This window comes from Bacillus cereus group sp. N12, assembly GCF_016483575.1.
Lineage (GTDB): Bacteria > Bacillota > Bacilli > Bacillales > Bacillaceae_G > Bacillus_A > Bacillus_A toyonensis.
Map to the genome: position 1 here is coordinate 1 of NZ_JAEHBO010000025.1, position 57,671 is coordinate 57,671.

A 57,671-nucleotide genomic window follows, 5' to 3' on the forward strand; every position below is an offset into this window, starting at 1 on the left:
CATCAGCTGTAAATTTAACCATAGAAAAACTGCACCTCCAATTGTTAGACGGTGTCTAACAATTGGGGTGCAGTTCAGTGAGAGGGTGCTCGTTTTTTGTTATGAAACAGAAAAGAATTACTTCCAACCACTTATAAAGACATTTTGATATTTTCTTCGCTAATCTACTAGTTTGTGTAAACGAGAGAATGTCCATTATGAAAGATTTCAAAATAAAGGTGACTTAACATGCAGCTAAATTATATAGGGAAATAGAAAAACCACTCTTATATGAGTGGTTTCTAATCATTATTTTTAGGCTATACATTTAAAATTAGGCTAAGTTATAGAAATAATAAACATTTTATCCGTGGTTATTATTTTGGTTCTGGATAATGATTGTAGTATGAGATTCTAATAAATTCTTGGTAGATATTTGTTAATTTAGCATCTCTAAGAGCATCGTTGAATTTTTGCATACGTACACTACCTTGAGCGTAGCCTCCACCAGGAGTATAAGGGTTTCTAGCTTCAAAGTCATCCATAAATACTTTTAATTTTTTATAGTCTTGAAATTGATAGAAAGCCGCGGCCTTTTCAGGAGTGACATCAAAGTAAGAGGATGATGTTGAGTTATAAGAAGCTGCTTGAGCACTAGGTACCTCTAGCATAGTTGCAGCTCCACCGAACATAGTAAGCGCCATAGAAGATACAATAATTTTTTTGAACATAATAAAACCTCCATGTAGAATATTTGGATTAATAGTAATTCTGTAATCATTATAGTTACAACGAAAGTGATTATCAAATGCAATGTTGCATAATTAATTCTTTGAATAAGAAGTTCCCCTTATATCTAAATGGAGGAGTGTAATAATGAATTAATAGAGTAAAAGAGGGGTACATATTATTCGGGGTAACAAGAAAATGAAAAGAAAAGGTTATTTTTAATTGGGGAAAGTTAAAAGGAATGATAGTTAACAGCTGAAGTTACCATTATTGGGAATTTAATTTCGTTTATTTGTGTTGAGAAATAAATAGTATAAGTTGTATAAGGCGAAATGAAGGAAGATTTCTTATAGATTTTTCGTTTAACAAAGTATGTTAAACCTCGCTCAAAATCATGTAATAGACTACGAAATTATCTTTCCAAAATAAAATATAGTTTGACTGAAAATTAGAGGACATTAATTCATTGAAGTAGTAATTACTGTTTTTCAGGATAGGGGTCTTTTTTTATTTAAGAAAGAGAATATATTTTCTCAACAGGACAAATGGTAATCATCTATAAGTACTACTTATAAGGATAATAGGAAAATAGAAATAAATAATAAAGGAGAATGCGAAATGACAACATTACTATCCAATAGAAATCGAGTTAAAATTAGTGAAGAAGATGTAGATGTATTAAAGGTAATGGCACATCCCGTTCGATTACAAATTGTAAATGAATTAATGCACCATAAAATGTGTAATGTTACACAGTTAACGGAAATATTAAGACTCCCGCAATCCACTGTTTCACAGCATCTATCAAAATTAAAGGGAACCGTACTCCGTGCAGAAAGACGAGGATTAGAGATGCATTATTATATTGATAATGCTAAGGCCCGCCAAATTATAGGGATTTTAGGTTTTTAGGTTCATACTACGTAAAAAGTTTCCTCATATAAAATAGGAAACTTTTTTTGTTGAATAAATTGTACATATTTATAAATAGAATGGAAAGAAGTAAACTAGTAATTTAAATAGTGGCCTCTTTTAAAGATAATTAAATATGCCAAAATATATGATTACAAAGCGAAACTTTTGATGCCTTTTTTTATTTATTAGGTAAAAGCAATTGGGTGGATTTTCTTACAGTAATGGTTGGATAAAATAGAAGATTACTAACTTGAACAAAAGAACTACTAGTTACATATTTAACATACATATTTATCTGGTTAATTGCAGTCGTGTTTTGGAATCTGTATATAGTAAACTCATTTGAAAACTTGAAAAATATTAAAATGTGTAAATTTTATGACTATTTAGTTAAAAATATTTAATATTTGTAATTTTTTGTTTTATAATGATAATCGGGTTGCTCGTGAATGTTTTAGATATTGCGATATATACTCAGATAAATTTATTTTAGGGAGGTTTCAGAATTGAGTAAGAGAGTTATTATAAGAGTTTTTACATTATTATCAGTACTGGCATTATTCTTTAATGTGTTTTTACCAAGGGCTAGTGCAGAAGTTATGACGCATGAAAAATATTCAATGGAATGGAGTTATAGTAATAGTCTAGGTAAGTACATTCGGACTGAATTTATTAAAAATTCAAGCGGTCAAATTGCTTATTGCTTAACTCTTGGATTAAAATCACCAAATGGTGAAGATCTTCCTGAAATGGGGAAAACAGATAATGTAGTATATAAGGTCTTATTAAATGGTTTCCCACAAAAAAGTACTCAACAGCTGGGAGTAGCTAATGAAAATGAAGCGCATTATGCAACTCAGCTTGCGGTCTGGAATGCATTAGGTCAACTTGATGTAAATGAATTAAAACATGAGAATAAAAATGTTGAAAAAGCAGCTAAGGCTATTATTAATAATGCTAATAATAGTGAAGAGACGCAAGATATTTTTATGAATGTGATTCCTGCTGAAAAGCAAAAAGCAGAATTAAAGGGTGAGTTCTTTGAAACGAATCTATACACAGTACAAACAAATGCTAAGAGTGGTTCTTATAAGGTAGTAGCGAAAAATGCCCCTAATGGAGTTAAAATTGTTAGTGAAAATGGTGAAGTGAGAGATCAGCTTTCAGTTGGGGAAAAATTCCGTATCCAAATTCCTAAGAACACAAAAACAGGTGAATTTAATTTAAGTGTTGCTGCTAATTTAACTAAAGTTCAAGCAATTGCTTACCGCGGCACGGATACTGTTCAGAATGCTACAGTATTATTAGAAAGAAATGAAGAAAAACTTAGTAGTGATCTTGCAGTAAATTGGGAAGCAACTGGTTCTTTAAAAATTAAAAAGGTTGGAGAAAATGGGGAAGTTCTAGCTGGTGCAGTATTTGAAGTCTTTAATGCAAATAATGAATCAGTTGGAAAAATCACGACTGGTGCTGATGGTACTGCAGAATTAAATAACCTACAAATTGGTACATATACAGTAAAAGAAATTAAAGCACCAACAGGTTATGTTTCAGGTGATAAACCACAAACTATTGAAGTTAAAACAGGGGAAACAGGAGCTGTTCAAGTAGTAAACAATAAAGTAAAAGGTAACATCGAAATAAAAAAACTTAGTGATTCAGGAAAGATTTTGCCAAATGTTGAATTCACAGTCTTCACTGAAGATGGAAAAGAAGTGAAAAAAGTAGTAACAAAAGAAAATGGAATTGCAAAAGTTGAGGATCTTACGTATGGTAAGTATTATTTCTTAGAGACAAAAACACCTAATGGATATCTTGAAAATAAAACAAAGTATCCTTTTGAAATTAAAGAGCACAATAAAACACTTACTTTTACAGTAGAAAATACCGAAGTAAAAGGTAGTGTAAAATTACTTAAAGTAGATAATGAAGATATCAGCAAAAAATTAGAAGGTGCAGTATTCGAGTTAAAAGATGCAAGTGGGAAAGTTATTGGTGAATATAAGACAGATAAAAAAGGTGAAGTTAACGTCAAAAATTTAGCATATGGTAAATATTCATTTGTAGAAAAGGCTTCTCCAAACGGTTACGTTCTTATTAAAGAACCGATTATGTTCGAAATAAAGGAACATGGGAAAATTATTGAGTTATTAGCAGTTAATCATCTTATCAAAGGTGATCTAGAAATTACAAAAGTTGATGTAGCTGATGGAAACAACAAACTTCCAAATGCAGAGTTTACTATTTATAATGAAGCAGGAAAAGAAGTAGTAAAAGGAAAAACAGACGATAAAGGTATCGCGAAGTTTGAAAAGTTACCATTTGGAAAATACACATATAAAGAAACTGTTGCACCAAAAGGTTATGTATTGAATGAAGAAACGTTCTCTTTTGAGATCAAAGAGAATGGTCAAATCATTAAACATATTGTCAAAGATGAAAAGATTCCTTCAATAAAAACAACAGCTACTGATAAAACAGATGACACAAAAGAAATGCACACGTCTAAGTCTGTAACAATTCAAGATAAAGTGGAATACAAAGATCTACAAATAGGTAAAGAGTACACTGTAAAAGGTAAATTAATGGATAAAGAAACTAATAAACCATTAGTTGTAAATGGAAAAGAAATAACAGCTGAAACTAAGTTTACACCAAAAGAAGCAAATGGTTCTATTACATTAGATTTTACATTTGATGCAACTGGTTTAGAAGAAAAAGAAGTAGTAGTATTCGAAGAGTTACTGAAAAACGGAAAAATTGTTACAACACATGCTGATATCAACGACAAGGGTCAAACAGTTAAGTTCGTTAAGCCTTCAGTAAAAACAACAGCTACAAACAAAGCTGATGGTGGAAAAGAGATTCATGCAAATGATTCTATCACTATCCAAGATAAAGTAGAGTATACTAACTTAGTTGTTGGTAAAGAGTACACTGTAAAAGGTAAATTAATGAACAAAGCTATTAAAGAACCATTATTAATTGATGGTAAAGAAGTAATAGCTGAGACTAAGTTTACTGCAAAAGAAAAGAATGGTTTTGTAACAGTAGAATTTACTTTCGTTGGTGCTGAACAGCAAGGAAGAGAAGTAGTCGTGTTTGAAGACTTATTACATGAAGGTCAAGTAATTGCAACTCATGGAGACATTAACGATGCAGGTCAAACAGTTCGATTTGTAGAGCCTTCAATAAAAACAACAGCTACAAACAAAGCTGATGGTTCTAAAGAATTAGACGCTACAAAATCTGTAACAATCCAAGATAAAGTGGAATACAAAGACTTAATCGTGGGTAAAGAGTACGTTGTAAAAGGTAAACTAATGGATAAAGCAACAAACAAACCATTATTAGTTGAAGGTAAAGAAGTAACAGCAGAATCTAAGTTTACTGCAAAAGAGAAAAATGGTTCTATCACATTAGATTTCACATGTAATGCTTCTGCATTACAAGGTAAAGAAGTAGTAGTATTTGAAGAACTGTATCAAGATAGTGTCTTAGTAGCTATTCACGTTGACATTGAAGATAAGGGACAAACAGTGAAATTCAAAGAGGTAAAACCGGAACAACCTAAACCAGAACAGCCGAATCCAGATAAAAATACTCCAACATCAGAGCAACCTAAAGAGCAAGTAAAAGAACAACCACAACCTAAGAATGAAATTCAATCTAAAATTGGATGGTTACCGCAAACAGGTACTAACCTTACTAGTTGGATCTCTATGGCTGCAGGCGCATTACTGTTAATTGTAGGTGGAGTGATTTTCTTAAAACGTAAAAATGCATAGAAATTAAAAAATAAGCACATCTGTTTTTATAACAAGATGTGCTTATTTTCTTACGTATTTTTGATCTAAAATGAAATTTGTTGCAGGATTAATTAAATTCATTCCTTGTTATGCAAATATATTTCTAGTGGAAATAAATTCTTCATTATTTTGCCCTGGACAGACTTTATAAAAAATGGTTACGTTTCCTAATCATGAAATAATCCTCTCAAATTGCAATCCTACTTTTTGTAAAAGCTTTACTGCATCAACAATATTTGTAGAAGTAATTGCTACAAAAGTTTTTCAAATGAAATTTATAAAAGCTTGATAGGCAATACCAAGAGAAAAGACCGTAGCTACCATATGTACAGTCCATTTAGGCATATTTAATTTCAATACGGTATTGTACAAGATTCCATATACGATACAATTGCAATGAATTGAAGAACTAACAAAAATAGTGGTTGTTCCATTTATTCTCACTTCCTTTATTTAATATATTAATATAATTAATTTAGAAGTGGAAGTTTTATTTCTATAAAGTTCCAAAAATGTGATGTGAAAGGAATATTGGTAATTACAAGAATTGATACAACTATAATGTAACTCAAAAGATTATTACAAAATCAGTAAAATAACAAAAAGATCACCATGAGTGGTGACCTTTTTATTACGCGTTATACCCGAATAATTTTAAATCTTCTCCTGAGTCTGAAATTATCTTTTCGAACTGCAATCCTACTTTTTCTAAAAGCTTTCCTGAGGTGATGTTATCTATAGAAGTAATTGCTACAATTCGTTTCAGTCCAAGTTTTTGTACACCGTATTCGATTACCGCAGAAGCAGACTCGTGGCCATATCCTTTTGAACGGAATTTTTCTAAAAAGGCAAAGCCGATATCAACATCTTCTAATGAATCTCTTTTAATAAGACCGCACATACCAAGTGGCGTGAGATCTTCTTTTCTTTCTACTAAGTAAAGGCCAAATCCGAGTTTGTTATACATATCGACTGGTCCGTTTACGATATAATTTTTTGCGTCTTCTAAGTTTTTAACCCCTTTATTACCAATAAACTGAATCCATGCAGGATCGTTTACTAATTCAAGAATAAACGGAGCATCATTTATATCGAGCCAACGAAGAGTGAGTCGCTCAGTTTCAAGAACTATCAAGGTATTGCACCACCTTTAAATGTTATAACAATTAGTATGGATTGCGTAATACAAAAGTGCAACATATTTTAATTACGCTCTACTTGTTCACATAAAGTTCGTTTGTTTTGTATAAAAGGATATTTTATAATTAGATTTGATTGTAAAGAGTGAGATACTTATACAATGACTCCTAGGTGACTAGGAGTTTTTACTATATAACTATCATTATTACTAAATATGACACACTACACATTCTACTCAAGGAGGTACATAATGAAAAAATTATATAATGCATCGTTTACGTATTTAATTATCGGTTTATTGTCAGGAATATTTGCTAGGGAGTATGGGAAGTATAAAGGGATTTTAGGTTCTACTTTATTAAACCTTTTACATACACATACACTTGTGCTTGGTTTTTTCTTCTTTTTAATTGCTTTAGGATTAGCAAAAGTATTAGCGTTTCATGAAGTGAAAGGATTTAATAAATGGTTTGTTTTACATAACAGTGCATTAACTTTAATGTTAGGTTCGCTGGCAGCGAGAGGGCTTCTTCAATTAAATGGAGCGGATTTTAAAGGGTTAACGTATATTGTAGGTTTCTCTCATTCATTGATGGCAGTTACTTTAATCTGGTTTATGTTGTTAATAAAGAAGTCATATAAAATGTAGTTAAAAAAGAACTTGTAGCGGGTGCTGCAAGTTCTTTTTTGTATGCTTAAAGTTGAGTAATCTTATTTTTCTAATTATTTTGTATAAAAATGGTATACTTATTTTAAAATTAAAAAAGGAGAGTTAGTTATGGAAATAACAATTGAGCATTTAGTAAATGAATTAAAGCATATACTTCCTGAAGATCGAGTAGTAATAAATGAGACAGTAAGAGAGTTACATAGTAAAGATGAATCATATCATGCTAGTAGTTTACCTGATGTAGTCGTTTTTCCAAAAACGACCGAAGAGGTTAGCGGGATAATGAAAGTAGCGAGTGAGCATAAAAAACCTGTCGTTCCATTTGGAGTGGGTTCTAGTTTAGAAGGACATGTAATTCCATATGAAAAGGGGATCACAATGGATTTTTCTCTTATGAATAAAATACTTGAAATAAGGGAGAAGGATTTTCTTGTGAGAGTACAGCCAGGAGTGACCCGCTCTCAGCTCAATAAAGAACTGAAGAAATACGGTTTGTTTTTTAGTGTAGACCCAGGAGCCGATGCAACGTTAGGTGGAATGGCTGCTACAAATGCAAGCGGAACGACAGCGGTTAAGTATGGCGTAATGCGTGATCAAGTTCGTGATTTAGAAGTGGTTCTAGCTGATGGAGGCGTAATACATACGGGGAATTTAGCAGCGAAGTCATCATCAGGTTATCATTTAAATGGTATTTTCGTAGGTTCAGAAGGAACGCTTGGATGTTTTACGGAATTAACCTTAAAAGTATATGGTATACCAGAGCATGTTATGGCAGCGAGAGCATCGTTTCCAACTATAAATGATGCAGTAGAGGCTGTTATACATATTTTGCAAGCAGGTATTCCGATTGCCAGAATTGAACTTGTTGATGAATTATCTATGAAACAAGTAAATCATTATAATGAAACAAGTTATAGAGAAGAACCTACACTGTTTTTAGAGTTTCATGGCAATGAAGCGGGGCTAAAGCAAGATATTGAATTTACGAAAGAAATCGTTCTTGATCATAAATGTAAAGAAATCGCGTTTGAGACGGAAACTGCGGCGAGAAATAAATTATGGGATGCAAGACATAACTTAGCGTATTCTTACGTGCATAGTTATCCTGGCAAAAAACTAATGAGTACAGATGTATGTGTGCCGATTTCAGAATTAGCTGGTGCGATTCACCATGCGAAAGAGGTATTACATAAAGTAGGTCTTATTGGTGGTATTCTCGGTCATGTTGGAGATGGGAATTTCCATGTACTCTTAATGATTGATACAAAGGATAAAGAAGAAGTGAAGAAGGCAGACGAAATAAACGAAAGTATCGTTCTATATGCTCTTAAACGAGGTGGAACGTGCACGGGAGAACATGGCGTTGGAGTCGGAAAACGAAAGTATCAAGAAGAAGAACATGGGGCGGCATTATTCGTAATGGAGAAAATAAAGAAAGCTCTTGATCCGCAAAATATTTTGAATCCGAATAAGGTGTTTCAGTTAAAGGATAAGGGATGATTGGGTGAAAGTACTAGAAGCGATAAGTAATATAGCTGGAAAGTATTTTGCATTTTAGGTTATTTGTATTGCAGCTATTGCATATTTCATTCCCACGCCATTTCTCGGGTTAACTAGTTACATAACAATTTTACTTGGGGTTGTCATGTTTGGGATGGGGTTAACATTAAAGACTGTTGATTTCAAAATCATCGCTACAAAACCATTGCCAGTTATTATCGGTGTATGTGCTCAGTTTATTATTATGCCACTTGTCGCATACGTACTCGCCTACGTTATGAATCTACCAGCGGAATTAGCAGCTGGATTAGTGTTGTTCGGTTCAGTACCGGGTGGCACCGCATCAAATGTTATGGCTTATTTAGCAAAAGGAAATTTAGCGTTGTCTATTGCAATGACTGCCAGTAAATGCTATGTCTATGTTTCTTTCTATCGTACAAGGCATTATCGTGCCTATCATTTTGGGATTATTAGTGAAGAAGTTTTTTCCTTATACCGTTAATAAAGGAATGACTGTAATACCTTTAATATCGGTTATAGCAATTATCATTATTGTTTCTGCAATTGTTTCAGCAAATGTAAGTAGCATTACTTCTTCAGGTCTGCTTATCTTTGTTGCAGTGATGCTCCATAATGCATTTGGTTTTTTGCTCGGGTATATAACTGCGTCCGTACTTGGATTAGATGAAGGGACTAGAAGAGCCATTTCAATAGGAGTAGGAATGCAAAATGTGCTGTTGCACTCCCAAGTGTATTAGCGGCAGTATGGCATAACATTGCAGGACCAATTTTAGCAATTGTTTGGTCAAAAAATGCAAAGGGGAACTTTATTGATAAAAATTTATCAATAAATATAGAAAAATAAGAGACGCGCATTTCATTTGAAATAGAGGAATGATAAAAAATGCAAAAACGTATTGTACATTTTGAAGGACTGATTGTATTTTTAGCCACGATTTATATGTATTCGATATATGAATTTGGTTGGATTATATTTTTTGTATTCCTTTTAGCGCCGGATTTATCAATGTTAGCATATGGGATCAATAATCACGTTGGTGCTAAAATATATAATGTATGTCACACATATATCATATCCATATTAATTGTTCTAATAGGTGTCTATTTTAAGATAGATACCGTTCTAATGATTGGCTTAATATGGACAGCACATATTGGAATGGATCGAATGTTTGGATATGGATTGAAATATGAGACGGATTTTAAGGATACTCATATTCAGAGGTTATAAGAGATGGGTGTAATGTGGACAAATAATAAATTGAGGAGTTGAATTTCAAACAATTGTTGAGAAATATATATAAATATGGATATAAATAATTGAATTGTGTTACTTTTAGAATAATTAAAGAGAAGAGGGAGGGGTTTCAATGAATATACAAATCACGGGTAATAAATTAATTACCAAGATGCTGAATGATTGGTACCAAAATATCAGAGCCCAACGAGTAAGTGAAGCGAAAAAAATAAAGGAAGAGATTGATAAAAAGCTACATATTATCGAAGAAGATATAAATGTTTTATTTCACTATTATCTTTTAGATTTTCGATATAAAGTGCTAATTGATGGTATAGGTATTTCAAAAAATTCTTTTGATAAAGTGGATTCGTTGCCTAAACCGAACGATGAATTTTTAGAATATTATTATTATTTATTCAAATCCATACATTCTACAATTCTCTCAAATTATAGTGAAGCGAGTAACTATTTTGATAAAGCGGAAGGATTACTAAAGCATATTCCAGATGAAGTTGAACAAGCAGAGTTGAACTACAGAGTTTCTACATTAAAATATCAAATGTATCAAGCATATTCAGCTATTGAATATGCTTCGAAAGCAAGGGATATCTTTGCAAAACATGCAGGGCATGAAATGAATGTAGCACTATGTGAAAATGTTTTGGGATTATCTTTTTCAAAATTAAAACAGCATGAAAGAGCAGAGGAGTATATTGTTTCAGCATTAAATACTTTGCAAAAAAAAGATGCTGAAACACTAGTTTTAAGAATAAGGCATAATTTGGGATTATTGTATGCGAGCCAAAACCTTTCAGTCTTAGCTATTAGGCACTTATCAGAAGTTTCTAAAAAAATGCCGAATCATTATAAAGCTATTTTTATAGAGGCAGGAGAATATTATAAAATAGGAGAAATAGAAAAGGCAAAAGAGTTAATTGAAATTGGATTGGAAGTTTGTAAAGAATTAAAAAATGATGAATATAGGTATCATTTTTTAATTCTAAAGGAATTTTGTCAATGTTTAAAAGCAGAAAACGTAGAAAAAATTATACTTGAAAGTTTTGCTTACTTTGAAAGAGAAAATTTAACCGAATATATCTGCGAATATGCTGAAAAGCTGGCAATAGAGTTTCATAAAGAAGGCAATATAGAACAGGCTGAAAAGTATTTTTATAAGGCTTATGAAATGAGAAAAAGAATATTTGACAAAGGAGCGTTGAAATAATGAAAAAAATCGGATTAACTATTATGGGATTAGCGGTTGCTGGTGTTGTATCTTTAAGTATTGGCGGTATTTTAGCTGAATCTAAACAAGAGGCACATGAAAATTTTTCGATATTAAACCTTGATACAAAACAATATGCTGCTCATGGAGATACGCCTGCACCTGCAAAACCAGATTTTTTAGTAGTAGAACGTGTATAAATATAGAGTGAAGTATTTTTGATTTGAAGTCGGCATTTTTAGTTGATTTTAAAAGTGGACATTAAATAAGTTAACTTAAAAGGTGTTTTCAATATTGAAAACACCTTTTAAGTTTGTTGTTAACAGTAAATATAATTAGAAATGTTCTTTTAATTGCAATCAAGTCCCACAAAAAGTACGATAAGGACGATTCGTAGGCACGGGTGGAACACAGTATTCTTCTTGCTCTGCAGAATAAGCATAAGGATTTGATAAAGCTTCAAGAAGTTTCTCCATTACGCTATAATCTCCATCTGTAACAGCTGCTTCTAATGCTTCTTCTACACGGTGGTTCCTTGGGATGATCGACGGGTTATTATTTTTCATCATCTCATAGGCGTTCTCTTTTGATTCTTCTTGTTTTTCTAATCGAGATTGCCATAGTCCGTACCATTCTTTAAATTCTGGACTTTCGAATAGAGGGGTATTTTCTAACGTATCGAGAGTTAAAGAACGGAAGGTATTTGTATAATCCGCTTTATATTTCTCCATCATTTTTAAAAGTTGCTCAATAAGTGATTGATCTTGTTCCTCGTTGCTAAATAGTCCTAATTTCTTTTTCATTCCAAGGAACCAATTGTTTTCATACTGTACGCTAAATTTTGAAATTTCGTCTTGTGCAATCTTTAATGCTGTTTCTTCATCTTCATGTAGGATAGGTATTAAAGATTCAGCTAAACGAGCGAGATCCCAAGCAGCCATATATGGTTGGTTTCCATATGCATAACGGCCTTGTGTGTCAATAGAGCTAAATACGGTTCCTTGGTCGTAATTGTCCATAAATGCACAAGGACCGTAATCAATCGTTTCCCCACTAATCGTTATATTGTCAGTGTTCATTACACCATGGATAAATCCAACAAGTTGCCATTTAGCGATAAGACTTGCTTGTCTTTTAATGACTTCTTGTAGTAATGCAGTATATGGATTTTTATGAGATTCAATTTCTGGATAATGCCTTTTGATCGTATAGTCAGCTAGTGATTGAAGATCCTCGGTAGAACCACGAGCGGCAGCATATTGAAATGTGCCAACACGTATATGGCTACTAGCAACCCTAGTTAAAATTGCTCCGGGTAACTTTGTTTCACGATATGTTGGTTCGCCAGTTGAGACAACTGCTAAACTTCGAGTAGTCGGAATATCAAGTGCATACATTGCTTCGCTAATAATATACTCACGTAGCATCGGACCGAGTGCAGCACGACCATCACCGCGGCGTGAATACGGAGTAGGGCCAGAACCTTTCAGTTGAATGTCAAAACGTTTACCGGAAGGAGTAATTTGTTCGCCAATTAAAAGGGCACGGCCGTCGCCTAACATATTAAAATGTCCGAATTGATGACCGGCATACGCTTGAGCTAATGGATGAGCTCCTTCAGGGAGTGCATTACCAGCGAAAATAGCAATTTCAACTTCTTTTTTCAATTCTTCAGGATTAAAGCCGAGAGATATTGCTAGTGAATGATTTAGTTTAACTAGCTCCGGTGAACTTACGGGAGTAGGGGGGATTTCTGTATAAAATGATTGTGGTAAAGTCGTATAACTATTATCTAAATTCCAACCAGCTTCATTATTTTTAGTCATTTTATCTCCTCCTCTTTTGTAATTAGGATATGTATTTGTACGTATGTATTCTTTGTAAAGTTAACTAAAAGTATAATATAATATTTCCCCTTGCAATCTATTGTAAGGACTTCATTGCACAATGTCTATTTAACAGCAAATTTAAAACCTCCATTTTAAGAAAATGGAGGTTTTATTATTATTTCATTTTTACAATTATTTTTCCTTTTGCTCTTCCAGACTCTGAATATTCCATTGCTTTTTGAGCATCTTCAAAAGGGAAAGCTCGATCGATTACAGGTTTGATTTGTCCAGCTTCAATATAGTTTGCAATAGTACGTAATTGATCCCCGCTTGGCTTCATAAATAAAAATGAATATTGAGCATTATGCTTTTTTTCAAGTGCGGTAAGTTTTTTGCTGGCTAATGAAAATAAGAGAGTTTTAAAGAATCCTGAACCAAATTCTTTACCGAAGCGAGCATTCGGCATGCCTGAAACGGAAACAATGTTTCCTCCGCTTTTTATAATATTGAATGATTTTTCAAGTGTTGCACCGCCTATTGTATCAAATACCGCATCATAATTTTTTAGTATATCTTCAAATTTCTCTGTTTTATAATTAATAATTTCATCTGCGCCAAGAGATGTTACTAAATTCGCACCAGCTTCACTAGCAGTCGTTGTAACAGTGGCACCCATTATTTTTGCTAACTGAATAGCAAAAGTACCAACACCACCGGATCCAGCGTGAATTAAAATCTTTTGTCCTTTTTGTAATTGCATGATGTCATGTAATGCTTGATATGATGTTAAGCCAACGAGTGGAATCGAAGCAGCTTCCTCAAAACTTAAATTATTAGGTTTTAAAGCTATATCATCTTCATGAATGGCTATATACTCCGCGAAAGTACCAATCTTATTTTTTCTTGGGCGTGCATATATTTCATCACCGACTTTAAAGTTAGTCACTTTTGCCCCAATCTTTACGATGACACCGGAAAAGTCATTACCAAGTATTAGGGGCATTTCATATTTCAGTAACATTTTTACTTTTCCGTCGCGTATTTTAAAATCAATTGGATTAATGCTAGCTGCATGAATTTCTGCGAGCACTTCATACTCATTTATTTCAGGAGTAGGTACCTCTGTCATACGCATTGGGACTTTTCCATATCTATCAATTATCATTGCTTTCATTTCTTATACCTCCAAATACCGTATCTTTATTTCAATAAAAGTTGTGCAACAGCTTTTCAATATCTAACACAAGATTTTTTAATAAACCTAATTTTGTACGTATATCAATATAATAAAAGTTTTTTGTGCCTTCTTTTCGCATTAAAATAATACCAGCTTCTCGTAAAATCTTAAGGTGATGTGATACTGCTGGGCGGGAAAGGTGTGTTTGCTTCGTAATTTCTCCTACACGTAATCCGGTTTGACATTCCGTTTCCATGAGAACTAACAAAATAGCTTGCCTTGTTTCATCGCCAATTGCCAATAATACTTTTTGAGAATCAATAAAATCTTTTTTTATAACATTTAATTGTTCTTGTTTATTCATTTCAATCACTTTGCCTCCAATAAATTAGTCGAAAGGTTTAAGATGATGAACCATTGCATCGATACGATAATGCTACATGATTGTTGTATGAGCTGCAATATTGGGAAAGAAAATCGAGACGAATGAATTTTTTATTGTTGAAAATTATAGAGGGATAGAAAAGGGATTGGAAGGATTACATAACTCAATAGATGAAGTTTTAAAAATGAAAAATGATTTAACAATAAAGTAAGCGATCGCAACCTTATATAATCCATAAGGTTATAATCGCTTATAATTTTTGTATTATTTCTGATTTCTATAATAAAACATGGCTCAACGTAAAGTAAGTTCTTTTGTTTTACTCTTTCATACACACACAATTCAGGTGGATTATAGATGTATGAAAAGGTAAAAGGGATTTTGGGGCGTAATCTATCTATATGATAATTCAAAATGAAATATAAGTCTATATTTTAATGGTTTTTTTAATTATATTTATGATACTGAGCTCAGAACAATGATGTGGAGGATAAATATATGAAAGCAAATTATGTACCAGTTTTAATTGTTGGAGGGGGATTATCAGGATTAGCGTCTGCGTTATTTCTTGCAAAACATAATATTAGGTACTTACTTATTGAAAGACATCCGTCTACTGCAATTCATCCGAAAGCAGGCGGGCTTACTTTACGTACAATGGAGTTATTTCGAGAATTAGGTTTAGAAAATAGAATTAAATTGGCGGGGAAAGCACTAGAAAATTGCCGAGGAAGAATAGCGGTTCGTACAATAGCTGAGGCGAATAAGGAAGAATTGGAAAAAATGAGAGCCACTCAGTATGGAAACGATGAAAAGTTACTTCAAAAAATAGAAGAGATTAGCGCATCAAAACAAACTGCTTGTTATCAAATTATTTTAGAAGAAATGATGTTACAAGAAGCGAAGACATTAGGCGGAGAACTATCTTTTTATCATGAATTAATTTTATTTGAACAAAATGAGAACGGGGTAAAAGCAACGATTCGAGATCGTGAAACAGAAAAAGAGAGTGTCATACATTGTGATTATGTAATTGCAGCAGATGGGGCGAAAAGTAAAATACGTGAGCAGTTAGGGATTAAAACTGAGGGTCGTGGAACCATTGGTGGCTATTATATGAATATTTATTTTGAAGCTGATTTAAGTGAGTTTATACAAGGAGACGCATTCGGTTTTTCTATGGTACTTCATACGGAGGTTCTTGGTGCACTCATCCCGGTTGATAACGTAAAAAAATGGATTTATCATGTAGCCTACGATCCATTAAAAGGAGAGGGGCCAGAGGATTTCAATATAGAACGTTGTAAACAAATTATTCAAACAGCAATTGGAAGTACAAATGTTGAACCAGAAATATTAAGTGTTCTACCGTGGGAAGCGAGTGAAAGTACAGCGATAAAATTTCAAGAAAATCGCATTTTTTTAGTTGGTGATTCTGCACATATTATGCCGCCAACAGGAGGATTTGGTTCAAATACGGGAATACAAGATGCGCATAATTTAGCCTGGAAGTTAGCTGCTGTTATAAAAGGGAAAGCAAAACCGAAATTGTTAGAAACATACCATGATGAGAGATACCCTGTTGCAAAATTAACGACGGATTATGCGAGTAGTTTATTATTTCGTGCTGCGAATAGAGAGGAAGGCAGTTTGAATAATATGGATGGTTTAGCTGTAACTGTTGGGTATCAGTATTGTTCAGAGGCGATTATAGATGACTCCAACACTCCGCATAGAATGGATGTAGTAGAGCTGAACGGAAGACCTGGCACGCGAGCACCACATTTTTTTGGGGTGTATGAAGGGAAAGAAGCTTCTATACTAGACTTATTCGGTAACAATTTTGTATTACTTACAGGAATAGAAAATTGTTCTTGGGATGAAGCTGCACATGATGCTTCATCTAAATTAGGAATAAATATAAAAGTGTATCGAGTTGGTCTAAGTGGAGACTTTATTGCTCAAGAAGATGTTTTTAGCAAATTATATGGGATAGAGAATGGAGGTGCTGTATTGATTAGACCTGATGGCTTTATAGGGTGGCGTTCAGGGAAAGAGGTTATATCTCCAATAAACACAGTACTTGAAGAGGTTATGAACAATTTATTATGAAATTTTCAAATAAATAAGGAAGTGTGGTTGTATATAAATTATCCACTTTTTAACTAAGAATTGTAAAAAATGAAAGTTGTTATAAAAGATAATAATATTATGTAAATAAAATAGTTGATAAAAACAAAAAGACATTATAGCTAATCATTGTCCATAAAAGTCTGATCAGTGTGAACTAATACTCAATGGAGGATGCATAAAACTTGGTTGATTGAAGTTTTACTTTATTAAAAAATCATATTCACAAAATTTAATAGGTTTGGTATGATTAATTTCTACAAGTTAATAGAGGCCGGAGATATTTGAGAAAAGCCATAAGTTTATTTAGGGATACAGGAGTGTCCTCTAAATAAATTATGGCTTTTTTTATTGAATGAACCGTACACAATAGGGAGTTACATGTGAAAAGGAGGCTATAGGAATGAAATAGTATAGTAATAGTTTTCTTTATTAATAACATAGAGAAAATATATTTGTAAGATTGAAATTTTAATATAGGCTTATAAAAATAATGAAAGTATGTCTTCTATTTCGTGTAAATCTCATTAGCTTGTTGAAATTTGCAACGTAGGAAGGGTTAAAAGGATGAGAAAAATTATTAGCGTTTTAGTTATTTTCTTTATGACGGGAAGTATCTTTGCTGGGGGAGCTGTTCATGCGAAATCAGAAGGGAAGCATGAATGGAATACGAATAAGTTTTTAAATATTGCACATCGCGGAGCAAGTGGACATGCACCTGAGCACACTTTTGCTTCTTATGATTTAGTGAAAAAAATGAAAGCGGATTATTTGGAGTTAGATATTCAATTAACTAAGGATGGCCAATTAATTGCAATGCATGATACAGCAGTTGATCGAACTACAAATGGTACAGGTGAAGTACGAGATAAAACGTTAAGTGAAATAAAGAGTTTAGATGCAGGGTCATGGTTCAATAAAGCTTATCCAGAAAAGGCTAAGCAAGAGTATATTGGTCAAAAAGTTCCGACTCTTGAAGAAATCTTTCAGAAGTACGGAAGAAGTATGAAGTATTATATTGAAACAAAATCGCCAGATGTGTATCCAGGAATGGAAGAGAAATTATTAGCGTTATTAAAAAAATATAATTTAATAGGTCAGAACATGTCTTCTAGCCGTGTTATGATTCAATCATTTAGTAAAGATAGCTTAAAAAAGATTCATAGTATGAATGAAAATATTCCGTTAGTCCAACTACTTTGGTATTATCCAAATGATAACAACGAGATTGTTGAATGGTCTGGCATTACACATGAGCCGAAAAGTGTAACGAATGATGATTTTCAAGAAATTAAAACGTATGCAGTCGGTATTGGGCCAAACTTACGTAATGATAATGGAGAGTTAATTATTGATGAGTCATATATGAAAAAGGCTAGGGAAAATCACCTGCTTATTCATCCGTATACAATTAATGAGAAACCAGATATGAGATTGTTAATTAAATGGGGTGCTACAGGAATGTTTACAAATTATCCGGATCGGTTACATAGTGTTTTAAAAGGAAAATAAATAGGGAAAAAGGTATACCAATATTTTAGGTATACCTTTTTCTATGATGTAAAATGAGTGGTTACTGTTTCAGGGTAGATTCAAATAATAGAGTTCAGTGCCTTCTTCACGCTAATTCTCCAATAAACCAAATCTCTTTTTTAGAGCATTCATCTTCGTCATGAATGATTTCTTGAAAGTGCAATGTTTTGACGGTATGACAAATTGTAATTCCCCATTTTTCCCAAAAAACAGATTCATTTGAAAGCGGAATCCATTTTTGAAATTCACTATTTCTACGGGGAAAAGTATGAAAGTAGTCATCGTTTTTAAATATGATAATTTGAGAGCGCCATAAATCTGCAATGGAAATCATAACTACAACTCGATATGTATTTGTGTCGTTCGGTTTCATTTTCAATAATTGATTTGCTTGATTTAATAAAGTTTGAATACACAATCTCTTTACTTTCCTAGGGGTTTTTTGAGAGTTAATAAAAGCTTGTGAAACAGGTAAAGGTATATACCAATATTGATTATGATAGAAAGTAGAAGGGAATGTATTCGTATATTCTTCAATTCGTTTAATCATAGTATTTGTTTTTCGTTTCATACCACGTATTTTCTTTTCACGCATTGTGAGTCATCTCCATAAATTTTTGTAATGCAGCTGAGTGAAAAATATCTTTTCTCGTAATAAAAGTAGTAGGAACTTTTTTGAAGCTATTTGGTAAAGGGTTGAATGATACGTCATGTTTATGACCATTTAAGATAGATTTCATCATAATTGCTATGCCCATACCTGATTTTACACATGCGAGTATCGCTTCAATCGTTCCAAACTCTAAAACTCGTTTAGGTGAAATTCCTTCTTCTTGAAGCCAGTCTTCTAATAACCTTCTATAATAGCAACCGTGACTAAAGGTAAGTAAATTCATGTCTCCTATGTCTTGGAAAGAGGATAAAGGATTTTTGCTAATGAGAACTAATTCTTCTTCACGAAATACATTTGCACGAAGTTCAGCGTGCTGAGTAGTTCCAGCGATAAATGCTCCGTCTAGTTTTCGGTCTAATACGAGATGGGTTAGCTGTTCCGTCGTATTTGTTTCTAAAACTAATTCGACTTGTGGGTAATTCTCATAGTAGTTCGCTAATATGGAAGGAATCCGAACAGCTGTTGTGGATTCTGTACATCCGATTTTTAAAGTGCCTTTTGGTTCGGTTCCATTACTTTGGACCGCTTTAACAGATTGCTCCATTAAGTGGATGATTTGTTTTGCGTATGTTAATAAAATCTCGCCGTTAGAAGTTAAAGTAACACCTTTTCCATTTCGATAAAATAAAGGCACACCTAATTCGTTTTCTAGTTGTTTCATACGCATCGTTACGCCAGATTGTACATAGTTTAAATTTTTTGCAGCATGAGATATATTTCTTTCTTTTGCAACTTCGTAAAAAACAGTTAAATCTTTTATGTCCACGTATCATCCCTCCGAAAAAGGTATCAATTTTTTTGATGGATTATATGATTAATATTTATTTTATATGATATCAAAAATTTCATACAATGGAAGGGGATGGAGGGATCTTAATGCTAATGAAAGAGAATGTGAACAGTACTTATAAGTGGATGATGTTAATTTTTGCGACGATTGCTCAAACGACAGCGACACTTATAACGTATGGTGTCGGAGCTTTCGCTTTATTTTGGAAGGAAGAATACGCACTTACGAATATGGAGAGTGGGTTATTAGTAAGCGTTGTAAATATTGGACCGCCATTTTGCATGCTTTTTGTTGGGAAGCTACTTGATCAATATAATGAAAAATGGTTAATTACTATCAGTTCATTTTTACTCGGAGGTTCGCTCTTACTGACTAATATAGTAAATGGATTTAAAGGGTTACTCTTTGTCCTTTTGTTAGTAGGAATGTTTTATAGTGTTTCCCAGCCGGGAGGAAGTAAAGTGATACTAAAATGGTTCTCAAAAGAAAATCGTGGGTTAGCAATGGGGATCAGGCAAGCCGGTATACCTATTGGTGGTGTACTAGCGGGAGTATTAATTCCGTTACTTGTAATAAAATATAATTTGTCTTATGCGATACATGTAATAGGAAGCATTTGTATAATAGGTGGTCTTTTATTTTCTATATTTTATCGAGATTCATGTGTTCGGAAGGAAGGGAAAGAAGAACGTATAAAAACCTCTTTTTGGGTGCAGTTAAAATCAGTGATGCATAAAAAAGCGTTGTATCCAATTTATATAACTGGTATTTGCATGATTTCATTACAAATGGTGTTAGTTGGACATTTTATAAATTTTTTAGTAATGGAACAATCAATTACACCTATTTTAGCCGGAAAAGTATTTTCAGTTATGTTCTTTTCTGGAATGATTGGCCGTATTACATTGGCAGCTGTTAGTGATTTGTGTTATAAGGGAAACCGGCGCATCCCTTTATTTATATCGGTCTGCACTTCTATCTGTTTTATTCTTATGTTAGTAATGAATATACATACAATAAGGAGTGAGTTCTTGTATGTTGTAAGTGCATTGTTAGGGTTCTTTTCGATTGGCTGGTTCAGTCTTTTTATTATTGAAGTTGCAGAAACGGCAAGTGAAGAATCTGTAGGGATGACAGTGAGTCTTGCTCTTACATTAAATCAAATTGCTATTATTGTTGCACCTGTCTTATTTGGGTATATTGTAGATCAGAAAGGGTATACGTATGCGTGGTTGTGTATAGTTGTATTACTAAGTATTTCAGTACTCAGCTTATATAGGGAGAATAAAAAATAAAGGAAAGTTAGCAATGTGAATTTTTGGTGAAGAAAATATAAAGAAATGCCATATGAGCGACATTTCTTATTGAATATGCTGTATAATCAAAAAAAGAAAATGAGATTCGTTTTCAATTACGTTCATTTCCTCTTTTGAAATTACCTGTAATTTTAGCCATAATCAGTTGTTTTTCTTTATCGTTATTTGCATGATTTATTTTGTTTAAAAATTTTTCAGCGACATTTCCTTTTAAAATCATAATTTGTTTTCCGTAATATTCAATTAAAACTATATCGTTCTTTGTTATCCGATAATGAAACATTCTATCATCTAAACGATTGCGTCTATCGGTATTTTTCATATTACATCTCCATTCTGTATGATGTGTAACAAATGTTACATAAGAAATTGAAATTATAGTCAGGTGCATCCGATTGTATGCTGGATATTTTTTAAGAAAGAAATACAATAGAGAGTAGTTGAAAGTTGAATATGATAAAAAGGAATCTAATTTAAATAAAGAGAATAGCAAGTAATATTATAAAATATCTGAAAATTAAAAGATATAGAATAGAATGGATGCACGTTAAGTGAAACTAGAAAAAGAGGGTTCCTATTATGTTAAAGAAATGGTTAATCGTTTTCTTTATTTTTGCTGTTTTTTGTGGGAGTGTCGTTGCACTAATACATGCAAAGAAAGATAAAAAATATGATATAAAGGCATTTTCGAATATAATTGATAAGCAAAAGGACGAGCAGCAAGAAGTTAGTATAAACGAGAAAAAACGCTATGAAAGTGCAGCGGGAAAACTAGATCAATATTTAAAAGATAAAGGGTTTAATGGGAGTGTTCTAGTAGCTAGCAAAGGTCATGTGATTTTACGAAAAGGTTACGGCTATGCGAATGTGAAAGATAAAATGTTAACAACGCCAAGAACGAAGTATCGTATCGGTTCAATTACGAAAACAGTCGTTGCGATATCTATTATGCAACTAAGAGAAAAAGGGAAATTAAATATTGAAGACAATGTCAATAAGTATATTCCATCGTTTCCGGCAGATAAAAACATTACGTTACGAAATTTGTTAACACATACGTCCGGGTTACCAGAACAGGGGCAAGGGAGTGTTGATGCAGCGTCACGTTTAAAGTTAGTAACGTGGATTGGTGCGCAAACGTTACAATTTCCTGCAGGGACAGGATGGAAATATACAGATTATAATTATATGGTTTTAGCGTATATTGTCGAAAAGCTTACGAATAAACCGCTTGCTGAATATGTGAAAGAAAATATTTTTAATCCTGTTGGAATGCATGAATCTGGAATGGGGGCAACTCTTCCAGAAGATATTTTCCTAGCGGAAGGTTATACGAAAAAAGATAATGAATTAATAGATGCGCCTCGCTTAAAAATGAACTGGCTATATGGTTGTGGTGAAATGTATACGACTGTTGAAGATATGAAAAAATTAGATGAGGCTATTATGGATGGGAAATTACTTTCTAAGCAAGGCTTATCTGATATGTTTACTGTATCACCTGCAAGAAAATATGGATTTAGTTTCTATATTTACCCAGATTATTATCATAATCATGGGGTATTAGCTGGTTGGAACACATTTAATAATTTTAACTGGGATAAACGAACGTTTGTTATATTATTCTCTAACGTACAGAATGGTATGAATGATACGTTTAATCAAGAGTTTAGAAAAATGGCGAATGATTTAATAGAAGAAAAATAAATGTTTAAAAATCGGTATTGATATGAAATGATCAATACCGATTTTTTTTATTTAATAATGTTTTATTTAGTGAACAAGCAAGTATGAGAAGGGAATAAGATTAGAATAAATTTATGAAGGATGTTAAAAAATAGTAATGTTAAATAGAGGGGGTTACTTTGTGAATGCCCTCTATTTTTATTGGAATTTTACGATTATCACGTGGGAGGATAATTGGTAATTTTTACATCGATGAAAAAGCTTGAGCTTCACACTATGTGAAGCTTTACATTATTGAAGACAAGAACAGGAGGGGCAGAAAATGAAAAAAGTAGTGAAGTTTTGTTTGATAGCTACATTAGCTACAACGGTTATAAGTGGATGTTCTTATGAAGGTGAAAATGAAAATGCAAAAGGGAAAGAGAATGAGAAGGTAGAGGTACAGAAAAAAATTGGAAAATACACGATGCCGGATGAAACAGATAAACATGAAGGTACATGGCTACAATGGCCACATGAATACACATATGGTCAAGAGTATCAACAAGAAGTTGAACCTATTTGGGTTAAGATGGCAAGTGCTTTAACTACGGGTGAAAAAGTCCACATTGTTGCATATGACCAGGAAGAAAAAGAGAGAATCAATAAGCTTTTAACAGATGAAGGGCTAAATATGGAGAAGATTGATTTCTTTATAGCACCTACGGATGATGTATGGGCAAGAGATAGTGGACCAATTTTTGTTTATGATAATGATAAAAATCTAAAAATATTAGATCCAGCATTTAATGGTTGGGGGAATAAAACACCTTACAAAAATGATGCTCGTATTCGTGAGAACGTTAGTAAGCAATTAGGGATTGAAAGAATTGATTGGGGGAAATTTGTCCTTGAAGGTGGCGCAATTGAATTAGATAGCAATGGGACTGCTTTATTAACTCGAAGTGCTGTAACGAATAAAAATAGAAATCCTGATTTATCGGAAAAGGAAATTGAAAAATATATAAGTGACCTTGGGGTGTCAAACTTTATTTGGTTAGATGGAGTACCTAATTTAGATATTACGGACTTTCATATTGATGGATTTGCTAAATTCCATAATAAATCTACTATTATAACGATGAAAGAAGACGACCTAGCCGAATGGGGTTTGTCTAACAAAGATATGGATACATTGTTGGATGCAAAAAATGCTTCAGGAAAGAAGTATAAGTATGAATACTTACCACTTAGTAAAGACAAGGTTGCTTTAGAAAATGGGAAAACTCTTGATTATAAGGGATCATATATCAATTATTATATTGGGAATAAAGTGGTATTGGTGCCTAATTATAATGATCCAAATGATAAAATCGCAAACGACGCGATTCAGAAGTTATACCCGGATCGTAAAGTAGTAGGTATTGATGTGAGAGAGCTTTATAAAAATGGCGGTATGATTCATTGTGTGACACAACAACAACCAATTCAATTGAAATAATCGTTTGGAGTTTCGTTATACTGCTGTATAGACAAAATAGATGAAATACTATCTTTACCTATTTTGTCATGCTTTATTATTCGTAAAAATAAAACGTTTTAATATAATGATAATCGGAGTATAGTGTATTGTCGCTTTTCGTTTTATCCCGCTATTTGCGGGTAGTAAGGCTCTCACCTTAAAACTCGACTCGAAAAAAGAAGTTAGGTGGGAGTCGGGCTGTCCATAAACGCCCGGTTAGTGTGGGCTAATAATCAGTAGGGGGTGAACAAACTCCCTACTGATTAAAGTTTCACTTTATATGGAAAAGGAGAAAATGTTTGTGTTAAAGAACTTAAAAATAGTATTTTCGTTTTTCCCTATCGTTCTACAGTACATTTTAAATGTAGCTTTGATTTGTTTAGGGGTTGTTCTAAGTGTGTTTCTTGTGAAAGAAGTCATTCAATTTATACAAGAACTGAAATTAAATGGTGAGGAATCTAGTTATCATTTGATCGATAGTATCGTCGTATTCTTTTTATATTTTGAATTCATCGTAATGATTATAAAGTATTTTCAAATGAATTTTCATTTTCCATTACGATATTTTATATATATAGGTATAACAGCTATCGTTCGTCTCATTATTATAAATCATGATAGTCCAATAGATATATTGTTATACGCCTGCGCGATTCTTGTATTAATTAGTGCTTTATTCGTTGCGAATTCTAAAATAATGCGTCGTGATTTAGAATAGTAAACATTTGTTGTTTAAATTAAAAAAGTGGTATATCTTTTGGAAAAAAAGGAGTAAGAGTATTGAAAGAAATAATTTTCACCAGTTTCGTAATGATAGGGTTTATGATTTTACTATTTAATTGTATACTTTCGTAATTTTTAAGGATAAAAGATTAAAAAAGAAGGGGATTTTGTAAATATGGTACATTACAATAATCAAAATAGTTTACATCAAATATTTACATTAAAGGGAACAGTTATAAGAGATATTTTCCCGCAAATTTTATTATATATGTGCATTTCAACAGTAATCACTGTGATTAATTACTATTATGTAGCAATAAAAATTAATCAAACTCCTTGGGTAATTGTTGGAGGAGCTTTAGGTCTACTGTTAGTTTTTCGTACGAACACTGCCTATGATAGGTACTGGGAGGGTAGAAAGTTATTTGGCACGATTAGTGCTTCTACTAGAAATTTAGCAGTTAGTTTCTTATGTCATTGGGAGTCTGAAGAGAAAAAGACGGATCAGGAAAAGCTAAAATTTTTACATTTATTAATTGCTTTTCCTAAGATAGCGAAAGGGCATTTGAGAGACGATAAAGATCTAACTGAAATAAAAGCATTGCTTAATATTTGTTCTGAGAAGGAAAAGGAAATATTGGCGGAATCTATTCATTTACCAATTAGTATAGTTTTTATGTTAAAAACTATACTATCAAAAGGTTTAAAAACGGGTCGACTTCATCCAAATGTAATAATTAATATGGAAGCTGATTTGAATAATTTGCTTACGGCTGTGGGTGGATGTGATCGTATTAAAACAACGCCTATCCCATTTGCATATTTTGCTCATATTAAAATTTTACTGCTCATATTTTGCGGGACTTTACCGATCGGACTTGTTGATAGTCTTAGGTGGTTTACAGTACTTGCAACTACGTTTATAAGTTTTGCATTTATAGGGATTGAAGCAATAGGGGTTGAAATTGAAGATCCATTTGGTCAGGACCCAAACGATCTCCCATTAGAAGGGATTTGTATAGGAGTAGAAACACATGTATTAGATCTATGTAATCAAAACGGTTTGTTCGAAGTAATGGATATGAATCTTGATAAAAAAATCAGCTAATCATTCATTGGGTATGATGATTATATTTTTAATGTTGTCTGAAATGCGTTATTTTCAAATCTTGTCAAGAGTTACTTTACGGCTTAACGACAGCTATATATTTTTTATATAAATATATAATATTTCTCCGTGCTATAATCCATTCATGAAATGTGCACGTTTCAAAAATTGTAATGAAAAGAGAAATGGATTGGGGAATAGTTGGCTGATTGAAATCAGTTATGTAATCATTATTAAAAAGCGAGGTAAATAAAATGGAACAAAAACATAGTGGCATTATTTTTACTGCAATACCAGATGAATCGAATGAATATTATCAACCATTGTTTGAAGACATTATTTACTTTAATGAATACTTAAATGAAAAAAAATCATTTACCGATCAACTTATATCTTTATCTGTTGAAGAGCGAGACTTTCATACAAACTTCTTTGAGTATGATGATATTTGGCTAAGAGATGTTGCGCCAGTTATAACGAATCATCTTGTTAAATTTAAATATTACCCAAACTATTTACCAGAGGATCAAGGGCGATATTTAGATCAACAATTTAATAAATGGTTGAAGAAAAATGAATTTGAGTATGTGAAATCACCATTAATATTGGATGGTGGCAATCTTATTTGGAATAAAAAAGATACTGTTATATTAACAGAACGCATATTTCATGACAACGATGATTGGACGGAAGAGGAAATAATTGAGCAATTAGAGTGGGATTTAGATGTAAGCCGGGTTATTATTATTCCTGCTGAAGAAGGAGATGTACTTGCGCACGCGGACGGAATGGTTAAATTTATTGATGAACACACAATGTTTATTAGTGATTTTCTAGGTGATAATGAATTTAGATATCATGTGCAAGAGATTATTCAAGAGCAAATGCCAGAAGCTGAATTTATCGTTGTTCCTTCGTCATATACAGAGAAAGGGCAATATGATCAAGAAATTGCATCGGCAAAAGGTTTATATATAAATATGTTAGAAACATGTGACGCCCTTTATGTTCCTAAGTTTGGATTAGCAAAAGACGGGGAAGTTTTACGATATATTCAACAGCATACGGAAAAACAAGTCATTCAAATTCATGTAGGAGAAATATCGACTATGGGAGGTGCAATGAATTGTTTAACGTGGTATTGTCCGAGTCATTTATTGCCTTCAAAAATGAAAAGATTGAGCAATCAGGGTGAAAGTTCTTCAATTAGAAAAATTTTTGATTGGTTTTAATAAGGTGAAACTTTAATTAGAGGAGGCCATCCCCTCTAATTATTAGCCCATACCAATCGGGATGAATAAGTTTATAAAAAAATGTATTCAAGGGGTATTTATATGTATACAATTACTGAATTTTCACGAATTTGTAAAATGAGTACACGGATGCTAAGGCATTATGACAAAGAAGAGATATTAAAACCAGCATATGTGAATCCGGTAAATGGATATAGATATTATGAACAAGGGCAGCTGGAAGTAGCGTTAAAAATTAAAAAGCTGAGGGAGTACAAGTTTCCTTTACCAAAAATTAAAATCATTCTCCAGTCAGCAGATCAAGATTCGTTTGTTGAACATATGCAATCTCAAATTATGGAGTTATCTCATGAAGTGAAACAAAATTTACAGGTTATTTCAGAAATGAATGAAATAGTAAATATGAATAAAGGTCTAAATATTGCTCGCCATAGAAGTTACGATGTATTAATTGGAATGAGAAATGAAATAACAGTAATTGCTCAAAAGTTACAAATAGATATAGACGATATGGATGATTATTTTTATGACTTATATGAACAAGTACAAAAAAATAGCTTTCAAATAGTCGGTTCTCCATCTACAGTTTTTTATGATGAAGAGTATATTCCAAATCGCAGCCATATAGAATTAAGAATTCCGATTATGGATGAAGATAATAAAGGTGTATTACAAGAGTGCGACATAAAAAGGCTAAAGCAGCATCAAATTGTTACCACTTTGCATTATGGCAGCTATGACTATATAGGTTATGCTTATATGGCGTTAGAAGAGTGGGTTGAAAGGAATGGCTATATACTAGAGAGTCATCCATATGAAGTCTATATAAAGGGACCAGAATGTGATTGTTTAACAGAAGAGTATGTGACACAAATTTGTTTTTTAGTTACGAAAATAGAATGAGAATAAGGATTGACATTAACATTATGTCAATCCTTATTCTATATACGAAAGTAATTTATCCCGCTATTTTTTTGGAGTCAGGCTGTCCGTAAAAGCCTGATGGATGTGGGCAAATAATTAGTGAGGGATGGAGTCCACCACTAATTAAAGTTTCATTTTATCATAATAAAAAGGAGAAAGAATATGAAAAGAAAAATCATGATTATTTGTTTGATTCTAAGTATGGTATGGATTTCAGCGTGTACGCCTGAAGTAGGAGAAGGTGAGAATGGTAGCTCTGCTCTACCTGGTCAGTTGCCCAAAAATGTAGTGTTTAAAAATGGTACAATTTACACTTCTAATGAAAAGCAAGAAATGGCAGAAGCTATAGAGATTAAAGATGGGAAAATTACTTTTGTTGGTTCAAATAAGGATGTAGAAAAATTGATTAATAAAGATACGAAAGTGATAAATCTACAAGGACGTCAACTTCTTCCTGGTTTTGTGGATAATCATAATCATATTTTTGAAGCGAAATCACCAGCAGCAGGGAATTGCAGTGTCTCACCAGATGCTGCGTTGCAAGAACAACGCTCGTATTTAAATGCTTGTAGAAAAGATGTGAAAGATGGGGAATGGATAAGTGGAACAGGATTTAGTTTGGAAGAGCTGTTAAAAAATATGGATGAAAAGTCAGAACAACAAACGCCATTACAAGTTCTTGATGAGCTATTTCCTAATAATCCAGTATTAATTATGGAAAGAACCTCTCATTCTGTATGGGTTAACTCGAAAGCATTGGAGTTGGCTGGGATAAATAAAGATACGAAAGATCCACAAGGTGGAAGAATTATTCGGGATCCAGAAACAGGAGAACCGTTTGGTATTCTTTATGATACAGCTGGAGATATCGTAATGGAAAAAGCATGGAATGCCCAACCGAATTTGTTCGAAAAAAATTATGAAGGTTTGCTGGACGGCTTAGATGAAGTTGCGAAGAATGGTATTACTACAGTGGGGGATGGACGTCTCTATTGGAAACGAGGCTGGTTAGATGTTTGGAATAAAGTAAATGATGAGAAAAAGTTAACGTCACGAGTAGTACTTCGTCCGTGGGTGTATCCGAACTTAAATGAAGCAGAACAAATCGAGTATTTCCAAAAGATTAAGCGAGATGATTTGTCGTCACGCATGCTTATTAATCAAGTGAAGATGTATAGTGATGGAATTAGTATTAACAGTACAGCGAAAACGCTTGAAAAATATAAATTTGAGTGGTTTAAAGGAACCCCGTATGGTTTGAACTATATTCCAGAAGAAAAAATGAAATGGTGGTTAACTGAACTTAATAAACTTGGTTACGGTGCACTTATTCACACAATTGGAGATAGTGGAGTAAGAGAGAGTTTAAATGCAATTGAAGCAGCGAAAAAAGAAGGGGCAAAACAGCCGTATACGCTTACGCACGTGGAAATGGTAGAAGATAGTGATATGAATCGTTTTGCTCATTTAGGAGTTAGCGCTGATTTTCAAGTCGGTCATGATTTTGCGGAAGATCCTAAACAAAGCTGGGCAAGTACGTATTTTACAGAACAGCAAATGAAACGAATTATGCCGTTAGGACAAATTTGGAAAACAGGTGCAAATGTATCACTTAGTAGTGATTGGGATGTAAATGAATTGAATCCACTTGTGACGATTTCGAACGCATTAAGTATTGATGAGAAAGGCTTGTCTAATGTACAGGCTGCTATTGATGCTTATACAATTAAGCCAGCTAAGGCACTAGGACTTGATAAGATTACTGGCTCAATTGAAGTAGGAAAATCGGCTGATATCGTAATACTAAATGAGGATATTACTAAAATGAGTGTCGATAAGATTCCGAGTGTGAAAGTATTAATGACAGTTTTACAAGGAGAAGTAGTGTATCACAAGGGAGAATAAAGAGTAACGGTATGAAGTAGTTACAAGCAAATGAATATATTGCTGTTGACCTTAACACGATGTCAAAGTATAGACTGGACTTACATTTAGAGAAGGGGTGAACATGTATGAGAAATATAGAAAATAGTTTGTTTTATATGCCTGCAGAATGGGAGAAACATGAGGGGACATGGCTCCAATGGCCTCATGATAAAACGCATAGAGGTGAAGGTTACAGAGCTAAGTTAGATGATATTTGGGTAACGATGGCGAAGGAGCTTCATTACGGAGAGAATGTGCATATTGTTGTATATGATGAAGAAGAAAAAACACATGTCCAATCGAAGCTAATTGAAGAGAACGTAAATATGGATAAAATTGATTTTTTAGTTCAAGAAACTGATGATATATGGATAAGAGATAATGGACCGATATTTGTAAAAGATAAGGAAGAAAATCTCTGCTTAACGCACTGGATTTTTAATGGTTGGGGGGATAAATATCCGTATGAAAATGATGCTGTTATTCCGGACGAAATAAGTGAAATGTATAGCATCCCAAAAGTTGCAGCAAGTGTTTGTCTAGAAGGTGGAGGAATAGAGATAAACGGAAACGGGACCTTAATGGCGGCAAAAACTTCTATTATAAATGAAAATCGAAATCCTACACTAAGTCAGGAAGAGATTGAAATGGAGTTAACGAAGTATTTAGGGGTAACGAATTTTATATGGATAACTGGTATTCGTGGTGAAGATAATTATGATGAAGATACGGATTATCATATTGATGGGGCAGCACGTTTTGTAAATGAAAATACGATTCTTTATGAATATGATCCTTTCGGGGAAGGAGAGGCGTACCTTTTGGATGCGCAAGAAAAGCATTATCAAGAATTGCGACAAGCGAGAAATATAGATGGAAGTCCATTTCAACTCATCCCAGTACCAGTAACAAGAAAAGTGGTAAAAGAGGCAGACTGTAAAGGTTCGTATTTGAATTTCTATATTGGAAATGAAGTTGTATTGGTTCCTGTATACGGTGATGAACATGATAAGTTAGGACTGCAAATCATTGAAGGGCAGTTTCCAGGAAGAAGAATCGTTGGTATTCATGTAAATGCACTGTATGCGTATGGTGGTATGATTCATTGTGTGACGCAGCAACATGTAGAATAAAGTGATTCGAATGAAAAAAGCATGCAGAGTATATACTCTGCATGCTTTTTTTATAATGCTGAAAACTCTTCAACAAGTTGAGTAAAGCGATTTAATGCACTTTCAATCGGTTCTGGCGTAGTTAAATCAACACCAGCTTTTTTCAGTAGGTTTAATGGATAGTCAGAACTTCCACCTTTAAGGAATTCGATATAGTTTTTTTGTGCATTTGGATCACCGCTTAATAATTTATCGGCAATTTGAATGGCAGAGGCGAATCCAGTTGCGTATTTGTACACGTAAAATGGACGATAGAAATGAGGGATTCTAGACCATCCATATTTTACTTCTTCATCAAATACAAGTGAATCACCGTTATATTCTCTAAATAGCTTTTCATAAATTTCGCTAAAGACTTGGGCGTTTAATGGTTTACCTTGTTCGGCCATTTCATGTGTGATTTTTTCAAATTCTGCAAACATGATTTGTGTAAAGAAAGTACCTTTAAAGCTATCGATAAAGTAGTTAATTAAATGATTACGTACGTTCGTTTCTTTCGCTTCTTTTAATAAGTAGTGAATTAATAACACTTCATTTACTGTAGAGGCGACTTCTGCAACAAAAATGGAATAGTGTGCAGAAATTCTTGGTTGGTATCCGTGTGAATAATGCGTATGCATACCGTGACCACACTCATGAGTAAGTGTGAAAAGGCTATTTAGATCATCGTGATGATTTAAAAGAATGAATGGGTGAACGCCATATACCCCAAAGTTATAAGCACCCGAACGTTTTCCAGGCGTTTCTCTCACATCTATATATCGTTTATCTTTAAAACCTTTTAATGTTTCAATATACTCTTCTCCTAAAGGAGCAAGTGATGCAATCATAGTATCAAACGCTTCGTCATATGGAATGTCTTGTTTTACACCTTGTACTAAATCGACGCTTAAGTCGTATTGTCTTAGTTCGTCTACATTTAATTTTTCTTTACGAATTTCATTGTATGTATGTAATGTTTGAATGTTTTTTTTCGTTGTATCAATTAGGTTTTCATATACCTCTTTCGGAACCATATCGCCAAATAATGATTTCTCTAAAGCTGATGGATATTTTCTTAGCTTTGAAACAGTAACATTATTTTTAATAGTAGAAGATAATGTAGAAGCGATTGAGTTCTTTAACTGAACATACGGTTTGTAATATGCCTTATAAGCTTCTTTACGTTTCTCACGATTCTCATCTTCTATTAACTTTGAATACATTCCACGTGTTAAGTTCACTTTCTTTCCATCATCATTCGTCACTTCACCAAATGATATATCTGCATTATTTAGCATCCCAAATGTATGTTGCGGAGAGGAAAGTGCTTCACCCATTTGGGATAAAATTTCTTCTTGATCCTTATTCAATACGTGTTTTTTATAACGGTATAATTCAAATAAGTCTTCTTTATAGTATAGTAACCCTTCCGTTTCTTCTATGTAAGAGTGTAAAGTGTTTTCTTCTACGCTAAGTAAGAATGGGGAGAAGAATGATTTCGCTGCGCTTACCTTTACATGTAATTGTGATACTTTATCGACAAGGGATTGGGCGTCAGTATCGCGTGTATCAAGATCAGATTGTAATCGCGCATAAGCGAACATTAAAGATAATATGCTAGATATTTCTTCACTCTTTGTTAAATAAGCTAATAAACGATTGCCATCGTGAATATCTCCATTAAATTCTTTTAGTTCAATTGTTAACATTTCTATTTTTTTATAATCATTTTCCCAATCATCAATCGTATCGTAAATATCTGTTAACTTCCATTTTTCATTATCGGGTACTTGTAATCGATCTTTAAGTTCTGTCATAATCATTTCCTTTCTAAACGTGTAGTCATATTCCTATATAACTATGAAATACAACAAATTGCAAAAAATCCCTGCTGAAAATTGAAAAGCCTTGCTGTAAATAGCAAGGCTTAAACAGTTATAGTGTAATTCCGAACTTCGAATGTAAAAGGTTTGTATATTGCTCGTCTGTAACTTCTTCTTTAGATTTTGTACCGTCCTTTGTTATTGTAAGACGATCTTTTGCTAAAGAAACGTGTCCGTCATGTGTAAGTTTTACAATAAGAGGTACTTTGTTAAATGGTGAGCCCTCATGTTCAACGATGATTTTTTGTGCTGCATTCGCTTTCGTTTCATCCACTTCTTCTATATAAAATGCATAGCCTAATGTCCAATCATCAGCAGAAGATTGATCCAGAAACTCATTGTTTTTACGCATTTCTAAAATGTAATTTCCTTTTGCAGTTGTTTCTTTGCGAATACGATAATCTCCTGTTACTGAGTGAACGACTTCACCTGAGAAAGGAACAGGTGCAAGAGGTAAGTATGATCCGAACCCCACTTCAATTAAATAAAGTTCATGATGATGTTTTAAAACAGTTGCGATATGTCCGGAATCGACAGCCCATATAGAGTTTGCAGCATTGTAAACTGTTCCTGAAACTAAATAAACATCCAATCCAAAGTCTTTAAGAAAGTAATACATAGTAGGATTTAGTTCATAACAAAGACCGCCACGGTTGTTTACTAAAATTTTTTCTTTTAAATTCTCTTTTGATATTTCTTTAAAGTTATTTTCGAGAACATTTAAATTTTCAAATGGAACAGTTTGCGCCATTCCATACATAAGTTGAGATAAATCTTCAAATGATATGGTTTCTTTTTCTTCTATATGTAAACGTGCGAAAAATTGTTTTTGAAAGTCTGTCATAGAAATCCCTCCATCATACTTTTATAGATAAATTGTATACAATTTTAAATACGATGTGAATTTTAAACTATGTGGGGGTACTTGTGGAATAGTTAAATTCATATTTTGAAAAATAATGTGAGAGATTAAAAGATTGTTACTTTACTAACTGTAGAACGAATATTATAATAATTTTAATGAATTATGCAAACGTTTTCTTGAAGGGGATGGTGTAAATATGTTGAAAAGGATTACGGTAGTCTTTTTATTATTTATTTTGCTTTTTCCTAATATATATGGGAGGAATAAGGCAGAAGCAGCAACGATAAATAATGGAACATTAATGCAGTATTTTGAGTGGTACGTTCCGAATGATGGGAATCATTGGAATCGTTTGCGTTCTGATGCTGAAAGTTTAGCTCATAAGGGAATCACATCTGTATGGATACCACCTGCATATAAAGGGACTTCGCAAAATGATGTAGGGTATGGGGCCTATGATTTATATGATTTAGGGGAGTTCAATCAAAAAGGAACGGTGCGGACGAAATATGGGACAAAGGCACAGTTGAAATCTGCAATTGACGCTTTACATAAACAAAACATCGACGTATATGGTGATGTAGTTATGAATCATAAAGGTGGGGCTGATTATACTGAAACCGTAACAGCTGTTGAGGTAGACCGTAACAATCGAAATATTGAAGTATCAGGTGATTATGAAATTAGTGCATGGACGGGTTTTAACTTTCCGGGGCGCAGAGATGCTTATTCTAATTTCAAATGGAAATGGTATCATTTTGACGGAACGGATTGGGATGAAGGAAGGAAATTAAATCGAATTTATAAATTTAGGGGCATAGGTAAAGCATGGGACTGGGAAGTGTCTAGCGAAAATGGAAACTATGATTATTTGATGTATGCAGATCTTGATTTTGATCATCCAGATGTTGCGAATGAGATGAAAAATTGGGGGAAGTGGTATGCGAATGAATTAAATTTAGATGGATTTCGTTTAGATGCTGTTAAACATATTGATCATGAATATTTACGCGATTGGGTAAATCATGTCAGGCAGCAAACGGGGAAAGAAATGTTTACGGTAGCTGAATATTGGCAAAATGATATCCAGACTTTAAACAATTATTTGGCAAAAGTCAATTATAATCAATCTGTATTTGATGCACCGCTTCATTATAATTTTCATTATGCTTCAACAGGAAATGGGAATTATGATATGAGAAATATTTTAAATGGAACAGTAATGAAAAATCACTCTGCACTCGCAGTTACTCTCGTTGAGAATCATGATTCTCAACCTGGGCAGTCATTGGAATCTGTAGTAAGTCCGTGGTTTAAGCCGCTGGCATATGCATTTATTTTAACTCGTGCAGAGGGCTATCCTTCAGTTTTCTATGGTGATTACTATGGGACAAGCGGAAATAGTAGTTATGAAATTCCAGCGTTAAAAGATAAAATTGATCCAATTTTGACGGCACGAAAAAACTTTGCATATGGTACGCAGCGGGATTATTTAGACCATCCAGATGTGATTGGCTGGACAAGAGAAGGCGATAGTGTACATGCTAAGTCTGGTTTAGCGACATTAATCTCCGATGGACCAGGAGGATCAAAGTGGATGGATGTTGGAAAGAATAACGCTGGGGAAGTATGGTACGATATTACGGGTAATCAAACAAATACTGTAACAATTAATAAAGATGGATGGGGGCAATTCCATGTAAGTGGAGGCTCTGTTTCCATATATGTTCAACAGTAAATTGGTGATAAAAAAGAAGAGGTAGACTGAAATATAAGTTACCTCTTCTTTTTACATTGTTATCATGCTTGAATCTTTATTTTGATAAACGAATTAGTCGACCTTTAAAACAACAAGAGATGCATTGGAATAAATAATGTCACCTATGGCTTCTCTTATTCGTACTCGAAGGACATCTCCTTGGTTTAAAGGTAATAGATCAGTTCTAGCGGATGTAGCTCTTACCCCGGAACCACCACCAACTCGTGTTTCAATGGCGAATTGAATGGAATCATTTATTGTAAGGTTTAATATACTAGACGAAATAGCTTGTATCACAAATACAATTGAAAAGGATACAGAGTACACACCAGTGGTATCAATTGTAATGGAGTTGTCTACTGGGGTTAGAGTAGTTCCACTAACAGGTCCTGGAATTGTCAAATTAACATTTGTATTAACTACTGCTGCAAATCCGATTCCTACTTCAGAAGTTATTGTTCCAAATACGGGGAGAATTCCTAAACCGGTTGCTCCAGTGGGACCGGTTATTCCGATTCCAGTAGGTCCTGTAGCGCCGGTAGGTCCTGTGATTCCAGTAGGTCCGGTAGGGAATGTAAATGGTGGAATGGGTGGTAGAGTGGGGCCAATTAAATTTGGTTCAAGAGCAAGTCCATGTAAAATAATATATTCTTCGCTCATATAGTAACCTCCTATGATTGCTTGTCATAATTATTAAATGTATTAGGTTAAGTAAATGACATTTGCAATAGCGGAGGCGCTTATTTAATTTTTTCGCAGTGAAATTAAAGTGGTTACTTTAAAGTTGGAGTCAATAAAAACCGTACTGTGATTGCTATAGAATTAAATATTAGTATGTTTTTAACGTGATTTTAATAGGGATTATATTTGCTTTACGATAAAATGATTATAGTGTAAAATTACACTATAAGTGTAATTTGATAACAAACGGGTGTTTTTGTACATGTGGTTATTAGAGCATTTTAAGGCAAGATGATGAGTTTTTATTATTCAAGTCAGCGGAGACCATTTGATGTAGCGGTTATTAGAAGTAGTTCTTTATATAAATCGTAATTTAAAATCCAGAAGTACATTTCTGGATAGGCAGTAGTAGTAAAAGGAGAGGCAATATGAAAAGAATAATAATGAAATATAGCATAATGTTTAGTTTATTACTATTAACATCATGTGATATATCGGATGAAGAAATCGAAAAAAAAGCACAAAATTATATAAAAACAGAGTATGATATGGCTGTTAATCTAAACGGAGTTGAAACACTGGATAATGGAAAGGACTTCCTTGGTCCCAAAGGGCGGATAGTTACTGTACAGCAAGTCGATGAACCGCATTTGCAATTTCAACTTTATTTTGAGGGACAAATCTCTCCAGAAGTAAAAAATGATAATTATAAAATGAAAAAGAAAACAAATGATTTACAAGGGAAGTTTAATACATATTATGGAGAGAAAGATAATAACACTATACTTACTTTTAATCAAATGCAGACTGGGGATAATGTTTCCAATAAGAATGCTGAGGAAAAAATAGCGAAGAAAAATTTGCAACAGTATTATACAGCAGTTTTTAAAAGTAATACTGTTTTAGATGTAAACAATTCTGTACATATGGAAACATTGGCGGAGGTTGCAAGAGGTATTCAGGAATTTAATAAAACGATTGAAAATAGTAAGAGTAGTGTGGATGATATTACAATTCAGTTGCCAAATGCTAATAAGGAAATATTACAGCATATCGCGGTAGATTATATAGTAACGGCTGAAGATGCGAAAAAGACCCTTGAGAAAAAGGCTGATTATATGAAAGCTTTACAATCTGAAAGGAAATAGTCTGACACCTTTACTTCTTATAAAACATATAGTATGATGATTTCAATAAATTAGATTTCAATGACCATAAAATATAAATTAATGAGAGGTGCTTTTTGTGAGTGCGGTAGGTATTAAATAGGAAAAATTTAATGAAATAAATCGGATAAGACCAGGGGATTTTTATGTGTATCATACCCCTAATTTTGTCATGCGTTTATTTCGAAACCTATGAAGATACCTACAATACTTTATAAAGCGTGTAATGAGAGGGTTGTCATCCGTTTTTTATGGTTTATTTCCTCATATGTTATTACACATGCCTTGTAAATGTAAAAGCTGCGGTATCCCCGCAGCTTTTTTGTATATGTTTTAAATGTATAAAAATAGTAATTGAATAATGCAAAACTCATTGGGATCTAATGAGTAGGTATCTTCATTTATGATAAACATCAATCATAGTGAGGAGAAACAAAATGAATACGATGACTTTTGAAAAGTTACAATATAACGAATTAAAGGAAATAGTGAAATCTTATTGTGTAAGTGGATTAGGTAAGGAATTATTAAATAAATTAGAGCCGAGTACAAGTATAAAAGTAGTGAGAAATCGTTTAAATGAAACGACAGAAGCAAGGACTATATTAGATGCAGAAGGACATGTGCCTTTTTTCGGAATTTCAAATATCGCGAGTACAATTCAAAAATTAGAAAAAGGGATGATTTTAGATCCAGAGGAATTAGTAAGTGTTTCAGACTTTTTACGTGGATGTAGAAAGATTAAAAAGTTTATGTTAGATAAAGAATTTTTTGCACCAGTATTAGCTTCCTATGCAAATTCAATGACTGAATATAAAAGCATTGAAGAGGAAATTAACTTTTCAATTAAAGGAAATAGTATTGATGCAGCTGCAAGTAAAGAGTTAAAACGAATTCGAAATAATATCGATTCTGTAGATGGAAAAATAAAAGAGCGTTTAACGAAGTTTTTAAATAGTAGTGCAAATAAGAAATTTATTCAGGAATTCTTTATTAGTAAAAAGGATGACCGTTATACGATTCCAATTAAATCTTCCTATAAAAATCAAGTTGCTGGGAGTATTGTTGAAGCTTCTGCAAAAGGTTCTACTGTATTTATAGAACCACATACGGTTACAAAGCTAAATGTGGAACTAGCAAGTTTGAAAGCAGAAGAGGCAATGGAAGAGTATCAAATATTAGCGACACTATCAGGAATGGTAGTAGAAAATATTTATAGTATAAAAATTAATATGGAACTGATAAGTCAATATGACATGGTATTTGCGAAAGCGAAGTTTAGTAAATCAATCGATGGAATAGAACCGAAGCTAAACGATCACGGAAACATTCATTTAATGAATTGTAAGCATCCGCTTTTAACAGGGCAAGTTGTACCGTTAAACTTTGAAATTGGTCAAGAGTATCGTAGTTTAATTATTACAGGACCAAATGCAGGCGGCAAAACAATTGTGTTAAAAACAATCGGACTATTAACATTAGCGACAATGTCAGGCTTTCATATTGCGGGAGATAAAGAAACGGAAATTGCTATTTTCGAAAATGTATTTGTAGACATTGGTGATAATCAAAGTATCGAAAATGCACTAAGCACATTTTCATCTCATATGAAAAATCTGTCTGAAATTATGAGGATGTCAAATAATAATACGTTACTACTATTTGACGAAATAGGGAGCGGTACAGAACCGAATGAAGGTGCGGCGCTTGCGATATCTATTTTAGAAGAATTTTACCTTGCGGGATGTATTACAATTGCGAGTACGCATTACGGTGAAATTAAACGCTTTTCAGAAATGCATGGTGATTTTATGAACGCAGCAATGCAATTTAATAGTGAAACACTAGAGCCACTTTATAAATTAGTTATCGGTAAATCAGGTGAAAGTAATGCGCTTTGGATTGCGAATAAAATGAACGTAAAAGAACATGTACTGCAAAGAGCGAAAGAGTATATGGGAAATAAAGAATACGTTATAGAAAAAGTGAATGAAAGTAAAATTAGAAAACCGAAATTTGTGCAAGAGAAAAGAGAATCTCATTATGAGTACAAAGTCGGCGACCGTGTGAATTTATTGGATTATGATGATTTTGGTATCCTTTATAAGGAAAAAGATAATTTCTATAACGTCGTTGTATATTATAACGGTGAATTCGTTGAAGTAAATGTAAAACGTATTACTTTAGAGGTAGCAGCGAAGGAATTATACCCAGAAGGGTACGATTTAAGTACACTATTTATTGATTATAAAGAAAGAAAAATGCAACATGATATAGAGCGCGGATCGAAAAAAGCACTTCGTAAAATTCAAAAAGAAATAAGAAAGAATAGAGGATAAGTTAAAATGGTAACGATTAGACAAGAACAAAAAAACGATTATAGAAAAACAGAAAAAGTTGTAAAAGAGGCATTTTCACTTGAAGAATTTAGTGATAAAACAGAACATGAACTTGTAAAACGTATTAGAGAATGTGACGCGTTTGTTCCGGAGTTATCAATTGTTGCGGTAGATGAAGATATAGTTGGTCACATTATGTTATCGAAAATTACAATAGAACAAGGTGGAACTTCTGTAGAATCGTTAGCACTTGCACCAGTTTCAGTTGCTAGGGGCCATCAGAAGAAAGGAATTGGCGGAAAACTGATCACGGCTGCTTTAGAAAAAGCGAAAGAATTAGGATACGGGTCAGTTGTAGTATTAGGGCATCCAGAGTACTATCCGAAATTCGGTTTTGAACGCGCAAGTCAGTGGAATATAAAAGTGCCATTTGAAGTGCCAGATGAAGTGTTTATGGTGATGGAGCTAAGAGAGAACACTCTTCAAGGTGTAGAAGGAATTGTACAATATTCGAGTGCTTTTGCTGAGTAGAAGTATTGGCTAAGAAATGTAATCATAAAAGATGCTATCTTTTTGTAGAGATATACAGAAAGATAGCTTTTTTTATTCAGCAGATCTACTGACGTATATTTTGCTCAATGAATAATTGAGGTGGTAAAATTGATATAGAAACGTAAAGGGAGAGAATAGAATGAATAAGCGAGAAACAAATAGCAATGAGAATGTAGTTACGTTATATGTTACAAGACATGGTAAAACAATTTTAAATACGAACCATCGCGCGCAAGGTTGGGCAGACTCTCCGCTAGTAGAAAAAGGTGTGGAAGTTGCCTCAAATTTAGGAACAGGATTAAAAGATGTTCATTTTACGAATGCGTATAGTAGTGATAGCGGCCGAGCGATTGAAACTGCTAATTTAGTATTAAAATATAGTGAGCAATCAAAATTGAAACTTGAGAAAAGAAAAAATTTACGAGAATTAAATTTTGGTATTTTTGAAGGTGAAAAACTTGAAAATATGTGGGATGCGGTTGGAAAAGCTGCGGGTGTTGCAGCACCAGAAGAACTTATGAAGCTTTCTATTCAAGAAGTAATTAATCTTATTAGAACAGCAGATCCTACGAAACAAGCGGAAGATTGGGAATTATTTTCTGCCCGTATAAAAACAGAGATTGATAAAATTAGTGAAGAAGCTGCTGCAAATGGAGGCGGTAACGTTTTAGTTGTCGTTCATGGGCTTTTGATTACTGCCTTAATAGAAATGATAGATAGTAGTAAAACAAAACTTGGAGTAGAGAATGCAAGTGTAACGAAAATTTTATATAAAGATGGGGAATACATCGTCGAGTCGGTTGGAGATATGAGGTATGTTGCAAAAGGGAAAGAAAGTGTGGAAATATAATTAAATCTCAAATAGAGATAAGAAAAGGAGGCTAGAAAATCTAGCTTCTTTTTATTTTTCAGTATATCATTTGTTAATTTGAATCGGAATATTCTGTTAAAAATACACTATGAAAATTATTGTGGTGATATAGTAAGAGAGTAGGAACAATAAATTGTCTTGCAGCTTATTGGAGGGCTATTAGTCTAGTCTTACATTTCATCTCGAAATTTAAGTGAGTTTACGAGAAATAAAACAAAATAAGGAACGTGTAAATATGGATCGAATATATTTTGTGGACAACCCGTGGCCTAAAGGTCATCGAATTGTTAATTTTAAGTGGAGTGCACATTTTAAATATGCGGAGGAAGAAGAGTTAAATGGTGTAGCTGGTTTGTATTTTGATTTACATTTAGAGACTGCGGATTATGATGAGGAAGATTTGGAAGAAGATGAAGAAGATGGAGAAGATGTTGATGACTGGCACGCGAAGATTGTATGGAACAACTTCCATAGCTGTACTTTGTCATCAGAAGAATGGGATTTTAAAGGGTTTCGTGTAGGAAGTGATGAGGTGCCTTTTGATTTGGATTTGCTAAATGGGAAGAGATTTGCAATTGATTTTTTATCCGAAGATGAGCAGAAGAACTTAGATTTAGATTTAACTGCATTTGACGTTTATTTACTTGGACATGATGCGTCAGCCTTTCATAATATTAAGTTTACTAGATTAGAAGGACAGACGTATCAAATTGAATGGAAAGGGCAATTGGCACTTGCGTATATTGGTGATTATGAATTTAAATATGATTTTCATACACTAATTTCCTCAACATCATTTAGTGGCATTAATATTCCTAATGAAATAACTGATCATGAGGCAGACGTTTTGTTAAAAAGGTTTGTTAGTAATCCAGTATTGTTTGAATTGCAACATGATAATGGGGATAGGCGATTTGTATTGAAATAAAAATATATTGTTGCCTTTGCGAAACATATGAGTAAAAGGTTACTGTATTCGACATAGCTAATAACCCCGTTGTCGGAAAACTCAAAGAAAAAGATACATAGTATGTGATTTATGCTCAGTTCTAAGAAGAAAAGGATATTAACAATTATATGGAGAAGTGATTATGTTGATTAAATTCGTTCATTTTTTATTTGGAAAACCGTGTAAAAAAGGTGATTCGTTCCAAACTAAGTTTCCACGTTTTATTTATTGGAGTGCAGTTGTATTTTATTTTTTTGGAATGCTATTCTTTGGGATTTTTTCTTTTATTGATACTGTATTTATTGGGTCGTTGATATCCGGAAATTTGTTCTTTCCTTTAATATTTAGATTCATTTATTTTATAAACCTAAAAATGAGGGGCCTAAAAAGAGAAGTATAGAAATAAAAAATATAAATAACAGGGTTATTAAAAAGAAGCAAAATGGAACATTAATAACATTTAAAAAGGAAGCAATGAAATATATTCTAGCTTCCTTTTTAAATATGAACGATTATGGAATCAATAAAATCTTCCCAGTACTTTTTCTGCTCTCTAATAATTTATGTGCAAGAGCACCATCTTGTAAGGCGAATGTAGTAGGACTCGCGATGTTTACTTTTCCACTAGTGATCCAATCGAATAATTGAGTAGAGCGCTGCTTACGTTCTTCAAAAGTAGTAAGCACGTTCCAAAGGTCTCCACCAGTTAAAGTTTTTGAAGTATCCATAAGCATACGCGGATCAACTGGCACAGGATTACCACCAGCCATTCCGTAAAATACGACAGTACCGCCAATTTTAGTAGCGTTAAAACTTTCCTCTAATGTAGAACCTACTGATTCATATACAACATTTACTCCAGTGCCGTTTGTTATTTCAAGTACTTTTGAATGCCATTTTTCCGTATATAAAAATACATGATCAGCCCCAGCTAACGTGGCTACTTTGTTTTTTTCGGTTGATGACGTAAGACCAATTACTGTTCCGCCCTGTAGTTTAATCATTTGAATAAGAAGTTGACCAACGCCACCAGCCGCAGCGTGGACTAAAGCTGTATCACCTTGTTTTATTTGATAGCTATCTTTCGTTAAATAATGTGCCGTTAGACCTTGTAATAAGACAGAAGCGGCTGTTTCAAAAGAAATAGAATCCGGAAGTAGGATGGCTTTTTCTGATGGAACGGCAACTAATTCTGCATTTGCAAATGGGACGTCAGCAAATGCAATACGGTCCCCAGGATTGATAGTAGTAACGTCAGCTCCTACTTTTTCAACAATACCAGCCCCTTCATAACCTAATATATATGGCGGGTTACCAGCGAGATGATAATCACCGCGGCGTCTATAAATATCAGCAAAGTTTAAACCGATTGCTTTCGTGCGGACAAGAATTTCATTTGAATTTATGATTGGATCATGTATTTTTTTATATTGTAGTACATCTGGATTTCCGAACTGTTCGAAACAAAGTGCTTTCATATGGAATACCTCCATTTATATTGTTTGTCGATGCTCTTTATCATACAATATAAACATCGATAGACAAAGAGGATTATTTCGATGAAATCAATCGGAAATACCGATTGAAAAGAGGGATGATAAATGGAGATAAAACAATTAATTACATTTAAAATAGCCGCGGAAACTTTGAACTTTACACAAACTGCGAAGAAATTAAACTTTGCCCAATCGAGTGTTACAGCACAAATTAAAACGTTAGAGGCTGAGCTCGGTACACCACTATTTGAGAGGTTAGGGAAACGTCTTTTCTTAACTGAAGCGGGCAGGAAGTTTCAACTATATGCGGACAAGATAATCGCACTTAGTAACGAAGCGAAGACGGCTGTGAAAGATGATGAGGAAATAGCAGGTACGTTAATAATTGGTGCACAAGAAAGTCAATGTACATATAGGCTTCCTTCTATATTAAAGAGGTTTAAAATACAATTCCCCAAAATAAAGCTTATATTTAAACCAGCGCATTCCAATAAAGATGCGAAGGAACAATTGATGGAGGGGAAAGTCGATCTTGCATTTATTTTGGACGAATGTAAAACAGGAGATGCTTTGCATGTGGATCCACTTATGAAAGAAGAATTAAAAGTAGTAGCGGCTCTAGGGCATTGTTTACTCGAACAGGCTTCCGTTTCTATAAAAGATTTAGAGAGTGAAACACTTTTGTTAACTGAACTAGGGTGCTCATATCGGACTTTATTTGAAGAGTTATTTCGTGCGGAAGACGTATATCCAGCAAATAAGATTGAGTTTGTTAGTGTCGAGGCAATTAAACAATGTGTCATTGCGGATTTAGGTATAGCAGTTTTGCCAGCAATAGTAGTAGAAAAAGATATACGGGAAGGGACGTTAAAGGAGTTAGTGTTAAAAGAAACAATACCTCCGATTTATACACAAATTGCTTGGCATAAAGATAAATGGATGACAGCGCCACTGCAGCAATTTATTGATGTAACGAGGGAGTTTTTTACAACGGATTAAGTGGAGAAATATTTATTTTATATAAAAGAAAAAATGGCAATTTTATATAAAGAACCGATGCTTGAATATAACAAGTATCGGTTCTTTTATGTTTTAAATAAAGAATGCTATAAAATGTGTATTTCTCAACTTTTTTTCTTACAAGGATAAGTAAAATTCTTCGTATATTCCAATAATCATAAGGGAATTTACAACGTTTATTCGTTTCTGTAAGATGCCTCTAGGAAGCGTGAAAGGAGGGCTTACATAGGGGATAGATTGTCTTTAGTATACGTACTTATTGTGAGGGGGGAATTTAATATGTTTAAAAAGTTAATGAAAGTATGCGTGTTAAGTGCGGCAAGTATAGGTGTATTATTTAGTTTCCAAGGAAGTACATTGGCAGCTACTGATTTAAGTAGTTATTATGACGGAAAAAATCCAGCAACAACGAAAGTATACGGGGGAAGTACAACGTGTGATGCAGATGGATTTAATGCAAAGTCTACAGCAGTTTATGAAGGTAGTAAAAAAGTAGGGACAGTATATTTACGTTACAGTAATAAATGTCATGCAGCATGGTCTAAGCTTGTTTTAGATCAACCAGCACCAGCTGTTTCGGGAGGAGTGTATGCGTACGCAGTTGTAAATAAATATAAAAATGGTGTATTCCAAAAATCAGTTACTTCTAACCAGGGGAACGGCACAATAAAAACAGGTCAAACGAGCACGTATACTGGAATGGTATTTGATTTAACTGCAGATTTCGGATACACAGCAGATGCTGAAGCGGTTACGTTTAATAACGGTTACGGTAAAACAGCACGTTATTAATAAAGGAGTGAAATTATATGAAGCTATTAAAAAAGGTGAGTGCATGTTTATTGCTATCTTTACTCGTTGTAACTAGTATGTTTAGCACGACTAATAGCGATAAAGCATACGCAGAAGATCATTCATATGATGGGAAAAGTCCTTACTATAACAGCTGTGATCAATCCGCAGTAACGAAAGAAAAGAAGTGGATTGATTCAAATTCTTATGTAGAATTAAAATTTAGCACGACTTGTAAGACAGCATGGGCAAAAGTTACTGTAACCCGCCCAGCAGTTTATAATAACGAAGCTGATGCAAGGATTGTTAGAAAAACAGATGGAAAGGCATACACTTGCGGAAGTGCTGGAGGAAATGGTGTTGTAAATAAAGGGCAAACATCATGCTATACGCCAATGGTATATGATTTAGATCCAAGAAAGGCGCAAGCGCAGGGGAAACATGCTATTCCGAATAGTGATGCTTATAATTATGCGGAGACTATTTGGTATTGATAGGAATATGAAAATTGTAAGGTAGAATATTGTAAGAGCATGTTTTGATTGGATTTCAAAACATGCTCGATTTGTATTCATTCTAATCTTTTCAGTAATCATGGTCCATTGAATTAACTAAGGTCTGTATTAGGAGGAGCATATCCAAGATGACGAGCCATCGACACAATTTGTCCTTTATGATGAAATTCATGTGTCTCTGTATGAGTTAAAAGCCATAGCGGAGTTGTGCTCCAAGGTTCTTTTTGCCATTTTACTTCATTTGCTATATTTTCGAGCCATCGGTCATTATATTCATCTAAAAAACGTAGTACAACCTCATCTACTAACTTAAATCTAGTACGAACTTTTTCGAAATCTGCATGCTCAACTTCATAATCGCTGGCAAAGGAAAAGTCTGCTCGTTTTTGTTTGAATGCGAATGATCCAAGCCAGTATCGATAGCAATCGGCTACATGAATATGTGTCTTTATAATACTGCCGCTCCCGAAATTAGGAATTGTGCTATGTAATTTTTCTAGTGGGATTTCTTCAAAAAACGAAAATAGAGTTTCTCTTGTAGAGCTAATAAGACTATATTGTTGTTTTAAAATATGTAACATGCCATTACACTCCTCTTTTGTTTACTAAAATATTTGTGCAGTAAGTAATTCTATATTTATGAGGAGTGAACCTTTGTTATTATTTTTACTAAGCATATTAGATGTATTTCTTAATTGTTTCTGATAGATTATACAAGGTGAAACTTTAATAAGTTGAACACTCTTAGTTCATAATAAATTGTACATAAAAAAGGGGAGCGATAAAATGAATAGACTAGTTGGTTTAAAACAATTTGAAATAACGCGTGGAGCATTACTGAAATTCATGGAAACGTTAGATGATAATACTGCGGATACTCAGCCGGATGGCTTTAACAATACAATTCGCTGGCATATTGGTCACGTGTTAACGGCAGCAGAAACTTTCATGTTTGGAAGAGAATTTAAACAATTACCAACTGAATACCCAGGTATGTTTGGATATGGTACACGACCATCTAAATGGGAAACAGAAGGGCCATCATTAGAAGTGTTAACGGCTCAATTAAAAGAACAAGCGAAGCGTATTAACGAAATGCCAGCAGAAGTATTTGAAAATAAACTTCCAGAACCATTCCTAGGATTAGAAACAGTAGGGGAGCTTTACGGTATGATGCTTTATCATGAAGCGGATCATCTTGGGCAAATGAAGGCGATGGAACGAATTATTAAAGCTCTTTAGTCTTAATTGCATATAACAAGCAATACAGGTGTAATGTTAAATAATATATACAAAAAAGGTAGATAAATTATTATCTACCTTTTTTGTATAACTTTTTGAAGGATTAGGGATTATCATCTTGATGCTGATGAAGAAAGATAAAAAACAATATATAGGGATGAATGAATTTCATGATTTTTATGGTGTGATTATTAATTATAGTATTCCTAAATATGGAATATACGTATAATAATAGAGAAGAACTAGAAATAGGGGTGAATACTATGATTACATTAGAACAAAAGTTGGAGCAATATAAACATACATATGTACAGTTAAAGGGAGAACTAAAATGGAAAACGAGTGATTCTCGAACAGGAATGATGATTGCTGCTATGTATGCAGGTAGTGATAAATTGTTTGATCTCGGACGTTTTTTAGAAATTAGTAGTTATATTAAAAATCAGGTAGGGATGTTTTCATACTTAAAGTCTTATCATCGTTTTGTAGTGGCCGCAACATTAGATATTCACTTTACAGATTACAAGAAAGCTTTTCGGACGTTTTTAGATTTATATGAACAATTGGTCACTGGTGGCTTTAGCCGGAGTATATTTACTTATCTCGCAGCAGCTGTGCTTTTAACAGAAGAAGATGAACAACATGGCGCGCACATTCAGCGTTCGATGCAAGTATATAAACGCATGAAAAAGGATCACCTCTTTCTTACAAGTACAAATGATTATCCGCTCGCAGTTTTATTAGCAGGACAATCAGAGCATGTAGAAACACTTATGGACCGAGTGGAACGTCTTTATCAGAAACTAGCGACAGCTGGTTTGCGTAAAGGGAATGATCTTCAATTTTTAAGTCACATTCTTTCACTAAAGAAGGATGTCCGTGAAGAGATGTTAGTTGCAACATGCACAAACATATGGAAGTTATTAAAGCAAGAAAAGGTAAAAGTGAAACAGATGCATTACCCAGCTATCGGGCTACTAGCGTTACTTGAAGATGGAGATAAAGAGATTCATTCTATTAAAGCATTTATTGAAAAATTGCAGGGGGATAAATTGTTCCGTTGGCATACAGATACAAATATCCTTATTGCTATTCAACTGTTCGTAAGTCAGAAAGGTGAGGAAAGTAAAGCTACCAACACAGGTTTACAAACAATGATAGAAGTCCTCATACAAGCACAACAGGCAGCTATGATGGCAACGATTGCCGCTTCATCTGCAGCAACCTCTTCTGCTAGTAGTAGTTCATAATGTGCAACTGCTTATGCTCTTGTAAATTATGATGAATTTATAACTCCTTTGATAGGGACGGTTTAAAAAATATTACTAAAAAAGCCCCTCACTCTCTAATGAGCGAGGGGCTAACTGTTTTTACATAATCAGTATTATCTTTTCGACTCCTTCAAATGTTTTAGCTGCGTAACAATCATAATGCTAATAACAACGAGTAAAAACCATGAGCTAATTTTGCTTAAGTGAACGAGGTTCCATGCTTCTCGTTGATTTGGATATTGCCATGCTCCGAAAAAAGTAGCGATGTTTTCTGCAATCCAAATAAAGAATCCGATAAGGAAAAATGAGAGTACGAGCGGCATTTTATATGTAACGCTTTGCAATGAAAATTCTACAAATGTCCGAAAGAAAACGATGAATAAAAGTAAAGTTAATACCCATCTAAAGTCATATAGAAAATGATGTGTAAAAAAATTGAAGTAAATTATAGCTCCTAACGGTATGGCAAAAAGGGCTTTTGGCCAATGGTGCATTTGTAAATGCAATCTTCTCCACGCTTGGCATATGTAACTTGCGACACTTGCGTACATAAAACCGCTGTAAAGTGGAACTCCAAAAATTTTCGAATATGCCTCTTCAGGATAACTCCATGAACCGAAATGTACTTTATATATTTCTAGTAAAAGTCCAATTAAATGAAAGACAGTAATTACTTTTAGTTCATCCTTTGTTTCAAGACCAGTTTTATACATAATCCACTGCATCAGAAGACATACGATGAGTATGAAATCATAGCGATATAACCCTGGGATAGAAATGATTTTTGAAAGGGCTAGTGTTAAAAAAATAGTGACTGGGAATAAACAAGATAATGCTTGTTCGTAAGTGAAATGTAGTAATTGTTTTATATAGAACATTGGGTCTCCTTTGATAAGTTTGTTAGAAAACTCGAAATAATGACTAAGTATACTACGATTTTAAAAATAAGCTAGTAGTCTATTTTGCATGTATTTGTAAGTTTTAGAAGGGAATTGTAATAAGTATTTTAATATTTTAACAAAGTAAAAAATAGTTTGCTATTTAAAAAAAGTGGGGATATAATATCTAAATGAAAATGATAATTATTATCAATATTAATTATAAATAAAAAATAATTATAAAAAACAACTGAATATAAAGGATGAAATGAAACATGTTACATAAGTCTACTGTACATGCTGGTAATAACCGCTGGATACATATTAAGTTCATATGTTTCATGAGCTTAACAATTTTATGTTTAATTGGATCTATATTTTTAGCCATTTCATTTGGTGCAAAGGATATTCATTTACAAACGGTGTGGGTAGCGGTTTTGGATTACAATCCGAAACTAACACAGCACCAAATTATTTATGAATTAAGGCTCCCGAGAGTAATTGGTGCAGCAGTTGTAGGGGCAGCTTTTGCGGTTGCTGGTGCTGTTATGCAAGGTGTAACACGAAATCCTTTAGCTGATGCAGGTGTACTCGGAATAAATGCAGGTGCGATGTTTGTAGTAGCACTTAGTTTTGCTTTTTTCCCACATATGCCGTATTCCTATTTAATGATTGTTTCCTTTATTGGAGCTGTCTTAAGTACAGTACTTATTTTTGTTATTGGATCAGCAACATCAGGCGGGTTAACACCAATGAGGTTAACGATTGCTGGAGCGGTTATGGCAGCGCTTTTACATTCATTAAGTTCAGGTGTTGCGATTTATTATGATTTAAGCCAAGATTTAGCGTTTTGGTATGCTGGTGGTGTTGCAGGGCTTAAGTGGGAACACTTGAAATTTTTAGTCCCTATTATTCTTATAACGATTATTTTTGCGATAGTGTTAGGAAGATCTATTTCACTCATATCAATGGGAGATGATGTTGCTACAAATTTAGGAGTGAAAACGAACCGAACGAGAATACTAGGGATGATTATAGTAGTTATTCTGGCAGGTGTTTCTGTTTCAGCTGTTGGTTCTATTGGATTTGTAGGACTAGTTATCCCGCACATTGCTAGAAAATTAGTTGGTGTTAATTATAGACTCATTATTCCTATGTCAGCATTATTAGGAGCTATGTTATTAGTTGTAGCTGATTTAGGGGCAAGAACAGTAAATCCTCCTAAGGAACTTGCGATAGGGATTATGGTAGCTCTTGTTGGAGTTCCGTTCTTCCTCTATATAGCACGTAAAGTTGGGAGGGAATTATAAGTGAAGGATCTTTTTAACACGGATAAAAAGAGAGCTATTACTGTAACTACAATCTTCGGATGTATAAGTATCGCTGTAATTTTAATTAGTTTAAATACAGGGACACTGAGTATAGCGCCACTTAGAGTAATTGAAACACTTTTGGGTTATGGTGATTTTGAGAGTGCAACCGTGCTATATGATTATCGTATGCCAAGAATAATAATCACGATGTTAGCCGGTATTGGTCTTGGTATTTCCGGTGCGATTTTGCAAGGGTTATCCCGTAATGCACTTGCAGATCCTGGTATTTTAGGGTTGCATTCAGGTGCATTTTTCGGTCTTATCGTATTTGTTACTCTCTTTCATTCTATTAATGAGAGTGCATCCATTTTAATACCGTTATTTACATTTGGCGGAGGAGTATTAGCTGCATTTCTTATTATTTTACTTGCGAGTGATCGGTCAAAAGGTTTACTTCCCATTAGACTTATTCTCATTGGTATTGCAGTTTCAGCTGGCTTTAGTGCAATTTCGCTATTTTTCTCTCTCAAGTTAAATGATGAGACGTATACATTCGCTTCTAGATGGCTAGTTGGTAACGTGTGGGGAAGGGATTGGATTCATGTCCTGGCATTATTACCTTGGATTTTCATACTAACCCCTTATGCGTGGCTAAAATCTAAAACGTTAAATGCATTGTCACTAGGTGATAGTGTAGCAGCAGGACTTGGTGTTTCTGTGCAAAAAGAACGGTTATTACTTTTAGCTACAGCGGTTGGATTATCTTGCGCAAGTGTATCGATGGCAGGGGGGATTGGCTTTATCGGCTTAGTTGCTCCGCATATCGCAAGAAAGTTAGTAGGTACTACCTATCAACACTTCCTTCCGTTAGCTGGCATAATCGGAATGATTATTTTAGTGCTCGCAGATACGATAGGACGCTCTATATTTGAGCCGAATTCTATTCCGGCTGGTGTAGTAGTAGCGGCTTTAGGAGCACCGTATTTTCTTTATTTACTTACAAAAACAAAATAACTACTTCAAAGAGGAGAACATATGAAAAAGAAACTTACTATTTTATTTAGCATTATGTGTATTTTAGTATTAGCAGCATGTGGTCAAACGAAATCTAATGAAGAGGCAACGCAAAAAACGGAAAAAAGTAATGATCCAAAAATTGCTTCCATGTCTATTCACTTAACGAACAATTTACTTGCATTAGGAATTACACCAGTAGGTTCTGTTATTGGTGGAGATTTAAAAGATTTCTTACCGCACGCAAAAGAGCAGTTGAAAGATACGAAGAAACTTGGGGTTGTAGCAGATCCGAATATGGAAGCATTACTACAATTAAAGTCATCTGAAATTTATGTGGATGAAAAATATGCTGGCAAAGATTTAGCGAAATACGAAAAAATTGCAAAAACACATACTTTTAATTTAGATGAAGGTACGTGGAGAGATCATTTAAAGGAAGTAGGTAAACTTGTAAACCGTGAGAAAGAAGCAGATAAATATATTCAAGACTATGAAGAACGATCAAAACGAGTGAAAAATTTAATAGATAAAGAGCTGGGTAATAACGAAAAAGTAATGGCAATTCGCGTTACTGCAAAAGAGTTACGTGTATTTAGTACGAAAAGACCGATGGGACCAATTTTATTCCATGACTTAGGATTACAGCCTGCAAATGGTGTAGAGAAAATTGATGGAAACCGCCCCTTCGAAGTCATTTCACAAGAAGTATTACCTGACTTTGATGCAGATGCGATTTTCGTTGTTGTAAATAGAGACGATAAAGCGAAAGAAGCATTTAAACAACTTCAAGAAACACCAATTTGGAAAGACTTAAAAGCTGTTAAAGGTAAGCACGTATATACTATTAATGACCAACCATGGCTTGACTATTCTGCTTTAGGAAACAAAATGGCGATGGATGAAGCGGAGAAAATGTTTACGAAATAATACAGTTTTGCTATTAGGAAAGACCCTCTAAATTTGGAGGGTCTTTTTGTAATTCTTATTGTTAGAATAAATGAAAAATTATACAATGAAGTTAATTTAGTATAGAGGAGATGTGCCAATGTCAGCGCTTATTGTAAGTATCCCGTTTATAAAGCAGTTTATGGAACAAGGGGATAAATAGGCTAAAATAAGTATCCCCGTTACTTAAAAAGGGGGAGTTTGAAATGACAATGAATCTTTTTCAAAATAAAACGATTAAATTATCAGCTAGTAGAGAAAAAGATGTTGAAGTAATGGCTATGTGGCAAGAAGATAGTGAGTATTTAAGAAATGTAGATACAGATGTAGCATTCCCGCAATCGTTACAAGAAATAGCAAGTGATGGCCTATTAAAGGGACGGAGATCGAATAGTGTTTCTTTCATGTTAAGAACACTTCAAGATGATCGTTTAATTGGTTTTGTTGCAATTCATGGCATGGAGTGGAATAACAGAACGGGTTTATTAGCCATCGGTATAGGAGATGCAAATGATAGAGGTAAGGGATATGGAAGAGAAGCAATCCATCTTATTTTAAAGTATGCTTTCTATGAATTAAATTTACACCGGGTTGGTCTTGATGTTATTTCTTATAACAAAGCTGCTATTGAGTTGTATAAAAAGATGGGTTTTCAGATAGAAGGCTGTATGAGAGAAGCAGTGCAAAGAGATGGGAAGTGTTTTGATCGTATCATTATGGGGATATTGCGGGATGAATGGATGGAGAAGCAAGGTTAGAAAAAACATTCAAAATTATATATGTAGTATGCAGGAGATATAATGAAAATTGGCGAAAATTTACAGTGTACTGATTGAATTTATAAGGAGTTATGCAAAATGAATTTAGAAAAAAGTAAACCAGTAAATGAAGAGGTTGCTGAATTAAAAGAGCTAATTAAAGAATTGCACGGAAGTGTACATCAACTTCAAAGCGAAGTGCAGCAACTAAGGCACGAAAGACCGGTTGTTGAAGTGAGGAAAGGTGTTCAACTATCACCCGCAATCGTTGGGCAAATTGGTGGTATGATATTAGGTGGATTAGCAATTATCGGTATATTTTGGTGATGGAAAAAAGGTTTGCAGCACTATGCTGCAAACCTTTTGTATTTGACGATAGAATTTCATGCAGTACAACTTCTACATTAAATAACGTAAATAAATGTAAGCATGTGATAACAATAGTGCAATGATTGTTAACGGTAAACCGATTTTTAAGAAGTCCATATAAGAAAATCCATGTCCTTCACGTTTTGCAATACCAGCAACAACTACGTTTGCTGATGCTCCGATTAATGTTCCGTTACCTCCTAAGCAAGCTCCAAGAGATAACGACCACCATAGCACTTCGATTTGCGGCGAATCAACAGATAATCCGAGGCCAGTAGCTAAATCTTGAATAAGAGGAATCATCGTTGCGACAAATGGAATATTGTCAATTGTCGCAGATGCGATGCCAGATACCCATAAAATAAGTATCGCAGCGAAACCGATATCGCCATTTGTTACGTCGATTACTTCTTTTGCGAGTGAAGAAATAAGTCCGATATCAATTAATCCGCCAACGAGAACGAATAGTCCGGCGAAGAAGAAAATGGTTACCCATTCAACGTGGGCAAATATATCTTCTATTTCATGTTCTTTTACGCCGATTAACATAAGAAGTGTAGCACCAGTCATTGCGATAACGGCAGCATCTACATGAATAATAGAATGAAGTACAAAGCCTAAAATAGTTAGTCCTAAAATTGTAATCGATTTTAAAAGGAGGCTTTGATCTTTAATATAATCTTTTTCGTTTAACGCCATTAGTTTTTCGATTTGTTCAGGCGTTGTTTTTAGTTTGTTACGATACATGAAGTAAATAATGCCAATTGTAACGATAGAAATAATAATTACGATTGGAGCTAAATTTAGTAAAAAGGCATTAAAGTCTAAATGCTTATTAGCTGATCCAATCATAATGTTCGGTGGATCACCGATTAAAGTTGCTGTTCCACCTATATTTGAAAACAGTACTTCTGAAATCAAATAAGGAACAGGGTTAACTTTTAAAATACGTGTAATGGATAGTGTAACAGGAACGATTAATAAAACAGTCGTTACATTATCCAAAAATGCAGAACCGACGGCGGTTAATAAGGATAGTAATAATAAAATGCGAATCGGTTTTCCGTCAGCTGCTTTTGCTGCTTTAATAGCTACAAATTCAAATACGCCTGATTGACTCGTAATATGTACGAGAATCATCATCCCGATTAAAAGGGTGATCGTTTCCCATTGAATATGTGATGTGAAAGCAGTGTGTAAATCTACAATTCCAAAAATAATCATAATAGCAGCACCGAATAGTGCAATTACAGCACGATTCAATTTTTCAGAAATAATAAAACCGTAAGTAACTAAAAATACGGCAATTGCAAAATAATATTGCCAATTTGCTACTTCATGTGCTGATTGTTCCAAGCGAGTCACCTTCTTTAAAATATGTATTCAATTGTCAAAACGTATCCAGATGCATTCATATGGGATAAAATATATTGTAGCAAATTCAAAAAAGAAAGAAAACTATTTAACGAAGTGAAGGAAAAGTTCTGAATTCCACATATGATAAAAAAAATAACAAAACACAGTGCAAATTATTAGGAAAAGTGAGCGTTGTCCTCTAATATAGAGATAGCAATTTACATTATTTTTGCGTAAAATGGTTTAAAGAGGTGAATTCCGATGGAAATAGTAAAAGATAGTTCTCTTATTCAAAATGAAATTGAACGTTTTGTAAATAAAGATGTATATATTCATTTAGAAACAACGAACGGAGCGTATGCGTCACACTTTAATGAAAAGATGATGACAGTTGGAGCATTCATTCGAAATGCAATTATTCGCTTTGAGCGCGGGAAAATAACTGGAACAAACCCATACCGAGTTGGTTTGAAAATGGATCATGGCTGGGTATATGCAGAAGGTATTACGCACTGGGAAGTAGACGATAAAGAGCGTTTATTACTAGCAGGGCATGATAACCAAGGTCGCTTAGCGGTAGCGCTTGAGTTAAGCTTAACGCCATTTAAGTAAGAAGGAGGGAAACTTATGGAGAGACATGTACTTGTTGTATTTCCGCATCCAGATGATGAAGCATTTGCTGCGGGAGGGACAATTCGCTTATTAACAGATCAAGGAGTACCTGTAACGTATGCATGTGGTACTCTTGGACAAATGGGACGTAACATGGGGAAGAATGTATTCGCTAACCGTGAAACGATTCCAAATATCCGTGAAAAAGAATTAAAAGATGCATGTGAAGCGATGGGGATTCAAGATTTAAGAATGCTCGGTTTCCATGATAAAACGTTAGAATTTGAAGATGTTGATTTCGTTGCAGATAAAATCGAAGCGATAATTCAAGAAGTAAATCCATCTCGAATTATTACATTTTATCCAGAACACGGCGTACATCCAGATCATGATGCATTTGGCCGCGCTGTCGTTCGCGCTGTATCACGTATGCCAAAAGAAGAACGTCCAGTTATTCATGCGGTTGCGATTACGAGAAATCGTGAAGCGGTGCTCGGTGAACCGGATGTTGTAAATAATATTAGTGAAGTATTTGAACATAAATTAGCTGCACTAGGCGCGCATCGTTCACAAACAGAAGCAATGCTTGAAGAAACACATGCAAAAATAAAAAACAAAGATGCAGCAACATTGAAATGGCTGCAACTTGAACAATTTTGGACTTATAAATGGGAGTAGGCTAGAAGTATATCTTCTAGTTGCTCTTACATAGAAAAAGCGCCGTCACTTGTGATGGCGCTTTTTCTTGTTAAAGACTATATTTCTTAGAGATGTGCATTGAAATTTTTTCATTAACGTGCAGTATAGCCTCCGTCAACAAGAAGTGTTGTACCATTAACAAAACTAGCATCATCACTTGCTAAAAATAAGACAGCTTTAGCCACTTCTTCTGGTGTTCCAAGTCTGCCTTGTGGATGAAGGGAAGCTAAATATTCTTTCTGTTGAGGATTAACACTACCAAGCAAAGGGGTATCAATATAGCCAGGGCACACCGCATTAATACGTATTCCATATTTAGCGTAGGCAGTACATAAATTTTGAGTTAATAGTTTTACGCCACCTTTTGCAGAGGAGTATGCTGTTGGGGTAGGTAATGAAACAAAACTATGAATCGAACCAGCGTTAACGATGACACCGCCTGTACCTTGTTTAAGGAATTGTTCAATCGAATATTTATCAGAAAGGAATACCCCAGACAAGTTAATATCAATGGTTTTCTTCCATTTTTCATAGGACAGTTCGTTTGCCGGTGCATCATCAGCAACGCCGGCATTTGCATACATAATATCTAATTTACCGTATTTACTTACTGTCTCATGGATTAGTTGTTTAATATCTGCCTCTACTGTTACATCAGTTTTAATAAATAACGTATCATATCCATTTGCGTTCAATTCATCTGATAGGTCTTTTCCATGTTCAGAAAAGTCAGCGATAACTACTTTTGCACCTTCTTCAATAAAAAGACGAACGGTAGATTCGCCAATTCCGCTTGCACCACCAGTTATGATTGCTACTTTGTCTTTTAATTTCATATAAACCTCTCCATTCATTAATGAATTTAAGTCGAATTTTTTGAGCTGGTTATGTCACTATTAACCTTAAATAGTAAGTAGATAGAAGAACAAGTTTGCGTTTACTTAACTGTGAAAGTACTGACGTTTCTTTATTGTACTTTTTTATACA

General features: G+C 33.9%; 53 protein-coding genes and 1 pseudogene. 38 read left to right on the forward strand and 16 right to left on the reverse strand.

Annotated elements, in window-relative coordinates:
• Positions 1 to 356: 356 nt before the first annotated feature.
• A complete protein-coding gene (locus tag JDS92_RS13835; protein ID WP_199632046.1) occupies positions 357 to 710 on the reverse strand; it encodes a hypothetical protein in 354 nt (117 codons plus the stop codon).
• 616 nt (positions 711 to 1,326) lie between these two features.
• On the opposite strand from JDS92_RS13835, the gene JDS92_RS13840 reads away from it, so the two are divergent.
• Both JDS92_RS13840 and JDS92_RS13845 read left to right on the forward strand, forming a co-directional pair.
• Positions 1,327 to 1,620, forward strand: coding sequence for an ArsR/SmtB family transcription factor (locus tag JDS92_RS13840; RefSeq protein WP_000209595.1), 294 nt, complete (start codon positions 1,327 to 1,329; stop codon positions 1,618 to 1,620).
• Between the two features lie 509 nt (positions 1,621 to 2,129).
• Entirely contained in the window at positions 2,130 to 5,411 is a 3,282-nt protein-coding gene (locus tag JDS92_RS13845; protein WP_199632047.1) for a VaFE repeat-containing surface-anchored protein, read from the forward strand.
• A gap of 652 nt (positions 5,412 to 6,063) precedes the next feature.
• Here JDS92_RS13845 and JDS92_RS13850 read toward each other — a convergent pair.
• Entirely contained in the window at positions 6,064 to 6,567 is a 504-nt protein-coding gene (locus JDS92_RS13850; RefSeq protein WP_098822090.1) for a GNAT family N-acetyltransferase, read from the reverse strand.
• Between the two features lie 255 nt (positions 6,568 to 6,822).
• Between JDS92_RS13850 and JDS92_RS13855 the strand changes: the two genes are divergently transcribed.
• From JDS92_RS13855 to JDS92_RS13880, 6 genes and pseudogenes are all read left to right on the forward strand, one after another.
• Positions 6,823 to 7,221: a DUF2871 family protein gene (locus JDS92_RS13855; protein ID WP_199632048.1), complete on the forward strand. Its 399-nt coding sequence runs from the start codon at positions 6,823 to 6,825 to the stop codon at positions 7,219 to 7,221.
• A 129-nt stretch (positions 7,222 to 7,350) separates the two neighbouring features.
• The gene (locus JDS92_RS13860) at positions 7,351 to 8,742 is read left to right on the forward strand and encodes an FAD-binding oxidoreductase (RefSeq protein WP_199632049.1); all 1,392 of its coding nucleotides are present in this window, start codon (positions 7,351 to 7,353) and stop codon (positions 8,740 to 8,742) included.
• Between the two features lie 61 nt (positions 8,743 to 8,803).
• Positions 8,804 to 9,607, forward strand: a pseudogene (locus JDS92_RS13865) (bile acid:sodium symporter family protein).
• A gap of 39 nt (positions 9,608 to 9,646) precedes the next feature.
• Positions 9,647 to 9,994 (forward strand): DUF4260 domain-containing protein, encoded by a 348-nt coding sequence (locus JDS92_RS13870; protein WP_001172035.1) that lies wholly within the window; start codon positions 9,647 to 9,649, stop codon positions 9,992 to 9,994.
• 139 nt (positions 9,995 to 10,133) lie between these two features.
• Positions 10,134 to 11,228, forward strand: a complete 1,095-nt coding sequence (locus JDS92_RS13875) for a response regulator aspartate phosphatase (protein ID WP_001025510.1) — start codon at positions 10,134 to 10,136, stop codon at positions 11,226 to 11,228.
• Positions 11,228 to 11,428, forward strand: coding sequence for a hypothetical protein (locus JDS92_RS13880; protein WP_000719636.1), 201 nt, complete (start codon positions 11,228 to 11,230; stop codon positions 11,426 to 11,428). Before JDS92_RS13875 ends, JDS92_RS13880 begins: the two co-directional genes overlap by 1 nt.
• 159 nt (positions 11,429 to 11,587) lie before the next feature.
• Here JDS92_RS13880 and JDS92_RS13885 read toward each other — a convergent pair whose 3' ends face one another.
• The 3 genes from JDS92_RS13885 to JDS92_RS13895 all read right to left on the reverse strand — a co-directional run bounded on the left by JDS92_RS13885 (position 11,588) and on the right by JDS92_RS13895 (position 14,607).
• Positions 11,588 to 13,054: a protein adenylyltransferase SelO gene (locus JDS92_RS13885; protein ID WP_098911818.1), complete on the reverse strand. Its 1,467-nt coding sequence runs from the start codon at positions 13,052 to 13,054 to the stop codon at positions 11,588 to 11,590.
• A gap of 178 nt (positions 13,055 to 13,232) precedes the next feature.
• A complete protein-coding gene (locus JDS92_RS13890; protein WP_199632050.1) occupies positions 13,233 to 14,231 on the reverse strand; it encodes an NADP-dependent oxidoreductase in 999 nt (332 codons plus the stop codon).
• Between the two features lie 31 nt (positions 14,232 to 14,262).
• Positions 14,263 to 14,607: an ArsR/SmtB family transcription factor gene (locus JDS92_RS13895; RefSeq protein WP_000571879.1), complete on the reverse strand. Its 345-nt coding sequence runs from the start codon at positions 14,605 to 14,607 to the stop codon at positions 14,263 to 14,265.
• Between the two features lie 510 nt (positions 14,608 to 15,117).
• Here JDS92_RS13895 and JDS92_RS13900 point away from each other — a divergent pair.
• A complete protein-coding gene (locus tag JDS92_RS13900; protein ID WP_142345895.1) occupies positions 15,118 to 16,731 on the forward strand; it encodes an FAD-dependent oxidoreductase in 1,614 nt (537 codons plus the stop codon).
• Positions 16,732 to 17,316: 585 nt separating this feature from the next.
• Complete coding sequence (locus tag JDS92_RS13905) at positions 17,317 to 18,261, forward strand: glycerophosphodiester phosphodiesterase (protein ID WP_098000536.1); 945 nt, start codon at positions 17,317 to 17,319, stop codon at positions 18,259 to 18,261.
• A 106-nt stretch (positions 18,262 to 18,367) separates the two neighbouring features.
• Here the strand turns inward: JDS92_RS13905 and JDS92_RS13910 are convergent, their stop codons facing one another.
• Both JDS92_RS13910 and JDS92_RS13915 read right to left on the reverse strand, forming a co-directional pair.
• On the reverse strand, positions 18,368 to 18,877 hold the full coding sequence (locus JDS92_RS13910) for a DUF3916 domain-containing protein (protein ID WP_199632051.1): 510 nt from the start codon (positions 18,875 to 18,877) through the stop codon (positions 18,368 to 18,370).
• Positions 18,870 to 19,721, reverse strand: coding sequence for a LysR family transcriptional regulator (locus JDS92_RS13915; protein ID WP_097953774.1), 852 nt, complete (start codon positions 19,719 to 19,721; stop codon positions 18,870 to 18,872). Before JDS92_RS13915 ends, JDS92_RS13910 begins: the two co-directional genes overlap by 8 nt.
• Before the next feature lie 86 nt (positions 19,722 to 19,807).
• On the opposite strand from JDS92_RS13915, the gene JDS92_RS13920 reads away from it, so the two are divergent.
• Complete coding sequence (locus JDS92_RS13920) at positions 19,808 to 21,040, forward strand: MFS transporter (protein ID WP_199632052.1); 1,233 nt, start codon at positions 19,808 to 19,810, stop codon at positions 21,038 to 21,040.
• Positions 21,041 to 21,152: 112 nt separating this feature from the next.
• Here the strand turns inward: JDS92_RS13920 and JDS92_RS13925 are convergent, their stop codons facing one another.
• The gene (locus JDS92_RS13925) at positions 21,153 to 21,383 is read right to left on the reverse strand and encodes a hypothetical protein (protein ID WP_199632053.1); all 231 of its coding nucleotides are present in this window, start codon (positions 21,381 to 21,383) and stop codon (positions 21,153 to 21,155) included.
• A gap of 257 nt (positions 21,384 to 21,640) precedes the next feature.
• Between JDS92_RS13925 and JDS92_RS13930 the strand changes: the two genes are divergently transcribed.
• From JDS92_RS13930 to JDS92_RS13965, 8 genes are all read left to right on the forward strand, one after another.
• Positions 21,641 to 22,768, forward strand: coding sequence for a serine hydrolase domain-containing protein (locus JDS92_RS13930; RefSeq protein WP_000915199.1), 1,128 nt, complete (start codon positions 21,641 to 21,643; stop codon positions 22,766 to 22,768).
• A gap of 301 nt (positions 22,769 to 23,069) precedes the next feature.
• Positions 23,070 to 24,227, forward strand: coding sequence for an agmatine deiminase family protein (locus tag JDS92_RS13935; protein WP_199632054.1), 1,158 nt, complete (start codon positions 23,070 to 23,072; stop codon positions 24,225 to 24,227).
• Positions 24,228 to 24,549: 322 nt separating this feature from the next.
• On the forward strand, positions 24,550 to 24,966 hold the full coding sequence (gene psiE / locus JDS92_RS13940; protein WP_000916785.1) for a phosphate-starvation-inducible protein PsiE: 417 nt from the start codon (positions 24,550 to 24,552) through the stop codon (positions 24,964 to 24,966).
• Between the two features lie 180 nt (positions 24,967 to 25,146).
• Positions 25,147 to 26,079: a bestrophin family protein gene (locus JDS92_RS13945; RefSeq protein WP_199632055.1), complete on the forward strand. Its 933-nt coding sequence runs from the start codon at positions 25,147 to 25,149 to the stop codon at positions 26,077 to 26,079.
• A gap of 254 nt (positions 26,080 to 26,333) precedes the next feature.
• Entirely contained in the window at positions 26,334 to 27,311 is a 978-nt protein-coding gene (locus JDS92_RS13950; protein ID WP_199632056.1) for an agmatine deiminase family protein, read from the forward strand.
• Between the two features lie 102 nt (positions 27,312 to 27,413).
• Entirely contained in the window at positions 27,414 to 28,235 is an 822-nt protein-coding gene (locus JDS92_RS13955; protein WP_098000543.1) for a MerR family transcriptional regulator, read from the forward strand.
• 183 nt (positions 28,236 to 28,418) lie between these two features.
• Entirely contained in the window at positions 28,419 to 30,161 is a 1,743-nt protein-coding gene (locus JDS92_RS13960) for an amidohydrolase (RefSeq protein ID WP_098911827.1), read from the forward strand.
• 107 nt (positions 30,162 to 30,268) lie between these two features.
• The gene (locus JDS92_RS13965) at positions 30,269 to 31,315 is read left to right on the forward strand and encodes an agmatine deiminase family protein (RefSeq protein WP_199632057.1); all 1,047 of its coding nucleotides are present in this window, start codon (positions 30,269 to 30,271) and stop codon (positions 31,313 to 31,315) included.
• Between the two features lie 50 nt (positions 31,316 to 31,365).
• Here the strand turns inward: JDS92_RS13965 and pepF are convergent, their stop codons facing one another.
• Both pepF and JDS92_RS13975 read right to left on the reverse strand, forming a co-directional pair.
• Positions 31,366 to 33,153 (reverse strand): oligoendopeptidase F, encoded by a 1,788-nt coding sequence (pepF, locus tag JDS92_RS13970; RefSeq protein ID WP_199632058.1) that lies wholly within the window; start codon positions 33,151 to 33,153, stop codon positions 31,366 to 31,368.
• 118 nt (positions 33,154 to 33,271) lie between these two features.
• A complete protein-coding gene (locus tag JDS92_RS13975; RefSeq protein WP_199632059.1) occupies positions 33,272 to 34,063 on the reverse strand; it encodes an arylamine N-acetyltransferase family protein in 792 nt (263 codons plus the stop codon).
• Positions 34,064 to 34,280: 217 nt separating this feature from the next.
• Between JDS92_RS13975 and amyS the strand changes: the two genes are divergently transcribed.
• On the forward strand, positions 34,281 to 35,822 hold the full coding sequence (gene amyS, locus JDS92_RS13980) for an alpha-amylase (protein ID WP_000919648.1): 1,542 nt from the start codon (positions 34,281 to 34,283) through the stop codon (positions 35,820 to 35,822).
• A 93-nt stretch (positions 35,823 to 35,915) separates the two neighbouring features.
• Here amyS and betA read toward each other — a convergent pair whose 3' ends face one another.
• Entirely contained in the window at positions 35,916 to 36,503 is a 588-nt protein-coding gene (betA, locus tag JDS92_RS13985; RefSeq protein WP_199632060.1) for a collagen-like exosporium glycoprotein BetA, read from the reverse strand.
• Between the two features lie 449 nt (positions 36,504 to 36,952).
• Between betA and JDS92_RS13990 the strand changes: the two genes are divergently transcribed.
• From JDS92_RS13990 to JDS92_RS30865, 6 genes are all read left to right on the forward strand, one after another.
• Entirely contained in the window at positions 36,953 to 37,672 is a 720-nt protein-coding gene (locus JDS92_RS13990; RefSeq protein ID WP_000821266.1) for a hypothetical protein, read from the forward strand.
• Positions 37,673 to 38,127: 455 nt separating this feature from the next.
• On the forward strand, positions 38,128 to 40,029 hold the full coding sequence (locus JDS92_RS13995; RefSeq protein WP_001095217.1) for an endonuclease MutS2: 1,902 nt from the start codon (positions 38,128 to 38,130) through the stop codon (positions 40,027 to 40,029).
• Between the two features lie 6 nt (positions 40,030 to 40,035).
• Positions 40,036 to 40,560, forward strand: coding sequence for a GNAT family N-acetyltransferase (locus JDS92_RS14000; RefSeq protein ID WP_199632061.1), 525 nt, complete (start codon positions 40,036 to 40,038; stop codon positions 40,558 to 40,560).
• A 160-nt stretch (positions 40,561 to 40,720) separates the two neighbouring features.
• The gene (locus tag JDS92_RS14005) at positions 40,721 to 41,431 is read left to right on the forward strand and encodes a histidine phosphatase family protein (protein WP_001042058.1); all 711 of its coding nucleotides are present in this window, start codon (positions 40,721 to 40,723) and stop codon (positions 41,429 to 41,431) included.
• Positions 41,432 to 41,687: 256 nt separating this feature from the next.
• A complete protein-coding gene (locus JDS92_RS14010; protein ID WP_199632062.1) occupies positions 41,688 to 42,380 on the forward strand; it encodes a hypothetical protein in 693 nt (230 codons plus the stop codon).
• A 163-nt stretch (positions 42,381 to 42,543) separates the two neighbouring features.
• Positions 42,544 to 42,801, forward strand: a complete 258-nt coding sequence (locus JDS92_RS30865; protein ID WP_242475996.1) for a hypothetical protein — start codon at positions 42,544 to 42,546, stop codon at positions 42,799 to 42,801.
• A 112-nt stretch (positions 42,802 to 42,913) separates the two neighbouring features.
• On the opposite strand, the gene JDS92_RS14015 is transcribed toward JDS92_RS30865, so the two are convergent.
• A complete protein-coding gene (locus JDS92_RS14015) occupies positions 42,914 to 43,879 on the reverse strand; it encodes a quinone oxidoreductase family protein (RefSeq protein WP_199632063.1) in 966 nt (321 codons plus the stop codon).
• Between the two features lie 123 nt (positions 43,880 to 44,002).
• Between JDS92_RS14015 and JDS92_RS14020 the strand changes: the two genes are divergently transcribed.
• The 3 genes from JDS92_RS14020 to JDS92_RS14030 all read left to right on the forward strand — a co-directional run bounded on the left by JDS92_RS14020 (position 44,003) and on the right by JDS92_RS14030 (position 46,203).
• Complete coding sequence (locus JDS92_RS14020; RefSeq protein WP_199632064.1) at positions 44,003 to 44,896, forward strand: LysR family transcriptional regulator; 894 nt, start codon at positions 44,003 to 44,005, stop codon at positions 44,894 to 44,896.
• Between the two features lie 300 nt (positions 44,897 to 45,196).
• A complete protein-coding gene (locus tag JDS92_RS14025) occupies positions 45,197 to 45,709 on the forward strand; it encodes a DUF2690 domain-containing protein (RefSeq protein ID WP_000473739.1) in 513 nt (170 codons plus the stop codon).
• 17 nt (positions 45,710 to 45,726) lie between these two features.
• Positions 45,727 to 46,203, forward strand: a complete 477-nt coding sequence (locus JDS92_RS14030) for a DUF2690 domain-containing protein (protein WP_000771170.1) — start codon at positions 45,727 to 45,729, stop codon at positions 46,201 to 46,203.
• A gap of 113 nt (positions 46,204 to 46,316) precedes the next feature.
• On the opposite strand, the gene JDS92_RS14035 is transcribed toward JDS92_RS14030, so the two are convergent.
• A complete protein-coding gene (locus JDS92_RS14035) occupies positions 46,317 to 46,805 on the reverse strand; it encodes a DinB family protein (RefSeq protein ID WP_199632065.1) in 489 nt (162 codons plus the stop codon).
• Positions 46,806 to 47,010: 205 nt separating this feature from the next.
• On the opposite strand from JDS92_RS14035, the gene JDS92_RS14040 reads away from it, so the two are divergent.
• Together JDS92_RS14040 and JDS92_RS14045 are read left to right on the forward strand one after the other, a co-directional pair.
• Positions 47,011 to 47,466, forward strand: a complete 456-nt coding sequence (locus tag JDS92_RS14040; protein ID WP_001081127.1) for a DinB family protein — start codon at positions 47,011 to 47,013, stop codon at positions 47,464 to 47,466.
• Between the two features lie 212 nt (positions 47,467 to 47,678).
• Complete coding sequence (locus tag JDS92_RS14045) at positions 47,679 to 48,716, forward strand: DUF4003 domain-containing protein (RefSeq protein WP_106080640.1); 1,038 nt, start codon at positions 47,679 to 47,681, stop codon at positions 48,714 to 48,716.
• 134 nt (positions 48,717 to 48,850) lie between these two features.
• Here the strand turns inward: JDS92_RS14045 and JDS92_RS14050 are convergent, their stop codons facing one another.
• On the reverse strand, positions 48,851 to 49,615 hold the full coding sequence (locus tag JDS92_RS14050; RefSeq protein ID WP_097959782.1) for a DUF817 domain-containing protein: 765 nt from the start codon (positions 49,613 to 49,615) through the stop codon (positions 48,851 to 48,853).
• 275 nt (positions 49,616 to 49,890) lie between these two features.
• Here JDS92_RS14050 and JDS92_RS14055 point away from each other — a divergent pair, with 275 nt between their 5' ends.
• The 5 genes from JDS92_RS14055 (at position 49,891) to JDS92_RS14075 (ending at position 53,975) form a co-directional block, all read left to right on the forward strand.
• Positions 49,891 to 50,925 carry a FecCD family ABC transporter permease gene (locus JDS92_RS14055; RefSeq protein ID WP_097959783.1) on the forward strand — a complete coding sequence of 345 codons (1,035 nt, stop codon included), beginning with the start codon at positions 49,891 to 49,893 and terminating at the stop codon, positions 50,923 to 50,925.
• Entirely contained in the window at positions 50,926 to 51,942 is a 1,017-nt protein-coding gene (locus JDS92_RS14060) for a FecCD family ABC transporter permease (RefSeq protein ID WP_000653815.1), read from the forward strand. It abuts the gene before it with no gap.
• A gap of 21 nt (positions 51,943 to 51,963) precedes the next feature.
• Positions 51,964 to 52,872, forward strand: a complete 909-nt coding sequence (locus JDS92_RS14065) for an iron-hydroxamate ABC transporter substrate-binding protein (RefSeq protein WP_199632066.1) — start codon at positions 51,964 to 51,966, stop codon at positions 52,870 to 52,872.
• 224 nt (positions 52,873 to 53,096) lie between these two features.
• Complete coding sequence (locus JDS92_RS14070; RefSeq protein ID WP_000178484.1) at positions 53,097 to 53,648, forward strand: GNAT family N-acetyltransferase; 552 nt, start codon at positions 53,097 to 53,099, stop codon at positions 53,646 to 53,648.
• 99 nt (positions 53,649 to 53,747) lie between these two features.
• Complete coding sequence (locus tag JDS92_RS14075) at positions 53,748 to 53,975, forward strand: coiled-coil domain-containing protein (protein WP_001047523.1); 228 nt, start codon at positions 53,748 to 53,750, stop codon at positions 53,973 to 53,975.
• Positions 53,976 to 54,047: 72 nt separating this feature from the next.
• On the opposite strand, the gene JDS92_RS14080 is transcribed toward JDS92_RS14075, so the two are convergent.
• Positions 54,048 to 55,373: an ArsB/NhaD family transporter gene (locus tag JDS92_RS14080; RefSeq protein ID WP_097959784.1), complete on the reverse strand. Its 1,326-nt coding sequence runs from the start codon at positions 55,371 to 55,373 to the stop codon at positions 54,048 to 54,050.
• A gap of 261 nt (positions 55,374 to 55,634) precedes the next feature.
• Between JDS92_RS14080 and JDS92_RS14085 the strand changes: the two genes are divergently transcribed.
• Together JDS92_RS14085 and bshB2 are read left to right on the forward strand one after the other, a co-directional pair.
• Positions 55,635 to 55,985, forward strand: coding sequence for a YojF family protein (locus JDS92_RS14085; protein WP_000407039.1), 351 nt, complete (start codon positions 55,635 to 55,637; stop codon positions 55,983 to 55,985).
• Positions 55,986 to 56,000: 15 nt separating this feature from the next.
• Positions 56,001 to 56,663, forward strand: coding sequence for a bacillithiol biosynthesis deacetylase BshB2 (bshB2, locus tag JDS92_RS14090; protein WP_000439466.1), 663 nt, complete (start codon positions 56,001 to 56,003; stop codon positions 56,661 to 56,663).
• Between the two features lie 113 nt (positions 56,664 to 56,776).
• Here the strand turns inward: bshB2 and JDS92_RS14095 are convergent, their stop codons facing one another.
• Positions 56,777 to 57,520 carry an SDR family NAD(P)-dependent oxidoreductase gene (locus JDS92_RS14095; RefSeq protein WP_097959785.1) on the reverse strand — a complete coding sequence of 248 codons (744 nt, stop codon included), beginning with the start codon at positions 57,518 to 57,520 and terminating at the stop codon, positions 56,777 to 56,779.
• Positions 57,521 to 57,671: the final 151 nt, after the last annotated feature.

Bases quoted from the DNA above. Each gene is read 5' to 3' on its own strand.
- JDS92_RS14070 (WP_000178484.1), top strand. From the start codon at position 53,097: ATGACAATGAATCTTTTTCAAAATAAAACGATTAAATTATCAGCTAGT.
- JDS92_RS14035 (WP_199632065.1), bottom strand. From the start codon at position 46,805: ATGTTACATATTTTAAAACAACAATATAGTCTTATTAGCTCTACAAGA.
- bshB2 (WP_000439466.1), top strand. From the start codon at position 56,001: ATGGAGAGACATGTACTTGTTGTATTTCCGCATCCAGATGATGAAGCA.
- JDS92_RS13925 (WP_199632053.1), bottom strand. From the start codon at position 21,383: ATGAAAAATACCGATAGACGCAATCGTTTAGATGATAGAATGTTTCAT.
- JDS92_RS13965 (WP_199632057.1), top strand. From the start codon at position 30,269: ATGAGAAATATAGAAAATAGTTTGTTTTATATGCCTGCAGAATGGGAG.
- JDS92_RS13960 (WP_098911827.1), top strand. From the start codon at position 28,419: ATGAAAAGAAAAATCATGATTATTTGTTTGATTCTAAGTATGGTATGG.
- JDS92_RS14010 (WP_199632062.1), top strand. From the start codon at position 41,688: ATGGATCGAATATATTTTGTGGACAACCCGTGGCCTAAAGGTCATCGA.
- JDS92_RS14055 (WP_097959783.1), top strand. From the start codon at position 49,891: ATGTTACATAAGTCTACTGTACATGCTGGTAATAACCGCTGGATACAT.
- JDS92_RS14000 (WP_199632061.1), top strand. From the start codon at position 40,036: ATGGTAACGATTAGACAAGAACAAAAAAACGATTATAGAAAAACAGAA.
- JDS92_RS13995 (WP_001095217.1), top strand. From the start codon at position 38,128: ATGAATACGATGACTTTTGAAAAGTTACAATATAACGAATTAAAGGAA.
- JDS92_RS13835 (WP_199632046.1), bottom strand. From the start codon at position 710: ATGTTCAAAAAAATTATTGTATCTTCTATGGCGCTTACTATGTTCGGT.
- JDS92_RS13975 (WP_199632059.1), bottom strand. From the start codon at position 34,063: ATGACAGACTTTCAAAAACAATTTTTCGCACGTTTACATATAGAAGAA.
- JDS92_RS13905 (WP_098000536.1), top strand. From the start codon at position 17,317: ATGAGAAAAATTATTAGCGTTTTAGTTATTTTCTTTATGACGGGAAGT.
- amyS (WP_000919648.1), top strand. From the start codon at position 34,281: ATGTTGAAAAGGATTACGGTAGTCTTTTTATTATTTATTTTGCTTTTT.
- JDS92_RS14065 (WP_199632066.1), top strand. From the start codon at position 51,964: ATGAAAAAGAAACTTACTATTTTATTTAGCATTATGTGTATTTTAGTA.
- JDS92_RS13870 (WP_001172035.1), top strand. From the start codon at position 9,647: ATGCAAAAACGTATTGTACATTTTGAAGGACTGATTGTATTTTTAGCC.
- JDS92_RS13840 (WP_000209595.1), top strand. From the start codon at position 1,327: ATGACAACATTACTATCCAATAGAAATCGAGTTAAAATTAGTGAAGAA.
- JDS92_RS13880 (WP_000719636.1), top strand. From the start codon at position 11,228: ATGAAAAAAATCGGATTAACTATTATGGGATTAGCGGTTGCTGGTGTT.
- JDS92_RS13990 (WP_000821266.1), top strand. From the start codon at position 36,953: ATGAAAAGAATAATAATGAAATATAGCATAATGTTTAGTTTATTACTA.
- JDS92_RS13910 (WP_199632051.1), bottom strand. From the start codon at position 18,877: ATGCGTGAAAAGAAAATACGTGGTATGAAACGAAAAACAAATACTATG.
- JDS92_RS14040 (WP_001081127.1), top strand. From the start codon at position 47,011: ATGAATAGACTAGTTGGTTTAAAACAATTTGAAATAACGCGTGGAGCA.
- JDS92_RS13945 (WP_199632055.1), top strand. From the start codon at position 25,147: ATGGTACATTACAATAATCAAAATAGTTTACATCAAATATTTACATTA.
- JDS92_RS13900 (WP_142345895.1), top strand. From the start codon at position 15,118: ATGAAAGCAAATTATGTACCAGTTTTAATTGTTGGAGGGGGATTATCA.
- JDS92_RS14075 (WP_001047523.1), top strand. From the start codon at position 53,748: ATGAATTTAGAAAAAAGTAAACCAGTAAATGAAGAGGTTGCTGAATTA.
- JDS92_RS13885 (WP_098911818.1), bottom strand. From the start codon at position 13,054: ATGACTAAAAATAATGAAGCTGGTTGGAATTTAGATAATAGTTATACG.
- pepF (WP_199632058.1), bottom strand. From the start codon at position 33,153: ATGACAGAACTTAAAGATCGATTACAAGTACCCGATAATGAAAAATGG.
- JDS92_RS13950 (WP_199632056.1), top strand. From the start codon at position 26,334: ATGGAACAAAAACATAGTGGCATTATTTTTACTGCAATACCAGATGAA.
- JDS92_RS14015 (WP_199632063.1), bottom strand. From the start codon at position 43,879: ATGAAAGCACTTTGTTTCGAACAGTTCGGAAATCCAGATGTACTACAA.
- betA (WP_199632060.1), bottom strand. From the start codon at position 36,503: ATGAGCGAAGAATATATTATTTTACATGGACTTGCTCTTGAACCAAAT.
- JDS92_RS14095 (WP_097959785.1), bottom strand. From the start codon at position 57,520: ATGAAATTAAAAGACAAAGTAGCAATCATAACTGGTGGTGCAAGCGGA.
- JDS92_RS14025 (WP_000473739.1), top strand. From the start codon at position 45,197: ATGTTTAAAAAGTTAATGAAAGTATGCGTGTTAAGTGCGGCAAGTATA.
- JDS92_RS14085 (WP_000407039.1), top strand. From the start codon at position 55,635: ATGGAAATAGTAAAAGATAGTTCTCTTATTCAAAATGAAATTGAACGT.
- JDS92_RS13930 (WP_000915199.1), top strand. From the start codon at position 21,641: ATGTTAAAGAAATGGTTAATCGTTTTCTTTATTTTTGCTGTTTTTTGT.
- JDS92_RS13875 (WP_001025510.1), top strand. From the start codon at position 10,134: ATGAATATACAAATCACGGGTAATAAATTAATTACCAAGATGCTGAAT.
- JDS92_RS14020 (WP_199632064.1), top strand. From the start codon at position 44,003: ATGGAGATAAAACAATTAATTACATTTAAAATAGCCGCGGAAACTTTG.
- JDS92_RS30865 (WP_242475996.1), top strand. From the start codon at position 42,544: ATGTTGATTAAATTCGTTCATTTTTTATTTGGAAAACCGTGTAAAAAA.
- JDS92_RS13890 (WP_199632050.1), bottom strand. From the start codon at position 14,231: ATGAAAGCAATGATAATTGATAGATATGGAAAAGTCCCAATGCGTATG.
- JDS92_RS14045 (WP_106080640.1), top strand. From the start codon at position 47,679: ATGGAATATACGTATAATAATAGAGAAGAACTAGAAATAGGGGTGAAT.
- JDS92_RS13955 (WP_098000543.1), top strand. From the start codon at position 27,414: ATGTATACAATTACTGAATTTTCACGAATTTGTAAAATGAGTACACGG.
- JDS92_RS13860 (WP_199632049.1), top strand. From the start codon at position 7,351: ATGGAAATAACAATTGAGCATTTAGTAAATGAATTAAAGCATATACTT.
- JDS92_RS14030 (WP_000771170.1), top strand. From the start codon at position 45,727: ATGAAGCTATTAAAAAAGGTGAGTGCATGTTTATTGCTATCTTTACTC.
- JDS92_RS14005 (WP_001042058.1), top strand. From the start codon at position 40,721: ATGAATAAGCGAGAAACAAATAGCAATGAGAATGTAGTTACGTTATAT.
- JDS92_RS14050 (WP_097959782.1), bottom strand. From the start codon at position 49,615: ATGTTCTATATAAAACAATTACTACATTTCACTTACGAACAAGCATTA.
- JDS92_RS13935 (WP_199632054.1), top strand. From the start codon at position 23,070: ATGAAAAAAGTAGTGAAGTTTTGTTTGATAGCTACATTAGCTACAACG.
- JDS92_RS13920 (WP_199632052.1), top strand. From the start codon at position 19,808: ATGGAAGGGGATGGAGGGATCTTAATGCTAATGAAAGAGAATGTGAAC.
- JDS92_RS13855 (WP_199632048.1), top strand. From the start codon at position 6,823: ATGAAAAAATTATATAATGCATCGTTTACGTATTTAATTATCGGTTTA.